Origin of the sequence: Streptomyces sp. MMG1533 (assembly GCF_001279775.1) — a bacterium.
In the GTDB taxonomy this organism is placed as follows: Bacteria; Actinomycetota; Actinomycetes; order Streptomycetales; family Streptomycetaceae; genus Streptomyces.
The window spans coordinates 57,672-114,616 of sequence record NZ_LGDG01000247.1 but is presented as its reverse complement, the minus strand read 5'-3'; the positions used below and the strand labels follow the sequence as shown (position 1 = coordinate 114,616).

Here is a 56,945-nt window from a genome sequence, read left to right as displayed (position 1 = left end):
ACCCACGGGAAGTCGGAGGCGGCGCAGGGTGAGGTGACCGTGCGCTGGGCCTACGAGATCGTGGGACCGGCGGTGGCCGGGGCGGTGCTGCTGGCCATTCTGATCGCGATGGGGTGAGGGAGCCTCAGGGCAGGCGTCGGCCGGGGGCCGGGACCGCCTCTCACGGCGCTCCGTGCCACACCAGAGCCATGTACGCCCCGACGTACGCCGAGCCCGCCACCGCCGTCGTCAGGGCCAGGGCGCGGTAACGGCGGGACGCGCGGGACAGGTGCAGGGCCGGCGGGAGGAGCAGGGGGAAGGCCGGCAGGAGGAATCGGGCCCGCGGGAAGTAGACGCCTTTGCTGCCCAGCACGATCACCAGCAGGACGCCCGTGAAGACCAGGAGCGGCAGCGGCTGGCGGTCCCAGAGGGACAGGCCGAACATCACGACCGAGGCCAGCAGGGTGAGCGTCACCGCCACCAGGAAGAGCTCCGGCCTCGTGTCCCGCCACAGCAGGTCCCGCATCAGCACCAGCGTCCGCAGGCCGCCGTCCAGCTCGTTGCTCCACAGCCGCTGTACGGCGAAGTAGCCGTCCCAGCGGCCCAGGTGCAGGCCCACCCAGCCGACGTACCCGCACCAGCCGAGCGGCGCGAGGAAGGCGGCCGCGAGAGCGCGGGTCTCCCGTGGGCGGCGGCACAGCGCGACCAGGGCCGAGACGGTCACCGCGGCCGCCACCGCGACGCCGGTCGGGCGGGTCAGGCCGGCCAGGGCCGCGCAGCTGCCCGCGGTCAGCCAGCGGCCGGTGAGCACCCCGTACAGCGACCACGCCACGAATGCCGTGAACAGGGACTCCGTGTAGCCCATCCACTGCACCAGGCCGACCGGGAACGCGGCCCACAGGACGGTGAGCAGGACGCCCACGCGGCGGCCGTACAGCCGGTCGCCGACGGCGAAGACACCCCAGGCCGCGACGAGCGAGGCGACCACGGCGACGGCCAGGCCGGTACTGGCGCGGCTGCCGGGGGTGAACGCCGCGACGGCCTTCACCAGCACCGGATACAGCGGGAAGAACGCCATGCTCTTCGCGCTGGGGACGGCTCCGACTTCGTGGGCGTAGCCGTGGTCGGCGATGCGCAGGTACCAGCCGGCGTCCCACTGCGTCGCCAGGATCGGCCAGACGCCCTCGTGCCGGCGGTGCGCCCAGAAGGCGAGGACCAGCAGGCCCGTGGAGCGTACGGCGACATAGGCGAGGAGCGCGGGGGCCGCGTGGCGGAGGGCGTGCAGGGCGCGCCGGGGGAGGGGGGTACGGGGGTGCGGGGAGTCGCCCGGCCGGTGGTCGCGGGGTGCGGGGGGCGCCGGGCGTGGGGTGGTCTCGGTGGTCGCTCGGGGTGTCGGCCGGAAGGCGGTCGAGGACACGGCGGCGGCTCCAGGCTGGCTCGGCGGGGCGCTTCCGGTCCACCGTTGCCCCAGGGGTGGGGCAACGCGTGGAGCCCGCGTCAACCTGTCTGGGGAAATCACCCGATGGGGTGCCCCCGGGTTTTCTCGGGGGCACCCCGTCGCGTCGTCCATGGGCGAGTCTCTCGCGCGCTGCTCGGATCCGTCGCGCTGTTCGGATTCGTCGCACCTGCTCGGATTCGTCGTACCGCGCACATCCGTCGTGTGCCTCGGGTCCGTCGTGTGGCCCGGATGCGTCGTACTGCCCGGATCGGTCGGGTACGGCTCAGATGCCGGCCGCCGTCGACAGGTCCCGCTTGATCGTCGCCAGCAGGTCCGTCGCCCTCGCGCGGGCCGCCGGGAGATCGGCGTGCGTGGCGACCGGGACGACGACCTCCAGGTAGCACTTCAGCTTCGGCTCCGTGCCGCTCGGGCGGACGATGACCCGGGCGCCGTCGAGGGTGTAGCGCAGGCCGTCGGTGGGCGGGAGCCTGTCCGTGCCCCGGGTGAGGTCCTCGGCCCTGGTGATCGCCAGGCCCGCGAGGTGGGTCGGGGGCTGCTCGCGCAGGCGCCGCATCGCGTCGGCGATGACCGACAGGTCCTCGACGCGGACCGCGAGCTGGTCGGTGGCGTGCAGGCCGTGCTCGACCGCGATGTCGTCGAGGAGGTCGAGGAGGGTGCGGCCCTCTTCCTTGAGCGTGGAGGCGAGTTCCGTGATCAGGAGGGCGGCGGTGATGCCGTCCTTGTCCCGTACGCCGTCCGGGTCCACGCAGTAGCCGAGGGCCTCCTCGTAGCCGTAGCGCAGGCCCTCCACACGGGCGATCCACTTGAAGCCGGTGAGGGTCTCCTCGTAGGGCAGGTTCGCCTTCTCGGCGATACGGCCCAGGAGGGACGAGGAGACGATCGACTCCGCGAAGGTGCCGCGGGCTCCGCGGGCGACCAGGTGGGTGGCGAGGAGCGCGCCGACCTCGTCACCGCGGAGCATCCGCCACCCGCCGTCGCCCTTGACCGCGACCGCGCAGCGGTCGGCGTCCGGGTCGTTGGCGACGATCAGGTCGGGGTGCGTCTCGTCGGCCTTGGCGAAGGCGAGGTCCATCGCGCCGGGCTCTTCCGGGTTGGGGAAGGCGACGGTCGGGAAGTCCGGGTCGGGGTCGGCCTGTTCGGCGACGAGGACGGGTTCCGGGAAGCCCGCGCGGGCGAAGGCGGCGAGGAGGGTTTCCTTGCCGACGCCGTGCATCGCCGTGTAGACCGTGCGGGCCGTGCGGGGGGAGTCGGCAGCGAGGACGGCGTCCGTGCGGGCGAGGTAGGCGTCGAGGACGGCGTCGTCGAGGGTCTGCCAGCCGGTGGTGGGCCGGGGGACGTCGTGGAGGGAGCGGACGGCGTCGATCTCGGCCGCGATCTCGGCGTCCGCCGGGGGCACGATCTGGGAGCCGTCGCCGAGGTACACCTTGTAGCCGTTGTCGCGGGGCGGGTTGTGGCTGGCGGTGACCTCCACGCCCGCAACCGCGCCGAGGTGCCTTATGGCGTACGCCAGGACGGGGGTGGGCAGGGGGCGGGGGAGGACGGCCGCGCGGAGTCCCGCTCCCGTCATCACGGCGGCCGTGTCCTGGGCGAAGTCGGCGGACTTGTGGCGGGCGTCGTAGCCGATGACCACGAGGCCGTTGTCCTGGCCCTTCGCCTTGAGGTACGCGGCGAGGCCGGCGGCGGCGCGGATGACCACGCTGCGGTTCATGCGCATCGGGCCCGCGCCGAGTTCGCCTCGCAGGCCCGCGGTGCCGAACTGGAGGGTGCCGCTGAAGCGTGCGGTGAGCTCGGTGACGTCCTCGGCGTCGATGAGCTTGGCGAGTTCGTCACGGGTTTCCGTGTCGGGGTCCTCGGTCAGCCATGCCTTGGCTCGCGCGATGAGATCGTCGTGCACGTTCGGTCAACCTCTCGTTTCGGTTCGTCGGTGGCTGCGGGACGGGATTCTCGCCCCCGCCGCCCCTACCCGTCCCATCCTCAGGGGCTCCGCCCCTTCGACCCCGCTGGGGGCTGCGCCCCCAGACCCCCGTTCGGCCCTGAACGGGCCTCGTCCTCAAACGCCGGACGGGCTGAAAACAGCGGGCCGGCGGTTGATCGTGCGGCCGGACTTGCTGAAAGCAGCGGCCGACGGTTGATTGTGCGGCCGGACGGGCTGAGGGGGTACCAGCGCCTCTCGAGTGACCGAGTCGGGTGGTGGGTGGGCACAGGCCGGGGTCCAGGGGGCGGAGCCCCCTGGTGATGGTGGGGGTGCCTACAGCCGGCCCAGTACCTGCGCCAGCAGGGAGCCCATCTGCGTCGCCGAGTCGCGGCCCGCCTGGAGGACCTCCTCGTGGTTCAGCGGCTCGCCCGTCATCCCGGCGGCGAGGTTCGTCACCAGGGAGATGCCCAGAATCTCCGCGCCCGCCTCACGCGCCGCGATGGCCTCCAGCACCGTCGACATACCCACCAGGTCCGCGCCGATGACCCGGGCCATGCGGATCTCCGCCGGGGTCTCGTAGTGCGGGCCGGGGAACTGGGCGTAGACGCCCTCCTCCAGCGTGGGGTCGATCTCCTTGCACAGGGCGCGCAGGCGCGGGGAGTAGAGGTCGGTGAGGTCGACGAAGTTCGCGCCGACGATGGGGGACGTCGCCGTCAGGTTGATGTGGTCGCTGATCAGGACCGGCTGGCCGGGGCGCATGCCCTCGCGCAGGCCGCCGCAGCCGTTGGTGAGGACGATCGTCTTGCAGCCGGCGGCGACGGCCGTACGGACGCCGTGCGCGACGGCGGCGACACCGCGGCCCTCGTAGTAGTGGGTGCGGCCCAGGAAGACCAGGGCCCGCTTCGCACCGATCCGGTACGAGCGGATCTTGCCGCCGTGGCCCTCGACCGCCGGCGGCGGGAAGCCGGGCAGCTCGGTGACCTGGAACTCGGCGTCGGGGGCGCCGAGGGCGTCCACGGCCGGCGCCCAGCCGGAGCCCATCACGAGGGCGACGTCGTGGGTCTCGGCGCCCGTCAGTTCGCGCAGGCGCGCGGCGGCGGCGTCGGCGGCGGCGTGGGGGTCGCCCTGGATGTCGTCCGGAAGAAGAGATGCGTTCACGCGACGAGGGTAGCCGCTCAGGGCCTACGCGCGTAGATGACAGAGCCAACGGGATGGGGATCGTTGTCTTGTCGTTTCCAACCAAGGAGAAGCCGAAAAGGCCCGTCCGGACAGCCTCAGCAGGGGTGCTTCCGCAGCTCCATCACATAGTCGTGCGGCGCGCCCGCCGACTCCGCCGCGTCGGCGATCTCGCCCAGGTAGCGGGCCGAGGGCAGGCCGCCCTCGTAGCCGTTGAGGACGTACACCCAGGCCGGCTCCTGGCCCTCCAGGGTGTGCACGCGGACGCGCATCCGGCGGTAGATGTCGAGGCCGACGCCCTCCCAGCGGTCCATCGAGTCCTCGTCCAGGGGTGCGAGGTCGTACAGCGCGACGAAGACCTGGGCACCGGGCGCCTCGACGATCGTCGCGAGTGCGCCCTCCCAGCCCATGTGCTCGCCGCCGAAGGTCAGCCGCCACCCGTTGAGCCAGCCCGTCGCGCGCAGCGGCGAGTGCGGGGCGCGGCGGGTCATCAGCCGCGCGTCGAGGTTGCCGGCGTACCCGGCGTAGAGCGACATGCGTCGAGGGTACGGCAGGCTTTTCGCGTGCCCCTCCCGTCACGGACGTAACGGATGGGCCTCCCTGTCGCCCCCGGGGCGGTGGCACGCCGGGGCGTGCGGGACAATGGAGTACGTGACTCGGATCGTGATCATCGGTGGCGGACCCGGCGGATACGAGGCGGCCCTGGTGGCCGCCCAGCTCGGCGCGGAGGTGACCGTCGTCGATTGCGACGGTCTGGGCGGGGCGTCGGTGCTCACCGACTGCGTCCCGTCGAAGACTCTTATCGCTACGGCCGAGGTGATGACCACCTTCGATTCGTCGTACCAAGAGCTGGGGATCATCGTCGCCGACGACACTCCGCCCATGGAGCAGGCCGCCCGGGTGGTGGGGGTCGACCTCGGCAAGGTCAACCGCCGTGTGAAGCGGCTCGCGCTGGCCCAGTCGCACGACATCACCGCCTCCGTGACGCGCGCCGGCGCCCGGGTGCTGCGCGGGCGCGGGCGTCTTGAGGGCATGCAGGCCCTCGACGGCTCGCGGAAGGTCGTCGTGCGGGCCGTCGACGGGACCGAGGAGACCCTCGTCGCGGACGCGGTGCTGATCGCCACCGGCGGTCACCCGCGCGAGCTGCCGGACGCGCAGCCGGACGGTGAGCGCATTCTCAACTGGACCCAGGTCTACGACCTCGACGAACTCCCCGAGGAGCTCATCGTGGTCGGTTCCGGTGTCACCGGTGCCGAGTTCGCCGGTGCCTACCAGGCGCTCGGATCCAAGGTCACCCTCGTCTCCTCCCGCGACCGGGTGCTGCCGGGCGAGGACCCGGACGCCGCCGCCGTACTGGAAGAGGTCTTCCGGCGCCGTGGCATGAACGTCATGGCCCGCTCCCGCGCCGAGTCCGCCAAGCGCGTCGGCGACCGCGTCGAGGTCACCCTCGCCGACGGGCGGGTCATCAGCGGCTCGCACTGCCTGATGGCCGTCGGCGCCATCCCGAACTCCGAGGGCATGGGCCTGGAGGAGGCCGGGGTCAGGCTCCGCGACTCCGGGCACATCTGGACCGACAAGGTCTCCCGGACCACCGCCCCCGGCGTGTACGCCGCCGGTGACGTGACGGGTGTCTTCGCCCTCGCCTCCGTCGCGGCGATGCAGGGACGTATCGCCATGTACCACTTCCTGGGCGACGCGGTGGCCCCGCTGAACCTGAAGACGGTCTCCTCGAACGTCTTCACCGACCCCGAGATCGCCACCGTCGGCTACAGCCAGTCCGACGTCGACTCCGGCAAGATCGACGCCCGCGCCGTGAAGCTCCCCCTCCTGCGCAACCCGCGCGCGAAGATGCAGGGCATCCGGGACGGCTTCGTCAAGATCTTCTGCCGGCCGGGCACGGGGATCGTCGTCGGCGGAGTCGTGGTCGCTCCCCGCGCCTCGGAACTGATCCACCCCATCTCGATCGCCGTCGACAACAATCTGACGGTCGAACAGATCGCGAACGCGTTCACCGTCTACCCCTCCCTGTCGGGGTCGATCGCCGAGGTCGCGCGGCAGCTGCACACCCGTAAGGCGGGCGACGAAGGCTGAGGCACGTCCCGGCGGCCGAAAGCGATTCCCCGCTGGTCACGGGGAGTTGTCGCGCATGCGTGCGGCATAGGCGCCGGGATTAGGCCCTATACCACTCCCCGCCCTTGTGTACGAACAACTTCTGTAATTCGGCGCAAACTGCTGAAACCAGACGGTCGTTGGGGTTACTGTCAGTTTCGTGTTCGCTGCAGAACGTCGCCAATTGATCCTCGAAATGGTGCGAGCGAACGGGGCCGTGTCGCTCCGTGAGCTCGCCCGCGTCGTCCAGACCTCCGAAGTGACCGTACGGCGGGACGTGCGCGCACTGGAGGCAGAAGGACTCCTCGACCGCAGACATGGCGGTGCGGTATTGCCGGGCGGGTTCACGCGAGAATCCGGCTTTCCGCAGAAATCCCATCTCGCGACCGCCGAGAAGACGGCCATCGCCGATCTCGCCGCGAGCTTCGTCGAAGAGGGCGAAGCCATCGTGGTCGGTGCGGGTACCACCACCCAGGAGCTGGCCCGCCGGCTCGCCCGGGTGCCCGGGCTGACCGTCGTCACCAACTCTCTGCTGGTGGCCCAGGCGTTGGCCCACGCCAACCGCGTGGAGGTCGTGATGACCGGCGGTACGCTCCGCGGTTCGAACTACGCCCTCGTCGGCAGCGGTGCCGAACAGTCCCTCCAGGGGCTCAGGGTGTCGCGGGCCTTCCTCTCCGGGAGCGGACTGACCGCCGAGCGCGGGCTCTCCACGTCCAACATGCTCTCCGCGTCCGTCGACCGGGCGCTGGTGCAGGCCGCCTCCGAGGTCGTGGTCCTCGCCGACCACACCAAGCTCGGCACCGACACCATGTTCCAGACCGTGCCGACGGACCTCATCACCCGCCTCGTGACGGACGAACCGCCCGCCCACGACGACCGCGCGGCCACCGAGCTCCAGGCCCTCGCCGACCAGGGGGTGCAGATCGCCGTGGCCGGGGCGTCGGAGAACCCGGGGGGTGATCAGGTCCCGGCGCGTCGGCAACAGCGTCGGGACGTGCCCCTCCCGGGCCCGCGCCGCGGCCAGGTCCCGGGCGGCGGTCCAGGACTGCGCTCCGCCACGGTCCTGGGCGAGCAGACGCCCGGCACGGAACGGGCCCGGGTCGCCGACCTGCGTCGCCGCTGACGGCACGCCCGTGAGCAGGGGCGTGCCGGTGTGGTCCGGGTGGACTCCGTTTGAGCGTCGCCCGGCTGCAACCCGCGGCCGTGGAACGCCAATCGGTCGAGCGCCGGCGCCTGCTCGCGCTCTCCGCCGCCGCCCTCGAACTCGCCGGCGGCCAGGGCTGTCGGAGTCGCCACCCTCGACGACGCCGGCCGCCCCCAGCCCCTGAACGCCGTCGCCGCCGCCCTGCGCGACGACCCACGGCTCACCGGGCCCACCGCCTCCTTCACCGCACGCCACGTCGAGGTGCGATACGTCCCCACGGCCGCCCCCGGCCTTCCCGCGCTGCTCCTGCTCCGCGACCTCTCCCGGGCCCGGGCCGTCGCCCGCCTGCTCGGCGTCACCGAGCAGGAACACCGCACGCTCCGCCACCTCCACAGCGGCCTGACGCGTCGCTCGACACCGTGCTGCTCGGCGGACTCGACGAGGGAGTCGGCCGGGACGTGCTGGTCGAGACGGCCGACGGCGTCGACGGGCTGGCCCTGGTCAAGCCCCGATCCTCTACTTCGTCGCCGCCCATGTCGTCGGCGCCATCCTGCTCGGCGTCGCCCTGCTGCGCGGCCGTGTGATCCCGCCCTGGGCCGCCTGGCTGCTGATCGTCTCCATGCCGCTCAACGTGGCCGGGTACACGAGTGGCCCGATGCCCCTCGTCGTCCTGCCCCTCGTCGTCCTGTCCTTCGTGTTCGCCGCCGTCGCCTTCGGCTGCGCAGCACTCGTCATCGCCCGCCACGGCACCGGCTGGGTGAGCGCGGCAGGGACCGACGGGGGAGACGGGGAAAACGAGGCGCCCGGCGGACTGATCGCTTCAGTCCGCCGGGCGCCTCGGGATGTCGTACGGAAAGGCCGTCAGTCCTTGATCTCGCAGATCGCCGCGCCGGACGTGACCGACGCGCCGACGTCGGCGGACAGGCCCTTGACCGTGCCGGCCTTGTGCGCGTTCAGCGGCTGTTCCATCTTCATCGCCTCGAGTACGACGATCAGGTCGCCCTCCTGGACCTCCTGGCCCTCCTCGACGGCGACCTTGACGATGGTGCCCTGCATCGGGGAGGCGAGGGTGTCGCCGGAGGCCGCGGGGCCGGACTTCTTCGCCGCGCGGCGCTTGGGCTTGGCGCCCGCCGCCAGACCGGTGCGGGCCAGGGACATGCCGAGCGAGGACGGGAGGGAGACCTCCAGGCGCTTGCCGCCGACCTCGACGACGATCGTCTCGCGGTCCGTGTCGTCCTCGGCCTCGGCGTCGGCCGGGGCGGCGAAGGCGGGGATCTCGTTGACGAACTCGGTCTCGATCCAGCGGGTGTGGACCGTGAACGGGTCGGTGGAGCCGGTCAGTTCGGGAGCGAACGCCGGGTCCTTGACGACCGCGCGGTGGAACGGGATGGCCGTGGCCATGCCCTCGACCTGGAACTCCTCCAGGGCGCGGGCGGCCCGCCTAAGGGCCTGCTCGCGGGTGGCGCCGGTGACGATCAGCTTGGCCAGCAGGGAGTCCCAGGCCGGGCCGATGACCGCGCCGGACTCGACGCCCGCGTCGAGGCGGACGCCCGGACCGGACGGCGGGGCGAACGAGGTGACGGTGCCGGGGGCCGGGAGGAAGTTGCGGCCCGGGTCCTCGCCGTTGATGCGGAACTCGATGGAGTGGCCGCGCAGCTCGGGATCGCCGTAGCCGAGTTCCTCGCCGTCGGCGATGCGGAACATCTCGCGTACGAGGTCGATGCCGGCGACCTCCTCGGTGACCGGGTGCTCCACCTGGAGCCGGGTGTTGACCTCCAGGAAGGAGATCGTGCCGTCGACGCCGACCAGGAACTCCACGGTGCCGGCGCCGACGTAGCCGGCCTCCTTGAGGATGGCCTTGGAGGAGGAGTACAGCTCGGCGATCTGCTCGTCGGAGAGGAAGGGCGCCGGGGCCTCCTCGACCAGCTTCTGGTGGCGGCGCTGGAGGGAGCAGTCACGCGTGGAGACGACGACCACGTTGCCGTGCTGGTCGGCCAGGCACTGGGTCTCGACGTGCCGCGGCTTGTCGAGGTAGCGCTCGACGAAGCACTCGCCGCGACCGAAGGCGGCGACCGCCTCGCGGACCGCCGATTCGTACAGCTCGGGCACCTCTTCGAGGGTGCGGGCGACCTTCAGACCACGACCGCCACCACCGAAGGCGGCCTTGATCGCGATGGGCAGGCCGTGCTCCTCGGCGAAGGCGACGACCTCCTCGGCACCGCTCACCGGGTCCGGCGTACCGGCGACCAGCGGGGCGCCGGCGCGCTGGGCGATGTGCCGGGCGGCCACCTTGTCGCCGAGGTCGCGGATGGCCTGCGGCGGCGGGCCGATCCAGATCAGCCCCGCGTCCAGGACCGCCTGGGCGAACTCGGCGTTCTCGGAGAGGAATCCGTAGCCGGGGTGGATGGCGTCGGCGCCGGACTCGCGCGCGGCGTTCAGCACCTTCTCGATGTCGAGGTAGCTGGTCGCGGGAGTGTCACCGCCCAGGGCGAACGCCTCATCCGCGGCGCGGACATGCAGAGCGTCCCGATCCGGGTCGGCGTAGACGGCCACGCTCGCGATACCGGCATCCCGGCAGGCCCGGGCCACGCGGACAGCGATTTCGCCACGGTTGGCGATGAGCACCTTGCGCACGATTGAGGCTCCCTCCTTGAAACAAGCCGAGTTTAGGGACTGCCGACACGGCACTACGACCCGTCCCCACTGGTGAGCTTGCCCACACGGAGCGTGATGCGAGGCCAGCCCGACCGTGAAATCCCTTGTCGCACCTAGGTACGCAGGACTCCTGCCGAAACCCTAGCCCCCCTTTGTGGCCAAGGTCTCTATGAGAGCGTGCCGCGGGCCACAGGGTTTCTTTGTGGAGTCCCTACGAATGGCCCAATGATTCTTTGCCCGGCGCCGGACTCTTGTCCGTGGGTTTACCGGTTAGTAGCGTTCAGGGTGTCCCGAACGTACTAGGGGTAACAGCAGCCTTGCTCGAGTGGCACTCGAAGAAGCTCGGAAGTGGGTGGGGACCGGTGGTGCGCAGACCGGTGGCGTGGATCGTGGCGGTCGTGCTCTTCGTCGAGGCGCTCGGGGTCGTCGCGCTCAACTGGATCCTCGGGACCGTCGTCGACAACCAGCAGATGTCCCTGGCCGGCCTCGACCCGGACGTGATGTCCACGTCGTCGAAGGGCGCCGGCGTCGTCTTCGGTCTGTACTTCGTCCTGTGCGGCGTGGTCGCGCTCCTGGTCGCCCTGCGCAATCGTCCGCCTGCCGGTCTCGGCCGCGTCCTGCTGATCAGCGCGGCCGTGGTGCACGGGCTGCTGGGCGCGTTCGCGTGGGGCCTGATGGGCTGGCCCGAGTTCCTCTTCATGATCCTGGTGCTGGCGCTCATCGTGCTGCTGCTGATGACGTACGACGGTCAGGGTGAGCCCGAGTCCGAGCCCGCCGGCACGACGCCGGACGGCACCAAGGGCGGCGACGGCTCGCCGCTCACACCGCCGCCGGCGCCCAGCACCCCCTGATCGCTTCTCCCGGTCACTTCTCCCCGGGCGTCCACAACTCCGTGATGCCGACGCCCAGTTCGGCCAGCAGCCGCCGCAGCAGGGGCAGGCTGATGCCGATCACGTTGCCGTGGTCGCCGTCGATGCCGTCGATGAAGGGGGCCGAGCGGCCGTCCAGGGTGAACGCGCCGGCGACGTAGAGGGGTTCGCCCGAGGCGACGTACGCGGCGATCTCCTCGTCGGTCGGATCGCCGAAGCGGACCACGGTGGACGCGGTGGCGGACGCGTACCTGCCGGTCGTCGTGTCGTAGATGCAGTGCCCGGTCTGGAGCGTGCCGGCCCGGCCGCGCATGGACTTCCACCTGGCCGTCGCCTCCTCGGCGTCCGCCGGCTTGCCCAGGGCCTCGCCGTCCAGGTCGAGCACCGAGTCGCAGCCGATCACCAGGGCGCCCTTGACCTCGGGCTTCGCCGCCACCACGGACGCCTTCGCCTCGGCCAGGGCGAGCGCCAGTTCGGCGGGGGTGGGCGCGCTCACGGCGTCCTCGTCGACGCCGCTCACGATCACCTCGGGGTCGAGTCCGGCCTGGCGCAGCAGACCGAGCCGGGCGGGGGACTGGGAGGCGAGGACGAGTCGGCGGCGCGGCTGATCAGTCATGCGGCCAGGGTATCGGCGCCCCGTCGCGGGGACCTCACCTCACCCCGAGCACGATCATCGCCAGCACCATGGCGAGCGCCATGAGAACGCCCAGCCGCCGAAGCATTCTCTGCATGTCGCGCAGTTCCTTCGGCGGCTCGTTCTCGGGGTCGGACCACAGCATGGTTTCCAGCGTGCGCGGCTTTCGCGGCGGGCGCCTGAGTACGCGTACTCAAGTTCACTCCGGCTCGACAAAGGGGTCTCCCGTTCCGTTAAGCTAAAGGAACTTCAGTCCCGTTTGGAGAGGGTGTGCCATGTTCACCGCCGCTTGGACCGCGTCACCCCAGCTGCCCGCCGAGGGCTTCACCCCCAACTGGTCCCGGGAGGGCTTCTGGCGCCAGTCCGTCCGGCAGGTCGTACGGCTGACCGCGGGCGGCGGCCGCGTCCGGATCCGGCTCTCCAACGCGTACGGCACGTCGGCGCTGCGGGTGGCCGGCGCCACGGTCGGCCGTACGGCCGCGGGGGCCGCCGTCGCCGCGGGCTCGGTCACCCGGCTCACGTTCGAGGGGGCGTACGACGTGACGCTTCCGGCGCGCGGGCAGGCCGTCAGTGACGCCGCGGAACTCGCCGTGGCGGCCGGGGAGTCGGTGACGGTCACCCTGTACTTCGACGCCACGACCGGGCCCGCGACCTTCCACGCCCAGGCCTTCACGACCAGCTACCGGGGCGAGGGGGACCTCCTGGCGGAGGCGGGCGGTGAGGGGTTCGACGCGAGCACCGAGTCCTGGTACTTCCTGTCCGGCGTCGAGGTCGACGCCGGCCGCACCGACGGCATCGCCCTCTTCGGCGACTCGATCGCCGACGGGTTCGGCTCGACGCCCGGCACCGATCGCCGCTGGTCCGATGCGCTGGCGGGGCGCACGGGACGACCGGTTCTGAATGCCGGGATCGGGGGGAACCTGCTGCTCAACGACTCCGCGTGGTACGGCGAGAAGGGGGTTCACCGGCTGGGTCGGGATGTGCTGGAGCAGGCCGGGGTGGACACGCTGGTCGTGTTGGCCGGGCTGAACGACATCGGGTTCAGCGAGACCGACGAGCAGCCCACGTACAAGCCCGCGCCGGTGGTGGACGCGGACGAAGTCGTCGCCGGACACCGGGAGTTGATACGGCAGGGGAAGGGGCGGGGGCTTCGGGTGGTCGGCTGCACCCTGCTGCCGTTCGGGGGCTCGGACCACTGGGGCGAGCGGGCGGCGAAGGTGAGCCACGAGGTCGACGAGTGGATCCGGTGCGCGGGGGAGTACGACGCGGTGGTCGACCTTCGTCGCGCGCTGGCCGATCCGGAGGATCCGGATCGGCTGCGGCCGGCTTACGACTTCGGCGATCACCTGCACCCGAACGACGTCGGATACGAGGTGATGGCCGAAGCGCTGTCAGCGGTTCTCTAACCGGGCCAGTAGGTGCGGCCCCACGCCGTCGGCCCCGGCTGGGGAAGCCGGTGTGCCGCGATGCGGGCGGGGTCCGACCACGAGTCCCGTGGGCTCGGCGCGCCGGGCGGCGCGGATGCCGCCGCCACGGCGCGGGCGCGGACCACCGCCAGGGCGGCGGCCAGCTCCTCCGGGGTCGGGTTGCCTCGTACGACCTTGATCGTCATGACGGCTCCTAGAGGGGGATGTTGCCGTGCTTCTTCGGAGGCAGGGATTCCCGCTTGGTACGCAGCTGACGCAGGCCGCGTACGACGTGCCGGCGGGTTTCGGACGGCATGATCACGGAATCGATGTAGCCGCGCTCGGCCGCGATGTAGGGGTTGAGGAGGGCGTCCTCGTACTCCTGGATGAGCCGCGCCCGGGTCGCCTCCAGGTTCCCGCCGGCCTCCGCCTCGGCGATGGTCCTGCGGTGCAGGATGTTGACCGCGCCCTGGGCGCCCATCACGGCGATCTGGGCGGTGGGCCAGGCGAGGTTGATGTCGGCGCCGAGGTGCTTGGAGCCCATGACGTCGTAGGCGCCGCCGAAGGCCTTGCGGGTGATGACCGTGATGAGCGGGACCGTCGCCTCCGCGTAGGCGTAGATCAGCTTGGCGCCGCGGCGGATGATGCCGTCGTGCTCCTGGTCGACGCCCGGCAGGAAGCCGGGGACGTCCACGAAGGTGATGACCGGGACGTTGAAGGCGTCGCAGGTGCGCACGAAGCGGGCCGCCTTCTCGCTGGCCTTGATGTCGAGGCAGCCGGCGTACTGCATCGGCTGGTTGGCGACGATGCCGACGGGGCGGCCCTCCACCCGCCCGAAGCCGGTGAGGATGTTCGGCGCGAACAGCGGCTGGGTCTCGAAGAACTCGGCGTCGTCCAGGACGTGCTCGATCACCGTGTGCATGTCGTACGGCTGGTTCGCGCTGTCCGGCACGATCGTGTCCAGCTCGCGGTCCTCGTCGGTGAGGACGAGGTCCGCCTCCTCCGGGAAGAGCGGGGGCTCGCTGAGGTTGTTGGACGGCAGGTACGACAGCAGCTGCTTGACGTACTCGATGGCGTCCTTCTCGTCCCCGGCCATGTGGTGCGCCACGCCCGAGGCGGAGTTGTGGGTGCGGGCGCCGCCCAGCTCCTCGAAGCCGACGTCCTCGCCGGTGACCGTCTTGATGACGTCCGGGCCGGTGATGAACATGTGCGAGGTCTGGTCGACCATGACGGTGAAGTCGGTGATCGCGGGCGAGTAGACCGCGCCGCCCGCGCACGGCCCGACGACCAGGCTGATCTGCGGGATCACGCCGGACGCGTGGGTGTTGCGGCGGAAGATCTCGCCGTACGCGCCGAGGGAGGCCACGCCTTCCTGGATGCGGGCGCCGCCGGAGTCGTTGATGCCGATGACCGGGCAGCCGGTCTTCAGCGCGAAGTCCATCACCTTGACGATCTTCTGGCCGTAGACCTCGCCCAGCGCGCCGCCGAAGACGGTGAAGTCCTGGGAGAACACGGCGACGGGGCGGCCGTCGACGGTTCCGTACCCGGTGACGACGCCGTCGCCGTACGGGCGGTTGCTTTCCAGGCCGAAGCTGGTGGAGCGATGCCGGGCGAACTCGTCGAGTTCGACGAAGGAGTCCTCGTCGAGCAGGAGCTCGATCCGTTCACGGGCCGTCAACTTGCCCTTGGCGTGCTGCTTTTCGACGGCGCGTGCGGAGCCGGCGTGCGTCGCTTCCTCGATGCGGCGCTGGAGATCCGCGAGTTTGCCCGCGGTGGTGTGGATGTCGATCCCTGGGATCTCGTGACGCTCTTCCGGCTCGGACATCGGGATGCGGCTCCCTGCCTGCTCAAAAGGGGGGACGGTTACTCATCCGTAGAGTAGTGGGGTGCCTGCTAATCAGCAGTGCGGCGTTTACCACACCTAGGGTGGCTTGCATGACGCCGCGAGATGCCTCAGACGACAGCCGTTGGTCCGACCTGGACCGTCCTCCGCTCAATGGTGCCTCGTTGCGCAGGGCGCTGGTGCGGGACGGTGCGCTGTGGTCCGGGGTCGAGGTGGTGCAGCACACCGGCTCCACCAATGCCGACCTGGTGGCCCTGGCGGCGCAGGGCAAGGCGGCCGAGGGCGCGGTCCTCGTCGCGGAGGAGCAGTCGGCCGGGCGCGGCCGCCTCGACCGCCGGTGGACGGCACCGGCCCGCTCCGGGCTGTTCTTCTCCGTCCTGCTGAAGCCGGGTGACATCCCGGTGGCCCGCTGGGGCTGGCTGCCGCTGCTCACCGGGGTGGCGGTGGCGACGGGGCTGTCGCGGGTGGCGGGCGTCGATACGGCACTCAAGTGGCCCAACGACCTGCTGGTGACCGTGGACGGGGAGGAACGCAAGGCCGGGGGCATCCTCGCCGAGCGGGCCGGTGACGACGGGGTGGTCGTCGGGATCGGCATCAACGTCACCCTGCGCGCGGACGAACTGCCGGTGCCGCAGGCCGGGTCGCTGGCGCTGGCGGGAGCCGTGAACACGGACCGGGATCCGCTGCTGCGCGGGGTGCTGCGGTCACTGGAGGACTGGTACGGGCGCTGGCGGGCAGCCGGGGGTGATCCGGCGGCGAGCGGGCTGCAGGAGACGTACGCGGCGGGGTGCGCGACGCTGGGGAGGATGGTGCGGGCGGAGTTGCCCGGGGGCCGGTCGGTGGTGGGAGAGGCGGTGGCGGTCGACGGGGACGGGCGGTTGGTGCTGGCGACCGCGGACGGGGTGCAGGAGCCCGTGGGGGCGGGGGACGTCGTGCATCTACGGCCGGCTTGAGCCGTGCGGCTGCCCGGCGTGGGTGCGGGCGTGGTGCCGGGGGCTCCGCCCCCGGACCCCCGGGCCTGTGCCCACCCATCACCCGTCTCGGTCGGACGAAAGGCCGGCCACACCCCCGCCAACTCACGCCAGTGAGCTGGCGCACACCTGCCGTAGAGTTGAGGCCGGTCGATACCTGACCGTGACAGATCGGAAGGGCAGCAGGCGTGACCGTCGACGACACGGGCTCCGGCGCGGACGCGGACGGCCGGGCAGACCCCGATGCCGCCGAGTCCGGCGAGGGCGAGGACCCACTCGCCCTGCGCATCGAACAGCTCATCCTGGGCGCCGAGCGGCGCTACACCCCCTTCCAGGCGGCCCGTAGCGCGGGCGTCTCCGTGGAGCTGGCCACCCGCTTCTGGCGGGCCATGGGCTTCGCCGACATCGGGCAGGCCAAGGCGCTCACGGAGGCCGACGTGCTCGCGCTGCGCCGGCTCTCCGGACTCGTGGAGGCGGGGCTGCTGAGCGAGGCGATGGCCGTGCAGGTGGCGCGGTCCACGGGGCAGACCACCGCCCGGTTGGCGGAGTGGCAGATCGACTCGTTCCTGGAGGGGCTGACCGAGCCGCCCGAGCCCGGCATGACCCGCACCGAGGTGACGTACCCGATCATCGAGCTGCTCCTGCCCGAGCTGGAGGAGTTCCTCGTCTACGTCTGGCGCCGCCAGCTCGCCGCCTCGGCCGGCCGGGTCGTGCAGACCGCCGACGACGAGGAGATGGTCGACCGCCGCCTGGCCGTCGGATTCGCCGACCTCGTCGGGTTCACGCGGCTGACCCGCCGTATGGAGGAGGAGGAACTCGGCGAGCTCGTCGAGGCCTTCGAGACCACCGCCGCGGACCTGGTCGCCGCGCGCGGCGGGCGGCTCGTCAAGACGCTCGGCGACGAGGTGCTGTACGCGGCGGACGACGCCGGTGTCGCCGCCGAGATCGCCCTCCGTCTCATAGAGACCATGGCCAACGACGAGACCATGCCCGAGCTGCGCGTCGGCATAGCCTTCGGCACGGTCGCCACCCGAATGGGCGATGTCTTCGGTACGACGGTGAACCTCGCCTCCCGGCTGACGTCGATAGCCCCGCGTGACGCCGTCCTCGTTGACAGCGCCTTCGCGGAGGAGCTGATCCGCACCGGCGAGGCCCCGGCCTCCGAGGCGGACGCGGCCGAGGCCGCGGCGACCGCCGAGAAGGAGGGCGAGGAGCCGCCGACGTACCGCTTCGCGCTGCAGCCGATGTGGCAGCGGCCGGTGCGCGGACTCGGCGTGGTCGAGCCGTGGCTGCTGACGCGGCGGGGCGGGCAGTCGTAGTCCCCCTCAGTCGTGCCGGGCGGAGAGCGGGTCGGAGAGCGGATCCACGCACACGCCGATGACCGGCACGCACAGGCCGGGCTGGTCCGGGGCCGGGGGAGTCGTGGTCCTGCTCGGCGGGGGTGTCGGGGCGGGATGCGGGGTCGTGCCGGTGGACGTCGAGGTCCGGGGTGCGCTGCCGGGAGTGGCCGTGCCGGTCGGGTTCGGCGCCTGCGGGACGGTCGTGGGCGTCGGCTGGGACGACCCCGCGGCCGGGATGGGGACGACGGACACCCCCGGCGTGGGCAGCGCGCTGGGACCGCCCATGGCGGTCGACGCCGACGGGCTCGCCGCGGGGACGACGGCCGCGACGGTGGCGGCGGCGTCGGTCGACAGGTCCGTGCCGGCCTCCGGGCCCGAGCGAGGCTCGGCCTCCGCGGTGCCGAGGCCGCCGACGCCCGTGTCGGGGGTCAGCCGTACGAGGCTCAGTGCGCCCGCCGCCAGGGCGAGGCTTCCCGCCGCCAGCAGCACCTTGCGGGGGCGGGGTCGGCGGTGCCGGCCGCGGGGACTCCGGAGCCGGGTTCCGATGCCGTACGACTCCGGCTGTACGGACGCCGCACCCTCCGTGCCGTCTCTCTCCGTCGCCGGCGGCGTGTGCGTCGTCGTCATCGCGATCCCTCCCCCTGCGCCCGCGCCCCCGGTGCGCTGTGGCGGACGCACGTTATGCGCTCCCATGGGCGGTGGGGCAGGAGTTGGGCGGGATGTCACTCGAACGGGGTGTCGGGCGCGACTGCGGGAACCGGCCTGCCCTTTCCTGTGCGGGGCGCGGCTGCGATGATCGGAGCGAAGGGTGTTAACCGTCGTTAACCGGGAGGCTGTCATGGGCGAGGAGCGGTTCGGGGAGTTCGTGCTGGTACGGCGGCATGCGGAGGGGCATGTCGCGGAGCTGGCCCTGGACCGGCCCAAGGCCATGAACGCCGTCTCGACGGAGATGGCCCGGTCGCTCGCCGGGGCGTGTGCGGCACTCGGTGCGGATCGTGAGGTGCGGGTGGTCGTGGTGACCTCCACCCATGAGCGGGCCTTCTGCGTCGGGGCGGACCTGAAGGAGCGGAACTCCTTCAGCGACGCGGACCTGGTGCGGCAGCGGCCGGTGGCGCGCGGGGCGTACACCGGGGTCCTTGAGCTGCCGGTGCCGACGATCGCGGCCGTGCACGGGTTCGCGCTCGGGGGCGGCTTCGAGCTGGCGCTCGCCTGCGATCTGATCGTGGCGGACCGTACGGCTGTGGTGGGGCTGCCGGAGGTGTCGGTCGGCGTGATTCCCGGAGGCGGCGGTACGCAACTGCTGCCGCGGCGGGTGGGGGCCGCCCGTGCGGCCGAGCTGATCTTCACGGCCCGGAGGGTGGAGGCCGGGGAGGCGGCCTCGCTGGGCCTTGTGGATGTGCTGGTGGAGGAGGGGCGGGACCGCGAGGAGGCGTTGACGCTGGCGTCTCGCATCGCGGGGAACTCGCCGGTGGGGCTGCGGGCGGCGAAGAAGGCACTGCGGCTCGGGCAGGGGCTGGATCTGCGGGCGGGGCTGGAGGTCGAGGACGCGGCTTGGCGGACGGTGGCGTTTTCGGGGGACCGTGCGGAGGGGGTGGCGGCGTTCAACGAGAAGCGGCGCCCTTCCTGGCCGGGGGAGTAGGCACCCGGGGTTGCAGCCGGGGGGCCGGGGGCGGGGTTCCTGACGGCGGCCCCCAGGGCGCGGGTCGCCTCTTTGGCCGACCGAGTCGGGTGGTGGGTGAGCGCAGGTCGGAGGTCTGGGGCGGATTGGGCGGAGCCCCCGGTGGCGGCCGCAGGCGGCGGCCGCACCGGTGCCGGGTGTGGCGCCACCGACGGTCACCGAATCCCCGGTCACCCCACCGCCGCATCAACCGCCCGATTCCTCCCAAACCTCCCTAGCCTGGAGTGATGGGTGAGGACAGTCGGCTCGCGGGTGTCGTCGCGTTGGCCCAGGGTATGGCCGTGGCGCACAGCTCGCGGGAGGTGTGGTGGGCTGCCGCGAACGGGGCGTACCGGGCCCTGGGCGGGAGCTTCGCCGCGCTGTCCGTGTGGGAGCGGGAGCTCGGGCGGCTCAGGGTCCTCGTGAACGTGGGTGAGCGGGCCGAGGACGAGGAGGAGTTCCCCGGCGACGAGGCCTACCCCGTGCACCAGTTCGCCGAGATCACCGAGTTCCTGCACGAGCGGTGGGCCGAGGGCGGCGAGCCCAACGCCTGGGTGGAGACCGCTCAGGGCCCGGCCGCCGGTCGTCGCCCCGGTTACGTCCATCAGCGCGTCGCCGCACTCCGCAGGCGGGGCCGCGGTTGCTGCGTCATCGCGCCGATCGTGCTGCACGGCCGGGCCTGGGGCGAGCTGTATGTCGCCCGGCCCGTCGGCGCCCCCGTCTTCGGTCGCGAGGACGCCGACTTCGCCACCGTCCTGGCCTCCGTCGTCGCCGCGGGCATCGCCCAGACCGAGCGGCTGGAGGAGGTGCGGCGGCTGGCCTTCACCGACGCGCTGACCGGTCTCGCCAACCGCCGGGCCGTCGACGCCTGCCTGGACGAGGCCGTCGAGCGGCACCGCAGGGACGGCGTGGTCGTCAGCCTCGTCGTCTGCGACCTCAACGGGCTCAAGCGCGTCAACGACACCCGCGGCCACGCCGTCGGCGACCGCCTCCTGGAACGCTTCGGGTCGATCCTCTCCCTCTGCGGCGCCATGCTTCCCGGCGCCCTCGCCGCCCGCCTCGGCGGTGACGAGTTCTGTCTGCTCGCGGTCGGACCGTCCGCCGACGAGGTCGTCAGGGCGGCCGGCGAACTCTGCCGGAGAGCGGCCGAGTTGGAGCTGGGGGAAGGGGTCGCCTGCGGGGTCGCGTCCACCGGGGACTCCATCGGGCCCGTGGGCTCGGCCCGCCGATTGTTCCGGCTCGCCGACGCGGCCCAGTACCGGGCCAAGGCCGAGCGGGCCGCCCGGCCGGTCGTCGCCGGGCGGCAGGGCCCCGACGACCCCGTCGTACGACTGGCCGACGAGCCCTCCGCCGAGCAGCCGGCCACCGAGCGCCGCCGCTTCCGTGGGCGTGGCTGAAGTGTGACCCATCGGTAAGGGGCAAACCCGGCCCCCACTGGTGACATCCTTGAATTCACTGCGTACGCTCCTGAATATGGATATGCACACTGTGGTGGTGGGGACGTCCGGGGTCACCGCGTCCGACGTCCTCGCCGTGGCGCGCGCCGGCGCCCGGGTCGAGCTCTCCGAGGAGGCGGTCACGGCCCTCGCCGCGGCCCGCGGCATCGTGGACGCGCTGGCGGCCAAGCCCGAACCCGTCTACGGCGTGAGCACCGGCTTCGGCGCCCTCGCGACCCGGCACATCAGCCAGGAACTGCGGGGCCGGCTGCAGCGCAACATCGTCCGCTCGCACGCCGCCGGCATGGGGCCGCGGGTCGAGCGGGAGGTCGTACGGGCCCTGATGTTCCTGCGGCTCAAGACCCTCTGTTCGGGACACACGGGCGTACGCCCCGAGGTCGCGCAGACCATGGCCGACGTCCTGAACGCGGGCATCACCCCGGTCGTCCACGAGTACGGCTCCCTCGGCTGCTCAGGCGACCTCGCCCCGCTGTCCCACTGCGCCCTCACGCTCATGGGGGAGGGCGACGCCGAGGGCCCGGACGGGGTCGTACGACCCGCCGGTGAGCTGCTGGCCGAGCACGGCATCGCGCCCGTCGAGCTGCGCGAGAAGGAGGGCCTCGCCCTTCTCAACGGCACCGACGGCATGCTCGGCATGCTGGTCATGGCCCTCGCCGACCTCGACACCCTCTACAAGTCCGCCGACATCACCGCGGCCCTGTCCCTGGAGGGCCTGCTCGGCACCGACAAGGTCCTCGCCCCCGAGCTGCACGCCATCCGCCCGCACCCGGGGCAGGGTGCCAGCGCCGCCAACATGCTGGCCGTACTGAAGGGTTCGGAGCTCACCGGGCACCACCAGGACGACGCGCCCCGCGTCCAGGACGCCTACTCCGTGCGCTGCGCCCCGCAGGTGGCGGGAGCGGGGCGCGACACCATGGCGCACGCCCGTCTCGTCGCCGAACGGGAGCTGGCCTCCGCCGTCGACAACCCGGTCGTGCTGCCCGACGGGCGCGTGGAGTCCAACGGCAACTTCCACGGCGCCCCGGTGGCCTACGTCCTCGACTTCCTGGCCATCGCCGCCGCCGACCTCGCCTCCATCGCCGAGCGCCGCACCGACCGGCTGCTCGACAAGAACCGCAGCCACGGGCTGCCGCCGTTCCTCGCCGACGACGCCGGTGTGGACTCCGGGCTGATGATCGCCCAGTACACGCAGGCCGCGCTGGTCAGCGAGATGAAGCGGCTCGCCGTACCGGCGTCGGCGGACTCGATCCCGTCCTCCGCCATGCAGGAGGACCACGTCTCCATGGGCTGGTCGGCCGCCCGCAAGCTGCGCACGGCCGTCGACAACCTCACCCGGGTCGTCGCCATCGAGCTGTACGCCGCCACGCGCGCCGTCGAACTGCGCGAGGGGCTGACCCCGGCGCCGGCCTCCCGGGCGGTCATCGACGCCGTACGGGCCGCAGGGGTCGAGGGCCCGGGTCCGGACCGGTTCCTCGCGCCCGACCTCGCCGCGGCGGACGCCTTCGTGCGGGCCGGGCACCTGGTCACGGCGGCGGAGACGGTCACCGGACCGCTGCAGTAAGCAGGCAGGCACAACGGGGCCCTGCCGGTCTTTTGACCGACGGGGCCCCGGGGGTGGGTCACTTGAGCTTGGCGCCCTGCGCGTCGATCACGGCGGCCGGGACGTCGTACGCCTTGCCGGTCGTGAGCGAGGAGAAGTTCACCGAGTAGTACGTGGCGATGGTGCTGCCGTGCCGCACCACCTCGGTGTGGAAGGTGCCCGACTCGCCGTCCGCACCGGAGTCCACGGCGAACGCCACCGACTCGTCACCGGCGCCGGAGGCCTTCTCGGAGGTGATCTTGGAGATCTTCGTGGCCGTGCCGTCGGCGGTGAAGCCGAATCCGCCGGAGCAGGCCGTGATCCCGTCGGAGACCGCCTTGAAGGCCTTCTCCGCGCCGTCGCCCTCGTACGAGGAGAGGCCCACATAGGTCCCGGTGAGGTTGAAGGCCTCGGCGAAGTCGCCCTCGGAGGCGGCGTCCGTCGGGGCGTCCTCGGTGACCGAGTTGCTCGCGCTCGCGTCCGTGTCGCCCGGCGGCAGTGCGGCCATGGCGTAGGCGACGGGCTCGCACTCGGCCTTGTCGATGTTCTTCAGCACGCTCTTGGAAGCCGGCAGGGTGTCGTCCCCGGAGGTGACCTTGTACCCCTTGATCTCGCCCTGCGCGAGCAGCAGCTTCTCCAGCTCCGCCGCGCTGTACGCCTTCGCGGCCGTGGTCGGCGACGAGGACGAGGCGGACCCGGAGCTCGCGGAGTCCTTGGAGTCGTCCGACCCGTCGTCGGAACAGCCCGTGACAAGGGCGAGCGACAGCACGCTCACGGCAACCGTGACGCTCATGCGCGCGCCCGATGATCTCTTCATGCGGGGACTATGAAGGTTTCTTGAAGAACGCGTCAAGCGAGTTCAAAAACCGAGGCGTTCGCGACGTACCGAATAGACGACAAACCCGGCACCCAGCGTCAGACAGATGGTCCCGCCGGCGATGTAGGGCGTGGTGTCGAAGCTGCCGGTGTCGGCGAGCCGGGTGACGTCACCGGTCGTGCTGCCGGTGTCCGTGGACGTGACCCGAGCCTGCGTTGTGACCTGCGACGTCGGGGTCGCGGACGGCTCCGTTCTCGCCGGCTGGTCCCCTGTCGCGTTGGCGGAGGGGACGAACCACAGGGCGCCCAGAAGGGTCCCCGCGGCGGTGGCGGTCAGCAACGAACGTCGAGCGGATGACACGGAATATCGATCCCCTTGTGGCGCTGGCGAATTGGCCGTGTGGGGCGATGTTAGTGAAAGGCGCGGGTCACGGGAAAGTCACGGGAGCCATGAGTCGTACGCTCCGGGCATGAGCACTCCAGAGACATCACGATTTGTACGGCTTCGCGTCGAGCTGGTCCTCGAAGTCGAGGATGCCGGGGCCGTCACCGAGGCCGCGCTGGGACGGATCGCGGTCGACACCGATATGCCGGCCGGTGAACGGGTACACGCCGAGAACGCTGTGACCGAGGACACCGCGGAGGGCCTCGCGTATCTCGTCGACCCGTTCGACCTGGTCAACGAGATCCCGGGGGTCGAACTCGCACAGGCCTCCTGGTCCAGCGAGCAGATCGACTACGACCCCGATTCACCCGACTGGGATCTAGACGAGGATGATGTCGACGAAGAAGACGAGGCAGCAGACGAAGACGAGTACGACGGCGACGGCGAAGCCGTGGACGACCACGAGGACGAGCGGGTCGGCTGACGTTCCTTGGGGAAATCGTGACCCCGGACGGCAACCGCTGTCCGGGGTTTCGTCGTCTCATGGGGCGCACGGACCGACACCCGCACCACCCGCCTCGGCGAACGTGGTGTGCCCCACACCTTCGAAGAATGTGGAACGGGACGAACCGGTCGTAGCGTTGAAGGTTCTTGACGGGGACTCTCGGGGTTTTGGGGATTCGGCAGCGATGGAGAAGCGTGTGATGACCAACAGTAGGCGGCGCAAGGGCCTGACGGTCGCGTCCGCACTGCTCGGCGGTGTGCTGGTGCTCTCGGCGTGTTCCGGAGGCGACGACGATGCCTCCGGGAGCGACGGGGGCAACGACAGCTCGCAGTCCAAGGTCGACGAGGCAGCCGCCAAGAAGACCTCCGAGGCGCAGATCAAGATCACGCCGAAGGACGGCTCGGACAACGCCTCCATCAACAACTCCGCAGCCGTCACCGTGAGCAAGGGCACGCTCACGGACGTGTCGATGACGACCGCCGACGGCACCGCGGTCAAGGGTGAGATATCCGCGGACAAGCTGAGCTGGAAGCCCAGCGGCCAGCTGGAGCGGTCCACCACCTACAAGCTGACCGCGGAGGCCAAGGACTCCGACGGCCGCGTCGCCCACGAGAACGCCTCGTTCACCACGGTCTCGCCGACCAACAGCTTCATCGGCACCTTCACGCCGGACGACGGCACCACCGTCGGCGTCGGCATGCCGGTGTCGATCAACTTCGACAAGGCGATCACCAACAAGGCGGCCGTCCAGAAGGGCATCACCGTCTCCTCCACCAGCGGCCAGGAAGTCGTCTGCCACTGGTTCAACGCCAACCGCATGGACTGCCGGCCCGATGACTACTGGCAGGAGAACTCCACCGTCACGCTGAAGCTCGCGCTCGACGGTGTCGAGGGTGCCTCCGGTGTCTACGGCGTCCAGCAGAAGACGGTCACCTTCAAGATCGGCCGCAACCAGGTCACGTACGTCGACGCCAAGACCAAGCAGATGAAGGTCACGCAGGACGGCAAGACCGTCAAGACCATCCCGATCTCCGCGGGTGCGCCCGACAACAAGACGTACGAGGGCCGGATGGTGATCTCCGAGAAGTTCAAGGAGACCCGGATGAACGGCGCGACGGTCGGCTTCACCGACGACGACGGCAAGGGCGAGTACGACATCAAGGACGTACCGCACGCCATGCGTCTGACCACCTCCGGCACCTTCGTGCACGGCAACTACTGGGGCGCCAAGTCCATCTTCGGCAGCGTGAACACCAGCCACGGCTGTGTGGGCCTGTCGGACACCAAGGGCGCCAACGACCCGAACACGCCGGGTGCCTGGTTCTACAACAGCTCGATCATCGGTGACGTGGTGGTCGTCCAGAACACCGGCGACAAGACGGTCTCGCCGGACAACGGTCTGAACGGCTGGAACATGAGCTGGGCCGACTGGAAGGCCGGTTCGGCGGTCTGACCGACCGGGTTCACAGCTTTCCGATGCCGCCCCCAGGGGCGGCATCGGTGTTTCCGGGGCCAATCACAGCCTTCTCATGCTTCTCTTATTTCAGCCTTATCCCTTCATCACACGCCGTACCTACCTTGCGGCCATGTTCTTCACCTACCTGAGGCGCGAGCTGCGCCGCCGCAGAAAAGCGGCCCTCGTCGTCGCCTCCGGGCTCGCGCTGGGCATCGCGCTGGTCATCGTGGTCAATTCCGTGTCCTCCGGCATGGGCAGGGCCCAGGACAAGGTCCTCCAGTCCCTCTACGGCCTCGGTACGGACATGACGGTCACCAAGGCGGCCCAGCCGCAGGCCAGTGCCTCCGACCGCCCGCGCTTCCAGTTCGACGCGCAGGACGACGACTCCGGCGCGGAGCAGAGCACCGACCGCGTCATGGTGCAGGGCTTCCAGACCCTCTCCACCGCGACCGTCACCAAGGTCGGCAAGCAGACCGGCGTCTCGGGCGCGGTGGGCGGCCTCAGCCTGCAAGTCATCAAGGTCAGCGGCGAGTTCACCCGCGGCCAGTTCCAGCAGAACGGCGAGGGCGGCAACCAGCAGGGCGGCGCCCCCGGCGGACAGGGCGGCGGCACCGGCCAGCCGCAGGGCGAAGTGCAGGGCGGCGGCGCCAACTTCGACGTCAACAACTACTCCGTCTACGGCACCGACGTCACCGAGCCGGCCCTCGGCCCGCTGACCTCCTCGAAGATCACCAGCGGTCGTACGTTCAAGTCGTCCGAGACCGATGCCAAGGTGGCCGTCGTCGACTCGGCGTACGCCAAGGAGAAGAAGCTCAAGGTCGGCAGCACGGTCACCATCAAGAGCGTCAAGTACAAGGTGATCGGCATCGCCACGGCCGACAGCGGTGACGCGGCGGCCAACGTCTACATCCCGCTGACGCAGGCGCAGACGCTCAGCGACTCGAAGAACAAGGTCACCACGATCTACGTCCAGGCGACCGACTCCCAGAAGATCGACAGCGTCAAGTCGGCCATCCAGAAGAACATCTCGGGTACGACGGTGACGACCTCCGCCGATCTCGCGGACACGGTGTCCGGCTCCCTCTCCACGGCCTCCTCCCTCGCCACCAGCGTCGGCAGGTGGCTGTCGATCGCGGTGCTCATCGCCGCGTTCCTGGTCGCCGGTCTGCTGACCTCCTCGGCGGTGTCCCGCCGGGTGCGCGAGTTCGGCACGCTGAAGGCGCTGGGCTGGAAGTCGGGGCGGGTGACCCGGCAGGTCGTCGGTGAGGCGATGGTCAACGGCCTGGTCGGCGGTGCGCTGGGGATCGCGCTGGGTCTGGCGGGTGCGTACGTCGTCACGGCCATCAGCCCGACGCTGCAGGCGCAGTTGGGCGGCGGCACGGGCGGTGGCGGCGGTTTCGGGGGCGGTCCGGGCGGGGGCGGCGGCTTCGGCGGTGGCCGGCAGGCCGCGGCCAAGACCCTCGACGTCGCGCTCACCGCGCCGGTCAGTCTGACGACCATCGGTGTCGCGGTGGGGCTTGCCGTGGCGGGTGGGCTGATTGCCGGTGCGTTCGGTGGCTGGCGGGCGTCTCGCCTGCGCCCGGCGGACGCGTTGAGGCGCGTCGAATAACCACGGTTCGGTTGCAACCGGCGGGACTTGCCCCACTCGGGGGCGCGGGGAACTGCGCGACCAGCCCCAGGCGCCGGCAGCCGAACATCGACCCACATCACCCCCGAACCCCCAGGAGTCACCCACCATGTACGAACTCAGAAGTGTCACCAAGCGCTATACACGCGGCAAGGAAACCGTCGATGCCCTCGACGGCGTGGACCTCACGATCGCCGACGGTGACCGCCTGGTCATCCAGGGCCCCACCGGCGGCGGCAAGTCCACGCTGCTCCAGATGCTCGGCGGCCTCGACCGGCCCACGTCCGGTGAAGTCGTCCTCGACGGCACGGACATGGCGAAGCTGTCCGAGGCCCGGCTCACCAAGGTGCGCAGCGAGAACATCGGCTTCGTCTTCCAGAGCTTCAACCTGATCCCGACGCTCACCGCCCAGGAGAACGTCGAGACCGCCCTCGTTCCGCTCGGCGTGAAGGGAAAGGAGCGGCGCGAACGGGCCGCCGAGGCGCTGAAGTCGGTCGGGCTCGGCGAACGGCTCGGGCATCTGCCGGGCGAGATGTCCGGCGGCCAGCAGCAGCGCGTCGCCATCGCCCGTGCGCTGGTCAAGCAGCCGAAGGTGCTGCTGGCCGACGAACCCACCGGAAACCTCGACGAGTCGATGCGCGACGAGATCATGGACGTACTCGAGACGATGTGGAAGGAGCTCGGGCTGACCTTCATCATGGTCACCCACGACTCCGCGATCGCGAAGAAGGCCCCGCGTCTGGCGACGATCCGCAAGGGGAAGATCACGGTGAAGGAGAACGCCGCGTCATAGCGGCGAACTCGCGACGACGGGATTCGGAAATGGCCGGGGATATTCGCTTACCCGGCGATCGTGTAACAGACCCTTCCTGTGCGGCGCCTGTCTATTGAGGTGTCTGATCACCCCCCGGCATACTGCGAGTTCCGGGGGGTGCACGGGTGTGCGTGCGAGACCGCCCCCGGCCGGGTGAACGGGGAATTCACCTGGTACTTCTGCAAGGGGGAAACTTGCGCAGACAAGTGAAAAGAGCATGCGCGGCCACGATAGCCACGGCAGCCGCCGTGGCCCTGGCGGCGGGCATGACCAGCCCGGCGTCGGCGAAGCCCGAGCAGCGTGCGACCGGCGCTGCCCAGCTCACGTCGAACCACCGCATCACCCTGATCACGGGTGACCGCGTCTCCGTCGACTCCAAGGGCCGCGTGGTCGGCCTGGAGCGGGCAAAGGGACGCGAGCGCATACCCGTCCAGATCCGCAAGGTCGACGGACACACGCTCGTGATCCCGGCCGACGCGGCCCGCCTGGTCGCCACCGGCAAGCTCGACCAGCGCCTCTTCGACATCACCGAGCTCAACAAGGCGGCGACCCGCACCTCCCAGAAGAACGGCCTGAAGGTCATCGTCGGCTACAAGGGAGCCGCCGCCGCCACCAAGGCCGACGTCCGTGACGCGGGCACCCTGCGCCGGACCCTGAACTCCCTGAACGCCGACGCGGTACAGACCCCGCACCAGGACGCGCCGGAGCTGTGGGACGCGGTCACCAACGGCGACAAGACGGCCTCCGGCATCGCGCACGTCTGGCTCGACGGCGTCCGCAAGGCCACCCTCGACAAGTCCGTGCCGCAGATCGGCGCCCCCAAGGCGTGGGCCGCCGGCTACAACGGCAAGGGCGTCAAGATCGCCGTCCTGGACACGGGTGTCGACGCGACCCACCCGGACCTGAAGAACCAGGTCATCGCGGCCAAGAACTTCTCGACGTCCACCGACGACAAGGACCACGTCGGCCACGGCACGCACGTCGCGTCCATCGCGGCGGGCACCGGCGCCAAGTCCGGCGGCAAGTACAAGGGTGTGGCGCCCGGCGCGTCGATCCTCGCCGGCAAGGTCCTCGACGACACCGGCTCCGGCGACGACTCCGGCATCCTGGCCGGCATGGAGTGGGCGGCCGCTCAGGGCGCCCAGGTCGTCAACCTCAGCCTCGGCGGCATGGACACGCCCGAGGTGGACCCGCTGGAGGCGGCGGTCGACAAACTCTCCGCCGAGAAGGGCATCCTCTTCGCGATCGCGGCGGGCAACTCCGGCCCGGAGTCGGTCGGTTCGCCGGGCAGCGCGGACTCCGCGCTCACCGTCGGCGCCGTCGACGACACGGACAAGCTCGCCGAGTTCTCCTCGACCGGCCCGCGGCTCGGCGACGGCGCGATCAAGCCGGACGTCACCGCGCCCGGCGTGGACATCACGGCCGCGTCCGCCAAGGGCAGCCTCATCGAGCAGGAGGTCGGCGAGAAGCCGGCCGGCTACCTGACCATCTCCGGTACGTCGATGGCGACCCCGCACGTGGCCGGTGCCGCCGCGATCCTCAAGCAGCAGCACCCGGACTGGACGTACGCCGAGCTGAAGGGTGCGCTGACCGCCTCTACCAAGGGCGGCAAGTACACCCCGTTCCAGCAGGGTTCGGGCCGGATCCAGGTCGACAAGGCCATCAAGCAGACGGTGATCGCCGACCCGGTGTCGGTGAGCTTCGGCACGCAGCAGTGGCCGCACACCGACGACAAGCCGGCCACCAAGCCGCTGACGTACCGCAACCTCGGCACCAAGGACGTCACGCTCACCCTGTCCGCGACCGCCACCGACCCCAAGGGCCAGGCGGCTCCCGCGGGCTTCTTCAAGCTCGGCGCGACCAAGGTGACCGTCCCCGCGGGCGGCAAGGCGTCCGTGGACGTCACCGTCAACACCAAGCTGGGCGGCACGCTCGACGGCGCGTACTCCGCGTACGTGACGGCGACCGGTGGCGGCCAGAGCGTCCGTACGGCCGCGGCGGTCAACCGTGAGGTGCAGTCGTACGACGTCACCGTCAAGCACATCGGCCGGGACGGTCAGCCGACGGACGGCTACAACACCGTGCTCCTCGGCTACGCGGGCCTGGGCAACGGCCGGGCCTACCAGGTCCCGACGGTCGCCTCCGGCTCCACGACCATGCGGCTGCCCAAGGGCACCTACCTGCTGGACGCCTGGGTCATGAAGGACTTCGTGAACCTGGAGGGCGGCCTCGACTGGCTGGTCCAGCCGAAGCTGAGCGTCACCAAGGACACCTCGGTGACGATCGACGCCCGCAAGACCAAGTCGGCCGACATCACGGTGCCGGACGCGCAGGCCAAGCAGACGGCCGCGATGAGCAACTACTTCTACGAGCCGGCGGGCATCGGCATCGGCTTCGGCCTCGAGAGCTTCGCCGACCTGCGGATGGCCCACCTGGGCCCGGAGGCCGCCACCGGTCTCACACAGACCTGGAACGGTCAGTGGACCAAGGGGGCGAACGCCGAGTACGACGTGGCCACCACCGCCAAGGTCAAGAAGATCCAGGGCGACAAGGTCCGCCACTTCAAGGCGAGCGAACTCGCCACGGTGAAGAACAACCTCGGTGCCGCCGCCGCAGGCAAGTCCGGCGGGCTGGTCACCTGGGGCTTCTTCCCGGAGGACACGGTCCTCGGCTTCCCGGTGGAGCAGAAGCTGCCGGGTACGCGCACGATGTACCTCTCGACGGCCGACAAGATCCAGTGGACCTTCGATCTCGAGCAGTACAGCGGCAAGGACGCGGACGGCTTCCCGGTCGTCGACGCGTACTACACGCTCGGCGCCCCGCAGACCTTCAAGGCGGGCCAGAAGTACACGAAGACCTTCAACACGGCGGTCTTCGGCCCGCATCTGAACGCGGACTACGGGCTCTTCCGCGAGGGCAACAACATCTACGGGCTGCTGCCGCTGTTCGCCGACGGGGCCGGACACGCCGGTTCCTCGGACTTCACCTCGGTCGCCACCTCGCTGTACCGCAACGGCACCAAGGTCGGCACCAACGCCGACCCGCTGTTCGGCGAGGGATCCTTCAAGGTCCCGGCCGGTGACGCCGAGTACAAGCTGACCACCTCGGTCAAGCGGAGCGTCAAGGTCGCGGCCGCCTCCACCCGGATCGACGCGAGCTGGACCTTCCGCTCGAAGAAGCCGGCCGGCGACAACACGGCCACGCTCCCGGCCTCCACGGTCCGCTTCAAGGCCCAGACCGGCCTGGACAGCAAGGTCGAGGCGGGCAAGACGGTGTCGGTTCCGGTCACCGTCGAGGGCGCGGCCAAGGGCTCCAACCTGAAGTCGCTGTCGGTGTACGTGTCGTACGACTACGGCCAGACCTGGAAGAAGGTCACCGTCAAGGACGGCAAGATCACCGTGAAGAACCCGGCGAAGGGGAAGGCCATCTCCTTCCACGCCAAGATCGCCGACAAGAAGGGCAACAAGTCGACGATCTCGATCTACAACGCGTACTACGGCAAGTGAGCCGTACGACGGGTGAGTAGGCCCTGAGCGAAAGGCCCGCCGGAGGCACAGCCTCCGGCGGGCCTCTCGTGCTTCTGTGGGCGCATGACGACTCAGACGGTCGAGTACATCCGGTACCACATCCCCGAAGAGCGGTCGGCGGAGTTCCTGTCCGCCTACACCAAGGCCGCCGCCCTGCTGGCCGCGGCACCGCAGTGCGTCGACTTCGAGCTGGCGCGCTGCGAGGAGGACTTCGAGCACTACATCCTGCGCATCACCTGGACCTCGACCGAGGACCACCTGGAAGGCTTCCGCAAGTCGGAGCTCTTCCCCGACTTCCTCGCCGAGATCCGGCCGTACATCCCCAGCATCCAGGAGATGCGCCACTACAAGCCGACCACGGTCCGCGGCACGGGTTCCGCCGTCCCGACGCTGTACGAGTGGGCGGGCGGCGTGGAGGCCTTCGAGCGGCTGACGACGGTGTTCTACGAGAAGGTCCTCGCGGACGAGTTGCTGGCCGAGGTGTTCGCGGGACTGGCTCCCGAGCACGCTTCCCATGTCGCGCTCTGGCTCGCCGAGGTGTTCGGCGGCCCGTCCGACTACTCCGAGACGCAGGGCGGGCACGGGCACATGGTCGCCAAGCACATGGGACGCGGGATCACCGAGCCGCAGCGCCGACGCTGGGTGAATCTGATCCAGGACGCGGCGGACGAGGCGGGCCTGCCGACGGACGCCGAGTTCCGCTCCGCGTTCCTCGCCTACGTGGAGTGGGGCACGCGACTGGCCGTGTACTTCTCCGGTCCGGACGCGAAGCCGCCGGCGGAGCAGCCGGTGCCGAAGTGGACGTGGGGGGCGGCACCGCCGTACCAGGGCTGACGCGGCCACCCTGACGCAGCACAGGACGTGCTCGTCCTCGTTCGCCGCCGAGGTCCCGGCCAGGGTCGGTGGCCGTAGCGGGGGCGGCCGCCACCCTGCGCGGTGTCGGCCGGTGCATAGGATCCGCTCCATGACCGACGCCCTCGCCACCACGATCACCGCTGTCGTCGGTGTCCTCGGAACCCTCTTCGCGCCCGTCCTCAGTCACCGGCTCACCAAACGGCAGCGCGCCGAGGAGATCGAACTCGAGGAGAAGAAGCGGGCGTTCGAGGAGCGGCGGGACGCATACACCGCGATGAACAGGGCCTCGCGGCAGTTCCACACCCTGCTGAAGGACGCCCTGCACCGGCTGCGCGACGACGTCTACGGCGACCAGGAGCGCGAGCAGCTGGAGGAGGCCCGCCGCGACTACCGCGACCGGTACGCCGAGGCGCAGATGGTGGTGCCGGAGCGGATCATGGAAGCCTCACGGTCCGTCAACGAGGTGCTCGCCGACATCGACGCCGTCGCCAAGCGCCTCGACCGGGGCCGGGCCCGGGAGGGTGAGAGCGCACAGCAGGCGCTGCTCGACCTGAAGGCGGCCGAGCCCCGGCTGAGCGCGATGCGGCGGGTGATGCGGGAGGATCTGGGTGTGCGGAACTGAACACGGTACGACGTCCATGGCCGCTGAACCGCCGTGTCAGGCCTGGGGCGTCGTCGACTGCGTGCCCGAGCGCGTCGCGTCCGTGCCCCAGCTCGCCAGCAGGCGCAGGGCTTCGGCCGACGGGGAGCCCGGTTCGGCGTGGTAGGTGATCAGGGTCTGCTCCTGGTCGTCGATCAGCCGGAACGTCTCGAAGGAGAGCTCGAGGTGGCCGACGAGCGGATGCTGCATCCGCTTGACGCCGTAGCTCTTCTCCTTGACGTCGTGGGTGGCCCACAGCCGCCTGAACTCCTCGCTCTTCACGGAGAGTTCGCCCACCAGCGCGGACAGCCGCGGGTCGTCCGGGTGACAGCCCGCGTCCAGGCGCAGATAGCTGACGATGTCGGTCGCCTTCTGCTCCCACTCGACGAACAGCTCGCGGTACTCCGGCTTCAGGAACGTCATCCGCGCCCAGTTCCGCTCCTGCGGCGGCAGCTGCGACCAGTCGCCGAAGACCGCCGCGGCCATCCGGTTCCAGACGAGGATGTCGGAGCGCCGGCCCACGACGTACGCGGGAATGCCGTCCATGGTGTCCAGCAGCTGCCGCAGCGCGCCCCGCACCTGCTGGGTGCGCACGCCCTGCTTCTTCTTGTGCTGCTTGGGCTTCGCCAGATGCGTGAGGTGGGCGTGCTCGGCGTCGGACAGCCTGAGCGCGCGGGCGATGGCGTCGAGGACCTCCGCCGACACGTTCCGCCCGTTGCCCTGCTCCAGGCGTGTGTAGTACGCCGCGGACACCCCGGCCAGCTGGGCCAGCTCCTCCCGGCGCAGCCCCGGCACCCGGCGGTGCCGCCCGAAGTCCGGCAGCCCCACGTCCTCCGGCTTCAGCCGGGCCCGCCGGGTGCGCAGGAACTCGCTGAGCTCGGCGCGCCGGTCCAGGGACCCGCCGGTCTCGGGGGAGGGGTCCTGTGCGGGTTCGGGCTGTTCGTCCATGCCTCCAGTATTCACGGTCGTACGCACACCAACCTGACCCCGCCAGTGGTAGGACCGGTGGACGTAGGCAGAGCCGTGGTCTGGGTGAACGCCGATCGGTCGGGCAGGCTGATCTCCGTGCCCAGCCGGAAGGCAGCCGGGCGCGACACCACTGCTAGGAGAACCCCGGCATGACCACTGTTGCTGCATACGCCGCACCCGCCGCCAAGGCTCCGCTGGAGCGCACCACCATCGAGCGCCGAGCGGTCCGCGAGTTCGATGTGCTGATCGACATCAAGTTCGCCGGCATCTGTCACTCCGACATCCACCAGGTCCGCGAGGGCTGGGGCGAAGCGATCTTCCCGATGGTCCCGGGCCACGAGATCGCGGGCGTCGTCTCCGAGGTCGGCCCCGGTGTCACCAAGTACAAGGTCGGCGACCGCGTGGGCGTGGGCTGCCTGGTCGACTCCTGCCGTGAGTGCGACAACTGCAAGGCCGGGCTGGAGCAGTACTGCACCGGCGGCAGCGTCGGCACGTACAACGCGCTCGGCAAGGACGGCGAGCCCACCTACGGCGGCTACTCGGAGAAGATCGTCGTCGACGAGAACTTCGTCGTCCGCATCCCCGACGGCCTGTCCCTGGACGTGGCGGCGCCGCTGCTGTGCGCCGGCATCACCACGTATTCGCCTCTGCAGCACTGGAACGCGGGCCCGGGCAAGAAGGTCGCCGTCGTCGGCATGGGCGGCCTCGGTCACATGGGCGTCAAGATCGCGCACGCGCTCGGCGCCGAGGTCACGGTCCTCTCGCAGTCCCTGCGCAAGAAGGACGACGGCCTGAAGCTGGGCGCCGACCACTACTACGCCACCAGCGACCCGAAGACCTTCGAGGAGCTGGCCGGCACCTTCGACCTGATCATCTCGACGGTCTCCGCCCCGCTCGACTTCGGCGCGTTCCTCTCGCTGCTGAAGACGGACGGCGCGCTGGTGAACGTCGGCGCCCCCGAGGAGCCCATCTCCCTCAACCTCTTCTCGGTGATCGCCGGCCGCAAGACCCTCGCCGGATCCGGCATCGGCGGCATCCAGGAGACCCAGGAGATGCTGGACTTCTGCGCGGAGCACGGCATCGGCGCGGAGATAGAGCTGATCGGCGCCTCCGAGATCAACGAGGCGTACGAGCGGGTGCTGAGCAGCGATGTCCGGTACCGGTTCGTGATCGACACGGCGACGATCTGAGTCTCGCCGTACGAGCGAGGGCCCCGGGTGTTCCGGGGCCCTTCATCGTGCCGCCGTACGACGGCCCAGCAGCCACAGCAGATACGGCCCGCCGACCAGGGACGTGAGCGCGCCGACCGGGATCTCCAGCGGGGGCAGCAGGGTGCGGGCCGCGAGGTCGGCGACGACCAGCACGAACGCGCCGGTCAACGCCGAGCACACCAGAGGCAGTTGGGGCGTCCGGGTGATCCGGCGGGCCAGCTGGGGTGCGGTCAGGGCGACGAAGCCGATCGGTCCCGCGGCGCCGGTCGCCGTGGCGGCGAGCACGACCCCCAGCACGGTGAGGCCGAGGCGGGCCCGGTCCACCCGTACACCGAGTGCGGCCGCCGTGTCCGGGTCGAGCCCGAGCGGCCGTACTGCCCGGCTCGCCCACACCAGCGCGGGCAGACACAGCAGCAGTACGACGGCCAGGGGCCCCGCCTGCTCCCAGCCGCGCCCGTTGAGGCTGCCGGTCAGCCACAGTTTGATCTGCTCGGCGGCCTCCAGCTCGCTGTCGGTGAGATACAGCTGGACGATCGCGGACAGCGCGACCCCGATGCCGACACCGGTGAGCACGAACCGGCTCGGCTGCATGCCGCGCCGCCACGCCAGTACGTAGACGAGGGCGGCGGCGCCGAGCCCGCCGGCGACGGAGACGGCGGGCATCGCGCCGGGTGAGCTGACGGTCCCGGTCGCCAGGGCGAGCACGGTCGCGGCCGCGGCGCCGTGCCCGACGCCGATCACGTCCGGGCTGGCGAGGGGGTTGCGGGTCACGCTCTGCACGAGCGCCCCGGAGACCCCGAGCGCCGCCCCCACGAGCGCCCCCAGCACGATCCGCGGCACCCGCAACTCCCCGACGACCAGGTCGTACGGCCCGGATCCGGTGCGCAGGGTGCGCCAGACCTCGGCAGGGGAGACGTACGTCTGCCCGAGACAGGCCGAGGCGAGCATGACGCCGACGAGGAGCACGAGGAGGATCACGGCGGCTGCTGCGGAGCGGCGGTGGAGGAGGAGGGAGACGCGGGGGCGGGGGCGGAGGATCGTCATTCCGGGGGTGGTCGTGGGCGTTGTCCTGTGAGTGGTCGTGTTCGCCGTCCCGCGGGTGGCGGACCCCGCCGTCCCGTGGGTGGCGGACCCCGCCGTCCCGTGGGTGGCGGACCCGGCCGTCCCGTGGGTGGTTGTCCCCGCCATCCCATGGGTGGTTGTGCCCGCCGTCCCGCGCGTGGCCGACCCCGCCATCCCGCGGGCATGCGTGCCGCCTGGGGCGGCACGGGTGGGCGCGGGCGGCACCCCGTGGCGCCGGGCTGCGCCACCCACCCGCCGGCACCAGCGCCGGGCGCCCTTCACGCGACGGCTCCCTTACGCCGTACCAGCACCACCAGCACCGGCACCCCCACCAACGCGGTCATCACCCCGGCCGGCACCTCCGCAGGAGCCCGTACCACCCGCCCCGCCACATCCGCGCCCAGCAGCAACACCGCCCCGAGCAGCGCGGACAGCGGCAGCACCGCACGATGCCCCCCGGACACCAGCCGTCGGGCCAGGTGAGGCACGGCGAGGCCGACGAAGGCGATCGGACCGGCGGCGGCGACCGCGGCAGCGGTCAGCAGGGTCGCCCCCAGCGCCGCCGCCCCCCGCACCAGCTGAACCCGGTGCCCCAGCGCCCGCGCCGTCTCGTCCCCCAGCGCCAGCGCGTCCAGCCCGCGCGCACAGGCCAGCACGAGCAGCGCCCCGGCCGCCAGGAACGGCAGCATGCGTACGACGGTGTCCGCGTCCCGCCCGCTCAGCGCGCCCACCTGCCAGAACCGGAACTGGTCGAGCGTGGCGGAGCTGGAGGTCAGGACGACGGTCGTGGCCCCGGCGGTCATCGCGGACAACGCCGTACCCGCCAGCGCCAGCTTCACCGGCGACGCCCCGTCCCGCCCCCGCGCGGCGATCGCGTACACCAGACACGCGGCGACGACGGCACCGGCGAAGGCGTACCAGACGTACCCCCCGAAGCCGTTCGCCAGCCCGAACCCGATGGCGAGGACGACCCCGGCCGCGGCGCCCTGGCTCAGCCCGAGGATGCCGGGATCGGCGAGCGGATTGCGGGTGACGGCCTGGAGCGCGGCGCCCGCGACGCCGAGCGCGGCACCCGCAGTCAGTCCGACCTCGGTCCGCGGCACCCGAAGCGACCGTACGACCAGGGCGTCCGGCGAGCCCCCGCCGTGCAGCAGGGCGTCGAACACGGCCGGCAGCGGTACCGCACGGGTGCCGACGGCGAGGCTGAGCATGCCGACGGCGGCCACCGCGAGGACGGCCGCCGGCCAGGCCAGGCGTTTCGGGCTCACTTGCCGATGTGCTCGGCGAGCTGTCGTATCACCAGACGCGCGGCGGTCGGACCGGCGTTGAGGTACCAGGGGTCGTCGTCGACCTTCACGGCCTGCCCCGCCTCGACCGCCTTCATCGACTTCCACAGCGGCCCGGCCAGCACTCCCCCAGAGGGGGTACCCCCAGCGGCGTCGGTCTCGGACGCGTCGCCCTGGACGGAGTAGAAGATCCAGTCACCGTCGGCGGTGTCGATGCTCTCCGGGCCGATGTCCTCGGAAATCGCCTTGAACTGCTGCGACTTGGGCCGCGACAGCCCCATGTCGACGGCGATGGACCCGGTGAAGGAGGAGACGCCGAACATACGGGTGCGGTCCGGGGTGAACCGCACCATGGAGACGGTGGGACCGCCGAGGTCCGCACCCTTGTCGGCGGCGTCGGACGTGATGTCGTCCAGCATGTCCCGGGCCGCCTCGCCCTTGCCGACGGCCTCGCCGACGAGGAGCAGGTCGCGCTTCCAGTTGATGCCGTTGCCGGCGGTGATCACGGTGGGCGCGATCTTCGACAGCTTGGGGTAGAGGTCGCCGAGCGAGTCGTTGGCGAGGATCAGGTCCGGCTTGGCCGCCGCGAGGGACTCCAGGTTGGGCGCCTGCCGGGTGCCCGCGTCGGTCATGCCGGCGAGCTGCGACTTGTCCTTCGGGAAGGCGTCGGCGAGGTAGTCGGGTACGAGCCCGGCGTTGTCGGCGCGGGTGGTGGCCGTCGGCACGATCCCGAGGGACAGCAGGTCGTCGAGCTGACCCGTGCTCAGCACGGCGATCTTCTTCGGCTCGGCCTTCAGGGTCGTCTTCCCCTGGAAGTGGGTCACGGTCCGCGGGAACGTCCCGTCGGTGTCCGTGTCGGCACCCATGCCGTCGGCGAGCGCGCTCGGCGCGGCGGACGGCCCCTCCGTGGCCCCCTCGGAGGCGCCCATGACGGGGTTGCGCGCGGCTGCCTTCTCCGCGCTCCCGTCACCGCCGTCCGAGGACGAGCAGCCGGCGAGCAGCCCTCCGACAACGGCCGTGGCCAGGACGGCCTTCACTGCTACTGCACGCACGACGACTCCGACGATGTGGTGGTCCACCGATGGTTCCGGCACCGTTGCACTCGTTTACCAATGAACCGGTTTGCTAAGGCAAGGCTTACCTTAACCGGTCGCGGAGTATGGTCGGTACGGAGGAGGCCCGCACTCGGCGCGAGGAGGTCCGCACGATGACCGTCCACCTGAACCACACCATCGTCGCCGCACACGACAAACACGCCTCGGCCCGATTCCTCGCCGACATCCTGGGCCTGGAGGTGCTGCCCCAGTACGGCCCCTTCATCCCGGTCGAGATCCCGAACGGCGTGACCCTCGACTACCTGGACACCACCGACTCCATCACCCCGCAGCACTACGCCTTCCTCGTCTCCGAGGAGGACTTCGACACGATCTTCGCCCGCGTCCGCGAGGCCGGCCTGACGTACTGGGCGGATCCGTACCATCGCCGTGCCGGGGAGATCAACCACAACGACGGCGGCCGGGGCACGTACTTCGACGACCCGAACGGGCACAACCTGGAGATTCTTACGCGGCCCTATGGCAGCGGGGATTGATGTTCGGCCGGTCCCTGCCGGTGCGTTTCTCAAGGTGCGGTTCGGCCGGAAGAAACCGAACTGCCGTCGCTTCCGCCCCTTCTTCCTCCCTGAGTGACAAAGGGAAGATCCGCGACCGGATATAGGCCGGGAGTGGGTCCCGTTTTCCATCGGAGTGCTAGCCATCCTGGTCATCGCTCCGGGATAGTGAATACGGCTGTCGGCAGGGAGGCCGTGATCGTCGTGATCGGCCGCCGGCCAGGGCGCAGGCGGGGGTGTGCAGCGTGATCACCTATCAAGATTTCGAAATTTCTATCGAGCCCACGAGACCCGATAGGTATCGAGCTTCGGTGCGTTCCCCGGTCGGCGAGTACAAGACCGAGAAGGACTTCAAGCTGCCGTCCGTCCTGGAGTTGGAGAATTTCCGGCTCAAGGTGAGTCGATCGAGGGGTGAGGGCACGCGCGGCCCGGGAAATCCCGAGCTGGCGCCGCTGAAGGACTTCGGCGGGCGGCTCTACAAGTCGTTGTTCCAGGGGCCGTTGAAAGTCGCACTGGAGAGCAGCCTCAGGGAGGTCGACCGGGCCGGTTGCGGTCTGCGCATCCTGCTGCGGCTCGGCGCTTCGGGAAGAATCTCGGAACTTCCATGGGAATTCTTGTACGACTCGGACCGCAGACGCTTCTTCGTCCACTCCCGGTGGACCCCGCTGGTGCGCTACCTGGAGATGCCCGACCGTCCGAATCCGCTCACGGTGCAGGCACCGCTTCGGGTGCTCGTCATGATTTCCAGCCCCAACGGCCTGGCACCCCTGGATGTGGAGCAGGAATGGAATCAGGTCAACCAGGCTCTCGCCGAGCTGAAGGCCGCCGGCCAGGTCTACGTCGAACGACTTGAGGGCGCGACGCTGACCCACCTGCATCGACGCCTGCGGCATGGGAAATTCCACGTCTTCCATTTCATCGGGCATGGCGTTTACCTGCCGGACTGGCAGGACGGCGTGCTCATGGTGGAGGACCCGAACGGGAACGGACGTAAAGTAACCGGTGAGGAAATCGGTGGGATGCTCCACGATCGCGGCATACGGCTGGCGGTGCTGAACGCCTGCGAGGGCGGCAGGGGGAGCGGCAGCGATCCGTTCGCAGGTCCGGCGCAGAGCCTCATCCAGCAAGGCCTGCCGGCCGTTGTGGCGATGCAGTTCGAAATCACTGATGTCGCCGCCATCGCGTTCGCCCGCGAGTTCTATCAGACCATCGCCGACGGCTATCCATTGGATGCGGCAGTCTATGACGGGCGCCGCGCGATTCTCAGCGAAGTGAACAACTTCGAGTGGGGCACTCCGGTGCTCTATTCGCGAACCCATGACGGCCGGATCTTCGACGAGGTCGCGCAATCCGGTCCTTCCGAGGCGGCGACCGTCCCATCGGGACAGCAGCGGCCGCCGCGCCCGGAAACGGCAACGGAGCCGGGCGGTCGCCACCCTCGCTCACCGCGTTCCGAGACCGTGCGGGAGCCGGAGGGGAAATCGGAGTCGGCCGAACAGGACGGTCCGGCGGCCTTGATCAGGCGGGCCGTCGGCCATCGTGAACTCGGCCGGCACGATGAGGCGTTACTCGATCTGGACCGGGCGCTGACACTGGAACCGGACGGTACGGCGGCGCTCGTCGAGCGCGGTGCCCTCCTCGCGGCCCTCGGGCGCAACGACGAGGCACTCCGGGACCTTGACCGGGCCCTGGTACTCGAACCGGACAACACGGTGGCGATCCTTGAACGAGGCGCCGCCTACTGGGGGCTCGCCCAGTATCGCGCCGCGCTGCGCGACCTCGACCGGCTGCTGCGGCTGGAACCGGACAACGCCTCCGCGCTGCACGGCAGGGGAGCCACGTACCAGGAGCTGGGGCGTCACGAGGAGGCGTTGCGGGACCTCGACCGAGCAGTGCAACTGAAACCGGAAGATCCGTACGTACTCACCGCCCGAGGCACGGTCCACCTGGCCACCGGGGACCAGGACGCCGCGTTGCGCGACCTCGATCGCGCGCTGCGGCTGGAACCGGACAACGTGATGGCCCTCGTCCTTCGGGGAACGGCCTACCGAAATCTCCAGCGCTATGACGATGCGTTGCGCGACCTCGACCGGTTGCTGAGGCTGGAACCAGACAACGCCTTCGCGCTGCACGGCAGGGGAGACACGTATCGCGAGCTGGGACTTTACGGGGAAGCGCTCCGTGACCTGGACCGAGCCCTGGAGTTGGAACCCGACAACGCGCAGGCACTGATCACTCGGGGAACCGTCTACCAGACTCTCGGACAGGACGCCGCGGCGGTAAGGGACTTCAACCGGGCGCTCGCGCTGGATCCCGACCTCACTCCCACGCTGCCCGGAGAGAGCGCACCCCACTCGGTGCCGGCCTCCGACTCCGATGGCCGACAGGCCTGGGTCCAGGCGTACGAGGTGGACTATGACGACATCTCCGCGCGCCCGGTCGACGGAGGGCAGTACTGGGAACTGGCCCGTTATGGCGAGGCGCTCAGGGATTTGAACCAGGCCGCCGAGCAGGACGCGAACGAGGCATTCCTGCTTCGCGACCGTGCCATGTCCTACTTGGAACTCGGGCGCTACGAAGAAGCCCTGAACGACCTCGACCGCTCATTGGAGCTGGACCCCGACAGCGCGGTCGCCGTGGGATATCGCGGGCTGGCGTACAAGGCACTTGGAGATTACTCGAGAGCCCTGTTGGACTTCGATCGCTCGATGGGGCTCGACCCAACCATCGACTGGGTGCAGGAACAGCGGGCAATCCTGCTGGGAATGCTCAGCTCCTAATCGCGTCAAGGGGGAATCGCGATGGCACTTGTGGGCACCGGGAGGGTCTGGCCGGGACGGTCCGACTACTACGACGTGGTGCTGCGCGCCTACGTCACGTACAGCATCTACGTCCTGCCCGAGCGGTCAAGCGTGGATTTCGACGTCCGCGTCTACGACGAGAACGACAACCTTGTGGCGTGGGACCTGGCACCCGACAGTGATGCCGCATGCACGGTGACGCCGCGGTGGACGGGTAATTTCCGGATCTTCGTCGATTCGGCGCGAGGCGTCGGCAACTACACGATCTCGATCCAACCTTGAAGCGGTCTGGTGGGCTCACGGGCGTAGGTGGGTGAGCAGTTCGTCAGCCACTGATTCCCGATTGCCCACCGCCCACCGGCCCACCGCCCTGCCATGTGACCCGTTGGAATCAGGCCCGCAGACCGTTGAGCCCGTCGTAGGCGGACATGACGATCTCCAGTCCCCGATTGTCGTCCGCGGGTTCGCGCATCTGGTTCGTCACGTACGCCACCGCCATCCGGGCCTCGGGTTCGATCATGACCAACGAGCCGCCCCAGCCGCCCCACCCGTAGGTGCTGCCGAACAGCCCGTACCCCAGGCCATAGCGCACCGGCATGCCCAGGATCCGGTCCTCGCCGTGGAACTGCTCCTCCCAGGCCCGGTCACAGCCGGCCTGCGACAGCAGCCGCTCCCCACGCACCGCTCCTCCGCACGCCATCACCGACTGCACGAGGGCGACCGAGCGGGCATTGCCGAATCCGCTCCCCGCGGGGATCTGCGCGCGGCGCCAGGCGACGCTGTTTCCGTCGCGGACCCGTATCCCGGTCGCGGCGGACGGCTTCGCGTTGCCGCCGGGCGCACTCGCGGTGTAGTCCTCGTCCCGGGACGGCGGCGGGACCGTGAGCGCCACGCGGTGGTCGTGCTCGGCGGACAGCCCGATGTGGAAGTCGGCGCCCAGCGGTCCGGCCACCTCGTCGGCGAAGTACTCGCCCACGCTACGGCCGGTGATCCGGCGTACGACCTCGCCCACGAGGAATCCCTGCGTGACCGAGTGGTACCCGGCCGCGCTGCCCGGCTCCCACTGAGGCGCCTGCCCGGCCAGCCGTGCCGTGGCGGACGGCCAGTCGTAGAGCTCGTCGACCGGCCCCTCCCAGTCGGGCAGGCCCGCGGTGTGCGCGAGCAGGTGCCGCACCAGCACCTTCTCCTTGCCCGCCGCGGCGAACTCCGGCCAGTACCGGGCGACCGGCGAGGCGAGGTCGAGCTCGCCACGGTCGGCCAGGACCAGCGCGCACAGCGCCGTCATCGTCTTGGTGACGGACCAGACGTTGACGATCGTGTCCCGCTCCCACGGGACCGTACGGCCCGCATCGGCGAACCCACCCCACACGTCCACCACCGGCTCGCCGTCCACGAAGACCGCCACCGAGCCGCCCGCGTCCCCGGCGTCCAGCAACGCGGCCAGCGCACCGGGCACGGCCGTGAACAGATCGTCGTACGAGCCCTGAATGTCAGCCATGGGCGGTATCTAGCCCCATCGGGCCATCAGAGGCAACCGAGTTTCCCATCCGGGCCCACCCGTTGAGCGCTCCAGTCGCCACCGCATGCAAGTGAGGAAATGGACACTGGAGTGCGTCGGGAAGCTGAGGCGCACGGAGCATGCCGACCCGAACCATACCGGCGTCTCCGACCCGCGTGACCGCACGCACGACCTTGGCCGGCAGTCGCGCCCCTCGCCGCTGATGATCGGCATTGACAATTCGAAGGTCGACGCCCGTGCAGTGGGGCATGCCGGTTGAGGGAGTCACGGGAGCAACATCCTATGCCAACGCTGATCACAAGATCTTTTGAGAATGTATCCCCGAGAGCGCTTAAGAACATGATTGACTGGAAAGCGTATCTGGGTAAGAGTCGGGCTTCCGTATGCGCACATTGCCGTTCCGATTCCATTGATTGGCCGGGGGAACGAAATGGAATTAATCATCGGTGTAGCGTCGAGCGTATTGGCGAGTGCGTTAATAGCCCTGGCTGTCTACCTGTATCCAACCGCCCTTAGAGTCACCGGTCGCGGAGTCCGCAATATATCCGGTTCATGGACCTACTATCAATTCTCGTCCAATGGAAGGAACCGACCCAGTGGCGAAGTAGTGATCAGGCAATGGGGTACACGCGTCTGGATGAGTTTCTCCGTGGCGCGGAGACTCAACGGCACCCAGTATACGGATTCTGCAGTTCACCACTTCAAAGTGCGAGCACGTTGGCGAAGTGACGAACTCATAGGCACCTTCACAGAACCGCATGCCCGACACCGCAGGGGGGTGTTGGTTCTTCACTGGCGCAGCCCCATGTTGGTAGGGAAGAGTATGTACGTCGAGAATAATCCCACTCAGGCATCTGTTCAAGCAGTCGATTCCAACTGGGTTACTGTGCACGACGTCAGACTCTCACGGTCGGGAACTGGGCGCGGAAGATGACATTGCGAGATTCTCAGGAAATGCCAAGGATTCTATACCTGCACGGCTTTGCGACAGGTCCGAAAAGCCGTAAGGCGCGCATTTTCGAAGCCGCCTGCGAGGCGAATGGCATCGATTTTTTATGCCCAGACCTAAACCTTCCGGATTTTGCACGCCTATCTTTCCCTGCCATGATCGAGGTGGTGGTCAACCTGCTGAACGAACACGACAACACCTATGCTGTCGCAAGCAGCATGGGGGCTTCGGTCCTCGTCGGCTCGATGATTGAGTTGCGAAAACGAAGCCCGGACGGAGATCTGCCGTTAAAGGCGATGGCTCTACTGGCCCCGACCGCCGACTTTCGTTCATCGCTCCTTAGAATGATAGGATCCAAGCAAGCGGATGAATGGCTAGAAAGAGGATGGAAAAGCTTTCCTCATCACGCCGTGAATAGAAGCATCGCTGTATCTCATGAGCTTCTTGACGCGTACTCGGCGCCCACCTCCGACGAACTTGACGCCATAAACATACCGGCGATCATCATTCACGGCGCCAAGGATGATGTGATATCCCGAGATGATGCCGAGCTCTTGCATGAAATGTTGCCCGATTCCACTCTAATTGAGGAATCGGAAGCGGATCATAGACTCTCACAAATGGGGGCAAAATCCTGGGATCGAGTCGCTTCTTTCTTCTCTGAGAAGTCGGATTCCGGTTTCATGCAGTCCTCGGAATCCGGTTTCAGGTTCGGTCTCTACACCTCTCGAGATCTGAGTAAGATGCCTGATTTCGTGGCAGAGGCTACGGAAATTATAGTTTCTTCTTACGGCCCCCTCAGTCATCCTAGGGATGTTCTTGTCCGTAGAATGACAGAGGATCCGGGGATCTTGGTCTGGGCTCGAGATGGATCGAGAATTGTCGGATGTTCACAGGTAAGAGCTGATGGAAAGTGGGGGGCATGTGGAGTACTTCCGAGATATCAAGGAAGGGGATTAGGTCGCCGACTTGCCCGACTGGGGCAACGCCAGATAACAGAGCAATTAGTGGAAGTCGGAAAGGCGAGCCACTCCGCACTCCGCCTTGTGCTGGGTTCCGGTTTTCGCCCCGTCTATGATAAAACTACCGCAGTTTCAGTACTGCGGTCTTCGGTGAGACAGGAGATCGAGATAATCGAGGTTGACAAGCTAGGTGTTGTATATCGCAGGCAGAGGGAGCGGGGGGATGACACAGGGCCGCTACGGCTTTGTACTTTTGGATATCGCGACGGTTTGGTCTGACGAAAAAATAGGCACGTCTCAAGCGCGTTGATGTGCGATGCATTTCACCAGGTTGCCCCGACTTGGGTTTAAGTCGTCCGTAAGCTCTTCTTGCTCTCCATCATTGTGCCGCTGCAGAACAAGCCCTCCACGGCACTAGGGCAATAACTTGCGTAAAGCATTGGAGTGCTGACTGACCATGCGTGTGACTGGGCTCGGACATGCAGGGCTGTTCATCGAGACAGTCGCCGGATCAGTGCTGTGTGACCCCTGGGTAAACCCCGCATTCTTCGGCTCATGGTTCCCGTTTCCCGACAACAGCGATCTTGATTGGGCCTACTACGGACGGGCCGCCGACTACCTTTACATCTCGCACCTGCATAGGGACCACTTTGACGCAGAAAATTTGAACAAGCATGTGCGGAAGGACGCTACAGTGCTCCTACCCGCGTTCGCGACCGCGGAGTTGGAGCGTGAACTGCGTGAACTGGGGTTCACGGAATTCCTGCGCACACGGAGCGGCTCGCCCGTGGACCGAGACGGGCTGCGGATCATGATCACTGCTTTGGCGGGACCCGGCGATGGTCCCATCGGCGACTCCATGCTGGCGCTGGACGATGGCGAGACGGTACTGCTGAACCAGAACGACGCACACCCGCGAGATGTTCAGGCAATTCATGCGTTCGGGGAGGTTGATGCGCACTTCCTGCAGTTCTCCGGAGCAATCTGGTTCCCCATGGTGTATCAGATGCCGCAGCGTGCGAAGCGGGAGTTCGCTGCTCGCAAACGACAGTGGCAGTTCGATCGCGCGCTGCGCTACATCGACGCATTACAGGCAAAGCATGTGTTTCCCAACTCGGGGCCACCGTGCTTTCTCGACCACGACCTATTCGACCTCAACGGCACAGGGCTCGACGGAGAGAGTATCTTCATCGACCAGCAGCAGTTCCGTGAGCAGCTCGCCAAGAAGCTACCGAAGACGTCTACGCACCTACTCCTCCCGGGAACCGTCACCGAAGTGCGCAAGAATCACTTCAATCTCACGCACCGTCACACTCCGGAGCGGATTGAGCTGTTTTTCAGTAACAAACGAGAATACCTACAGGATTATGCTCGCAGGCAACAGTCCCGTCTCTCAGCCGAACGTGCATCTCGCTCTCCAGCGCTGCCACGGGAACAACTCATTGCGGCGCTGAAACAGTGGTGGGAACCGCTACTGGCCCGCGCAGACCACATCTGTGCCGGCGTCGGCGGCCCGGTGCGGCTGGACATCGGTGACGTCCCGATCGTGATCGATTTCCCCACGCGACAGGTTCGCCAATGGGACGGAGAAAAATGCCGCTACACATTGTCTACCACCGGAGATCTGGTAGCCACCAACATCGCGCGGCGTGAGCCCGACTGGTCCAATAGCCTTCTGCTCTCGCTGCGATTCCGCGCGAATCGGATCGGCCCCTACAACGAATTCGTTTACATGTTCCTCACTTGTCTTTCCGTCGAGCGCATCGACTACGTCGAGAGCTACTACCGTGCCAGGCAGGAAAACGACGAGGACATCGTGCTCGACAACTGGCGCGTACAGCGCCGCTGCCCGCATCTCCAGGCCGACCTTAGCCAGTTCGGGCGGATTGAAGACGATGTGCTCACGTGCACCATGCACGGTTGGGACTACCACCTTCCCACCGGCCGCTGCCTGGTCGCGGATGGCCGCGATATTCGCGCCGCACCCATTGGGCGGCAGGACCGGGGTGGCGCCGCGCCTGGCCCAGGTGCATGAGGTCATCGTCGCCGTGCGTACCGATGCCAGTGCCGGAGCATCGAGCACGTTGTCCGGGAAGGTGGTCGCATATCCGGACGCCGCCGCCAGCTCATCGCGCTCACGCAACACCTTTTCCGGCGAATCGGGCAGGCTGTGACCGTGTTCCGGTTTGGGGACTGACCAGGGCGCCGATCGCATTCCAGAGCTCAGCCATGGCAGCCCACCCCCTACAGCCCTGCCGAGAGGATTGATCGAGGCGGTGGCCTCACTCTTCGACAGGAGTAATGCCCGTCGGGCAAGACGCCCCCAGTTCGTCTCGAACGGGTCACTCAGCCTGACCCCCGTCCCGGCAGGCTCTGCTGTCATGTGACCCGTTGTCTCAGACGGCGACGCCAGGTATGAGCGCCACCAGTCCTGAGAGGAAGCTGCCTGCTGCCGCGAGCGTGACGAGGGTGGCCTTGCCGTCTGAGAACAGCCCGGAGCAGAACTCACGCACACGCCGCCGGAAGATCAGCATCTTGAGTTTCTGCCAGCGGTGCTGATGGATGTGGCAGCCCATGAGAATGCCGGTCGCGTTGTTGCGACAGCCATCCGCTCGTCCTCTGACCGGAGCCCCGCAGGTCACCGGGGCTTGGAAGAAGGACCAGAGTAGGACCACCGCGGACAGGGTGATGATCACCGCTGGGCCCGCTGCTTCATTGATCCATGCCGCGATGAGGAGGGCGCCGGCCAAGACGCCCCACCACTGTCCTAAGCCGCCGAGCCGACTGCTCTTTGCCCCCGAAGTCGTCATGTCTGTAATCGTCGGGCGGGACGAATCATGCCGGGCGCGGGCGGTATGACCGAAAGCAATTCCAGGACGGCTGATGCCGCACAGCTGGATCAGCCTGACGACGCGCTGACCGGCTGTGCCGTCGTACTGTCCGGCGGTCGGCAGCGCATCCGGTCCAGGGGCGCGAGGTTGCAGACCTACCATTCTGTGGTCTCCGGCGCGGGCGCGACCCCGGTGGGACAGGACGCGAGAGATTGAGCGTTCGGCGGCCTCGCCGGCGTGGGGGTGGACAACAGGTCGGTGCGCTTCTCGCCGTGGCCGGTGGTCCGTGACCGCAGGGCCGGTCGGACCGGCACGGAATCGCCTGGAACCCTCGCGCGTTGAGGAGGGTGGGCGTGGGATGCCGTTGGTGTGCCGGCCGAACAGCCCGAGTGACCGAGCTGACAGATATGGGAGGGCCGCAATGGCTGGGCAGACGCAGAGGGCCGTGCTGGCGGGCGGATGCTTCTGGGGGATGGAGGAGCTGATCCGCCGACTTCCGGGCGTGACGGCGACCCGGGTGGGATACACCGGGGGCGACGTGCCGAACGCGACGTACCGCAACCACGGCACGCACGCGGAGGCCATTGAGATCCTTTTCGACCCTGCGAAGACCGACTTCCGCGCGATCCTGGAGTTCTTCTTCCAGATCCACGACCCGAGCACGAAGAACCGCCAGGGCAACGACATCGGCCTCAGTTACCGCTCGGCGATCTACTACGTGGACGACGAGCAGAAGCGGATCGCCGAGGACACGATCGCGGATGTGGACGCCTCCGGCCTGTGGCCGGGCAAGGTCGTCACCGAGGTGGAGCCGGTGGGCCCCTTCTGGGAGGCCGAGCCCGAGCATCAGGATTACCTGCAGCATTACCCGGACGGCTACACCTGCCACTTCCCGCGCCCGGGATGGCGGCTGCCCGCCCGCGCCGACGGTTGACCGCGAGGCGGCCCGGCGGACGGCGGAGGCTGACCGGCGGAGGCTCCGCAGCCCGCCGGGCCGCGCTTGCCCTACACAAGCGGTACACAGTCGGGGCAGGCCGCCCAGCTCGTCACCGTGCCGCCCAGCTCGTCACCGTGCCGCCCAGCTCGTCACCGTGCGTCGCGTAGCTGAAGAAGGTATGCCGCAGTCAGCGCAACGGCACGGTTCCCGTCGTGCGACAGCTCCACGAGGGCGTCTGCGGCCGTGCTCCCCGGGATGTCCGCCAGCGCCTGGGTCAGCCGTACGCGTGCAGGCGCGTCAGTGGTGTCGTGGGCGAGGCGGTCGACGAGCCTGGTGGCGATCTGATCCGCCGTCGCGGTGTCGCTCGACAGCATGCTCAGTGCATCGGCTGCATCGGTGTCGTTCCTTCCCTCCACGATCAGGTCGATGAGTGCCGGGACCGCGTCGGCGACTCCACGCGTCCCGAGCGCCAGAGCCGCATGGCCGCGGACCACGGCATCGGGGTTCGCGAGGACGTCCCGCAGCCGGGCGGTGGCCTCGTCACCGGGCATCTCGGCGAGGGACCGAACGGCACGTTCCCGCACCGCGGCCACCGGTGAACCGAGGCCCTCCGCCAGCAGTGCCGTGCCGCCGTCGCCCGATCGCGCCAGCGCCCATCGAAGGGCTCCGGCGACGTTCGGCTCCGTCTCCCGAAGTACCGCCTCGACCAGGGCCTCCACCGGCACCGGAACCTCGTCGACCGAGGAAAGGGCCGCGCGCTGGCGCGCGGCAGCGCTCTTCGACCCCAGCGCCTGGAGGAACGCGACGGCCTGGAGGACGTCCTCCCAGCCGGCGGGTTCCGCGGCATCGATCCGGCGGAGCCGCGCGAGCAACTCGGTCTCGGCGGCGATGCGTTCGCGCGTCTGACGGATGAGGTCGTCGACGAGCGCCGAGGGCGTGAAGCCGGGATCGTCGAGCGCGCGTCCGATCTCACGCAGCGACAGTCCCAGTGACCTCAGGCTCTCGATGTGGAAGATCCGCCGGATGTCCTCGCCGGAGTACTCCCGATAGCCGGAGCCCGTACGACCCGAAGGCCGCAAGAGGCCGAGCGACTCGTAATGCCTGAGCATGCGGGCACTGACCCCGGACCGTCGCGCCACCTCACCGATCAACACTGCCTATCGTCCTTCCTGGCCGGACCCACCGAGGGCCACGACGCGCTTCGCCTCCTCGACGGCGAACTCGAATCCGGCATCCGGGTCGCGCAGCAGCAGTTCCGTGGCGAGCGCGTGCGTGCGCACCCGCCGGTCAGGGGCCGTCGTCGCAGCACTCAGGGCCGGCTGAACGACCTCACCCAGCGCGACCAGCGCCCGGCTGAGACTCAGCTGCGTCTCCCGCTCCCCGCGCCCGAGCTGCGTCGCCAGCACCGCGGCCAACCCGGACTCCTCGCCTTCCGGCACGAGCACGACCGCGGTCCGCCAGGCGCTCCGCGCCACCTCGTCGTCGGCGTCGGACAGGAGCCCCCGTGTGATCGCCGGCCACCCATGCGGGTCCCCGATCTTGGACAGCGTGTGCAGGGCCTGGCTCCGTGCCTGCGCACGCTCCGAGCGGACTTCGCGGAGCAGCTCGGGGAGCGTGACGGACACCGGGTGGCGGGTGAGCGCCCAGGTCAGCATGTCGCGGACGAAGAACTCGGGCTCGATCGCGCATCGCTCGATGAGCTTGTCGACGTAGCGCGCGTCCGGCGTCGTGCCGACCGCCAGTGCCGCCCGCAGTCGCACGGACGAACGGCCGTCCTCCAGGCCCTGGAGCGCTCGTATCGCATCCGTGTCCTGTCTCGCGGTCATCGGGACCACCTCCTTGGCAAGCAGTGAAGGCCTTGTCACCGTGTCAAGGTCAAAGGCTCACCGGGCGACTTCGCACCTTCGCCGGTCTTGAGGGCCCACCCGGGGGACGACGTGAATGGCACCTTGACCATGGAATCGGTGGTCTGCCCGGCAACCATTGCAGGACTGATCTCCCTGGACGAGGTCATGACGAAGCTGTGACTGGTTCGGCGGTCGAGTTCAACAAGGGCGTGGATCTCGTGGGCGAGCGGGGTCACGTCGCGGACGGCGACCGTCCACTCGTCCGCGTACCGTCGTGCGGCCTCACCGGAGAGACCGAGTTGCAAGGACCGGTACGGCAGGGGCTGTAGGCGCAGGTCCCGCTCGGGGTCCCACCGCACGCGAGCGGGCGCACGCTTCAACTGACGCCGGCAGGTGGCTCGGTCGGGGTACACCCCGCGGACGTAGCCCGACAGACACGCGTGACGCAGCCCCCACTCGAAGCCGTCACGGCTGATCCCGACAGCCAGGACGGTCTCCTGCCCCGCTTTCGCGCCCCAGCCGCAGCGGTACATCATCCACAGGAACGACGGCTTGATCCATGTCAAGCCTCCTCGTAGCCCCCAGCGGGACGAGATGGGAAGGACTGTGCTGCCGGTCAGACGGCCCGGCTGAACCGTATGCCGCAAGGCTGTCCCATCGGGCTGCGGCAGGCCTCTCCACCTGGCGCGGCGCCCTGGGCGGAGTAAGCAGTGGCTCCGAGGCACTCTGGAGGACGCGGACTCGTTCCCGGAGAATGGCAGGCGTCGGACAGCAATTCAGGGGGACTGGCATGACCAGCTCGCAGCGGTCGGAGGGGGTCAGCGCGGCACTCGCCGCCTTTGTCTCAGCCGTTCTCTCAGTAGCGCTCACCATCACGGGCACCCTGGTCGGCCTCAGATCCCAAGCCTCGCAGGGGGAACTCTTCCTCGTCCTGACCTGGATATTGATCACGACCTCCGTAGTCTCCGGTGCGGTCGCAATGTGGATACTCGCCGACTCTATCCGGAAGAACGTGCGAGAGCTGGAACATCTGCGGAACCTCGAGGATTACATGCCTCAGCTTGTTCGGTTTCGTCGACGGCACGACACCTTTGTTATTCGTTCCGACGGTGACGCCCTGTTGTCCATCACGTGTGATGTCGAATCACCCACTGCGGCATTCGTGCCATGGATATCTTTCGCCACGACTGCAGAGGTGGCCCGCGGAGGTCCGGAGTGGGAAAGCATCCAAGTGAGGCGCGTATGCGTGGACGGAGTAGACGCTGACCCGGCCGTCTCCTTCGTGAAGCTCTACCGGAAGATACCGGTCGACGAGTCCAGCGTGAACGGTCGCTTGGTCGAAGTAGGGGCCGTACGAATACCTGTTTCACTCGACTCCGGTCGGACGCGATGTTCGTTCGACGTGGAACTCGAACTGCGTGGGGCCTTCACCTACATCGACCAAGAGGAGAAATGCTACGCGGAAGTGCCACATGTGACGGACGAACTGAGGGTGATAATCAAGGGGGAGGACGGGCTGAGGATCTCATGTTCTCCATTTGCTGAGCACCGTGTTAAAGCAACTCTCCTCAGTACAGAGATGCCTGACCTTGTCGAATCACAGGTGCAGTCCGCTTACTGCCAGATGTCCGACGAAGTTCGTTGGGTAACCAAGAATGCCAAAGTCGGTTACTCCTATGCTATCGCCGTGCGCGGTCAGCCATGACCGGAGGCGGCAAGCGGCCATCGGGCAGCGATCCAGGCCGCCAACTCGTCCGGCTCCAGTCGGACGTCCAGAGAACGCAATCGACAGTAGACGTCTCGTACAAGGGCCGGACGCCGGAGCAACAGCTCCGCTCCGGGATGTGGGTCGAGGGACGCCCAGGCAAGCGCGAAGCCGACCCAGGAAGCTGAGGAATCGCGAGACGCGGTGATCTCGGACCGGTAGGCCATCCAGGCTTCGGCGTAATCGCCAGCGGCAAAGGCCCTGTCCGCAGCGCTTGCTTCGGACTCCAACTCTGGGCAGCAAGCACCGGCTTCGGGCGGGATGACCTGACAGCGGATCAGGTCTGAGCGAGTGGGCAGCCATGAGGCAATAGCGTCAGGGACGAGTGCATCTGGCGAGAGGTCGTTGTGACCGCGCGCGGGTCCCGCTCCAGTGCGAGTGGTGATCAGCCAGGCATGAGACACCTGCGCCACTGTCCGCACATCTGGCTGCAGATGATGCAGTCGCCAGGCGACTTGGTGGTCCCTTCCCACGGTTTCGACGGCCGCCGCGATGTCCTCAGGAACCGGTTCCTTCAGCCAGGGCCTGATTTCACCCTCGATCTGCTGCAGGACTCGTCTTCCGGCCACTGTGAGGGAATGGTTGTCCTTCAGCGTATCGAGTGCCTGGCAGGTCGCGGCACGCCATCGCGCAAATTCGAATGCGGCGGTACGGCGTGACCCCTCTTCCTGGGCGCGATACAGAGCACGCCAAAACCGGGTCACTCCAAAGAATGCGTAAATACCCTGGAGTAGCCCGCCGACCGGACGCGGATCGTCACGCCAGGGTGCGTAGAAGCGCGCCTCCGGGGCGTTGTCGTGTAGTGCGACGAGATGAAGCAGGCCACCCAGCATGATGTGCTGGTATTCGTGGACCAGCGTTGCAGCAAGTATTGCCGGACTCTCAGGCCTCGACATGACCACACCGCCGAAGGCCTCGCCGCTGGAGGCACTGGAAACCTGAAATCGGCCGGGGGCGGGCACCGGCACGAGAACGTTGAGTACCGAGCGCATAGCCCCGGCCTGTTGGGGGAGATGGCGGCAGATGAGCCTCCAAGCGTCCTCCAGCGCACGCTGCCAAGCGCGTACCTCAGCGATCTCTACGCGGTCAGGTTGTCTGGGGCCGTACAAGCCCCGGTAGGGATCCAGGTCTTCGAACAGCAGTGAGAGCGTGTGCTGGCCGGAGGCCACGGCAAGTCGACGAAGCCCTGACCATCCTGGCGCGTCGTCAGCGAGATTGTCGGGAAGTCTGATGGTCGTTTCACCCCAGCGGATCTCTGTGTGTCCCGATGTTGAGCACACCTCCGCCACCGACGCCTCTGTCCCCTCGGCCACCGAAGTCCCAGCCATGCTGGTCAGGTGGGCGGTACCGAGGGTTGGCAGGGCCACCATGCCATTACGCACCGGAACTTGGACTTGTACATCGAGTCCAGCACGGATCGACGCAGCGGCAGCAACGCTGTGTAGATGCCCGACATGCACCCACAGTGGACTGGATTCGCTGCCACGGCCTCGTAGTCGGCGCAGGGTGTGCCCGGCCCAATTGCCGACGTAGGGGTACGTCAGTACCGCATCCAGGTCGGCGGGTGACTTCTGTTGGACGCGATCGAGGAGGTCCCAAGCGCGGTTCAAAGGCGGCAGGGGGCCGGAAACAGCCCTGTGCCCCCTCGCCTCGTCCAGCATCGCTCGCAGCATGAGCAGTGTGCGACTGCGCTCGGCTCGCCTCAGAAGCCAGACGACGTCTAACCCCGCACAGCCACGCGCGAGGAGGTCGATGTCCGCCCGGGAGATCTTGTGCTGCGCCCATTGCCGTGCCCCGCTCATACGGCTGACTGCAAGGCCAGAGTGCCTGTGGGCACCACGTCGACCACCAGTTCCCCCTTCAGTCGCATCGAGCCCCGGTGCCGCCTCCTTCGCCGCCTCCAAGGCTGATTGCCGGTGTGCGGTCAGCCTGCGCAACGACGTGCGCGAGCGCACAATCCATCTCGGCGCCAGCCAAGTCGCGTAGCTCCGACATACGGCACGCCCCCAGATCGGGAACATCCGACAGCACAATGTCGAGGTCTGAAACGAGCGGTGAACGGAGCTGTGCGCTCATGAAGATCCCACTCTCTTCCGCGTCCGCCGAACAAGGTTGTGTGCGCTGTGTGGTCTTCGCAGTATGACTGTTGCCTCGATCTCTCAAAACCCTGCCGTTTCAGGTCGTCGCCAACAGTCCGAGCGGTGACCGAGGTACTGGCGAGGGCGAAGGAAGCGTTCGAGGATAGGGACAGCGCTGATGAAGGGTCTCCCGGACACATGTGGCGTCACGGCGCGTAGCAGGTGCGTACAGAGCGGAGTGGCCCTCGGCGGAGATGTCCTCGAAGCCGCCAGCCTCTTCGCAGCGATCAGCTGTTGCAGCGCCGCTTCGGCTTGGGCAGCCGCCGGCTCGACAGGAACCCCTTGGTCCTGGCCAGTCGGCTTCCGCACAGCAACTGGGTGTCGATCGAGCAATCCGCGTACATGCTGGCGGACTTGGCCTGCCAGATGAGCGGTAAATCGTCGAGGGAGCCGACGTTGAAGAGTTGCACGCAACGCAGCTTCATAAGCTCGGTGTCGCCGCCACCCTGGGCACAAGCCGCGTGGGGACCAGCCGGACCAGCCATGCAGTCTGGTCCGTTCAGTGCTGGGCGCTGCTGGAGTGACCTTGGCCCGTCCTGCGTATCCACAGTGACATGTCGCTGCTCGTCGCGACGGCGATGGTCTGCCGGGAGGGTGAGAAGCCGGCTGCCCGGAATTCGGAGTAGTTCGAGTGGAAGATTGCCACCGCCGCTCGCCATGAAGGCCGGAGTGAGGCAACCTGCCGTCGTGGGCGAGCAGGACCCGATCATTCGGCCACGCCGGGTGGCAACCTCCAGAAGCGAACCGTCTGCGGTGGTGGTGTGGAGTCCTCCGCCGAAGAGCCCCGCTGTGTACCCGGCTTCCGGTGATCGGCCCGAAGCCGGGGCAGGACAAGTCCGGTGTGCGGTCGGGTGTTTCGTCCTCAGGGTCGGGTCCGCGGTGCCTGGCGATCTTCTTCCCGGTGACGGCGTGGAAGAGGCCGTGACCGTCGTGCGAGACGACCATCACCAAATCGCGGCGATCCTCGGGACGCGACAACAAGCCGATTCCGAGGAGCCCTCCGACGGGGACAAAGACAACGTGTTGCCAGGGTTTGGGTGCGTTCAGCAGGCTTCCTTGCAGACGGTGAACGCGGCTTGCTGACCCATGTCAAACCGCGTTCACAGACCTTTTGGGTCCTGCGGTTGTGAGGGAGGCCGAAGGCTCGAACCGGGAGTCCTGCAATCGATGCCGATGTCGGAGCCGGACTCACGGCGTCCGGAGGGTGCGATCGCGGGGCGGAGGAGGCACCGGACGTGCAACCGTTCGGGACCGACAGGAGTCTAGCGGTCGAAGGGATGTTCCCCCGGGGGACACCGTCCGTTTGCCCACATTCCAACAGAGGTTCCCTCCATGCCGATGCCCCCTCGCAACCGTCGCGCCTCCCGTGCCGCTGTTGCCTCCCTCGGCGCTGCCGGCCTGATCGCGCTGGCCGCGGCTCCCGCCGCCTTCGCCGATGAAACCGCACCCGAATTGGTCATTGGAGGCATCGAGCCGCTCGACGGGCTGAAACCGGGGAGCACCTTCGATGTGCCGGTCACCGTGGCGAACAAGGGCACCGGAGCCGCCGAGAAGGTATGGGTCTACTACGCCGTCACCCGGGGACTCGACTTCGCGGAGGTTCCCTCCAACTGTCGAACACAGTACGTCCGCCCCTACGACGAGATGCCCGAGAGGTGGACCGCGGTGTGCGCGTTCGACCAGGCGGTGGAGCCAGGCGTCGTCTACATGCCCGAGAGGCCTCTCGTGTCGGGGAAGACGATCCGGGGGTGGACGACAACGGCACTCCGCCGGTGATGGGAACCGCACCGGCGGTGAAACTGGTCGAAAGCCAGGCCGGGGGCCAGGGGTCCGCGCGAGTCGTCGATGTGCCCGTCACCTCCGTCAACTCGGCCGACTTCCTGGTGACGGGTGCCGCGTTGAAGGGGAGCGTCGGTGAAACGGTGCCGATGAAGGTGGAGTTCACCAACGCCGGGCCCGCCTGGGTCATGACCAAGGTGGGGGAGCCCTCCGTCAGGGTCATGGTCACGCCGCCCGCCGGAACGTCGGTCGTCAAGACCCCCGGCTTCTGCAAGGCCAGGGGCGAGGCGTACGACTGCGGCACGAGTGAGCGGGCTCTCTACGAGGACGGCCGCGAGGCCTACACCTTCAAGCTGAAGATCGACAAGCGGGTGGCGCACGCCAAGGGCTCGGTGGCGCTGAGCACCGAGGCGCGGCCGTCCGACCCCGACAAGACCAACGACCAGGCCGACATCACGCTGG

49 protein-coding genes and 2 pseudogenes (2 of these 51 cut by a window edge) are annotated in these 56,945 nt (G+C 69.0%); 27 read left to right on the top strand and 24 right to left on the bottom strand.

The window, feature by feature from the left end; translation table 11 throughout:
- Positions 1-117, top strand: partial view of a PH domain-containing protein gene (locus ADK57_RS34725; RefSeq protein ID WP_053753642.1) — the 3' end only. The gene continues 594 nt to the left of window position 1, outside the view; 117 of the gene's 711 nt are visible here — the last part of the coding sequence; the start codon falls outside the window, past its left edge; the stop codon is at positions 115-117.
- Positions 118-160: 43 nt separating this feature from the next.
- On the opposite strand, the gene ADK57_RS34720 is transcribed toward ADK57_RS34725, so the two are convergent.
- The 4 genes from ADK57_RS34720 to ADK57_RS34705 all read right to left on the bottom strand — a co-directional run bounded on the left by ADK57_RS34720 (position 161) and on the right by ADK57_RS34705 (position 5,065).
- Complete coding sequence (locus ADK57_RS34720) at positions 161-1,396, bottom strand: glycosyltransferase family 39 protein (protein ID WP_078973512.1); 1,236 nt, start codon at positions 1,394-1,396, stop codon at positions 161-163.
- A gap of 304 nt (positions 1,397-1,700) precedes the next feature.
- Positions 1,701-3,332 (bottom strand): phospho-sugar mutase, encoded by a 1,632-nt coding sequence (locus ADK57_RS34715; protein ID WP_053753641.1) that lies wholly within the window; start codon positions 3,330-3,332, stop codon positions 1,701-1,703.
- 354 nt (positions 3,333-3,686) lie between these two features.
- Positions 3,687-4,511 carry a purine-nucleoside phosphorylase gene (locus tag ADK57_RS34710; RefSeq protein ID WP_053753640.1) on the bottom strand — a complete coding sequence of 275 codons (825 nt, stop codon included), beginning with the start codon at positions 4,509-4,511 and terminating at the stop codon, positions 3,687-3,689.
- Positions 4,512-4,627: 116 nt separating this feature from the next.
- The gene (locus tag ADK57_RS34705; RefSeq protein ID WP_053753639.1) at positions 4,628-5,065 is read right to left on the bottom strand and encodes a gamma-glutamylcyclotransferase; all 438 of its coding nucleotides are present in this window, start codon (positions 5,063-5,065) and stop codon (positions 4,628-4,630) included.
- A 106-nt stretch (positions 5,066-5,171) separates the two neighbouring features.
- Between ADK57_RS34705 and ADK57_RS34700 the strand changes: the two genes are divergently transcribed.
- Together ADK57_RS34700 and ADK57_RS34695 are read left to right on the top strand one after the other, a co-directional pair.
- Entirely contained in the window at positions 5,172-6,620 is a 1,449-nt protein-coding gene (locus ADK57_RS34700; protein ID WP_053753638.1) for an NAD(P)H-quinone dehydrogenase, read from the top strand.
- A 178-nt stretch (positions 6,621-6,798) separates the two neighbouring features.
- Positions 6,799-7,761 carry a DeoR/GlpR family DNA-binding transcription regulator gene (locus ADK57_RS34695; protein ID WP_078973510.1) on the top strand — a complete coding sequence of 321 codons (963 nt, stop codon included), beginning with the start codon at positions 6,799-6,801 and terminating at the stop codon, positions 7,759-7,761.
- An 882-nt stretch (positions 7,762-8,643) separates the two neighbouring features.
- Here ADK57_RS34695 and ADK57_RS34685 read toward each other — a convergent pair.
- Positions 8,644-10,416: an acetyl/propionyl/methylcrotonyl-CoA carboxylase subunit alpha gene (locus ADK57_RS34685; protein ID WP_053753635.1), complete on the bottom strand. Its 1,773-nt coding sequence runs from the start codon at positions 10,414-10,416 to the stop codon at positions 8,644-8,646.
- 383 nt (positions 10,417-10,799) lie between these two features.
- On the opposite strand from ADK57_RS34685, the gene ADK57_RS34680 reads away from it, so the two are divergent.
- The gene (locus tag ADK57_RS34680; RefSeq protein WP_053753634.1) at positions 10,800-11,288 is read left to right on the top strand and encodes a hypothetical protein; all 489 of its coding nucleotides are present in this window, start codon (positions 10,800-10,802) and stop codon (positions 11,286-11,288) included.
- Positions 11,289-11,301: 13 nt separating this feature from the next.
- Here ADK57_RS34680 and ADK57_RS34675 read toward each other — a convergent pair whose 3' ends face one another.
- Together ADK57_RS34675 and mmpB are read right to left on the bottom strand one after the other, a co-directional pair.
- Positions 11,302-11,922: a Maf family protein gene (locus tag ADK57_RS34675; RefSeq protein WP_053753633.1), complete on the bottom strand. Its 621-nt coding sequence runs from the start codon at positions 11,920-11,922 to the stop codon at positions 11,302-11,304.
- 34 nt (positions 11,923-11,956) lie between these two features.
- A complete protein-coding gene (mmpB, locus tag ADK57_RS52095) occupies positions 11,957-12,085 on the bottom strand; it encodes a morphogenic membrane protein MmpB (protein ID WP_267890795.1) in 129 nt (42 codons plus the stop codon).
- A gap of 130 nt (positions 12,086-12,215) precedes the next feature.
- On the opposite strand from mmpB, the gene ADK57_RS34670 reads away from it, so the two are divergent.
- On the top strand, positions 12,216-13,346 hold the full coding sequence (locus ADK57_RS34670) for an SGNH/GDSL hydrolase family protein (RefSeq protein WP_053753632.1): 1,131 nt from the start codon (positions 12,216-12,218) through the stop codon (positions 13,344-13,346).
- Here ADK57_RS34670 and ADK57_RS34665 read toward each other — a convergent pair.
- The gene (locus tag ADK57_RS34665) at positions 13,343-13,552 is read right to left on the bottom strand and encodes an acyl-CoA carboxylase epsilon subunit (RefSeq protein ID WP_053753631.1); all 210 of its coding nucleotides are present in this window, start codon (positions 13,550-13,552) and stop codon (positions 13,343-13,345) included. The genes ADK57_RS34670 and ADK57_RS34665 overlap by 4 nt on opposite strands.
- A gap of 8 nt (positions 13,553-13,560) precedes the next feature.
- Positions 13,561-15,171: an acyl-CoA carboxylase subunit beta gene (locus ADK57_RS34660; protein WP_053753630.1), complete on the bottom strand. Its 1,611-nt coding sequence runs from the start codon at positions 15,169-15,171 to the stop codon at positions 13,561-13,563.
- Positions 15,172-15,281: 110 nt separating this feature from the next.
- Here ADK57_RS34660 and ADK57_RS34655 point away from each other — a divergent pair, with 110 nt between their 5' ends.
- Positions 15,282-16,142 carry a biotin--[acetyl-CoA-carboxylase] ligase gene (locus tag ADK57_RS34655; RefSeq protein WP_053753629.1) on the top strand — a complete coding sequence of 287 codons (861 nt, stop codon included), beginning with the start codon at positions 15,282-15,284 and terminating at the stop codon, positions 16,140-16,142.
- 206 nt (positions 16,143-16,348) lie between these two features.
- Positions 16,349-17,479, top strand: coding sequence for an adenylate/guanylate cyclase domain-containing protein (locus ADK57_RS34650; protein ID WP_053753628.1), 1,131 nt, complete (start codon positions 16,349-16,351; stop codon positions 17,477-17,479).
- Between the two features lie 6 nt (positions 17,480-17,485).
- Here ADK57_RS34650 and ADK57_RS34645 read toward each other — a convergent pair whose 3' ends face one another.
- Entirely contained in the window at positions 17,486-18,127 is a 642-nt protein-coding gene (locus tag ADK57_RS34645; protein WP_234390498.1) for a hypothetical protein, read from the bottom strand.
- Between the two features lie 211 nt (positions 18,128-18,338).
- Between ADK57_RS34645 and ADK57_RS34640 the strand changes: the two genes are divergently transcribed.
- The 3 genes from ADK57_RS34640 (at position 18,339) to hutH (ending at position 22,175) form a co-directional block, all read left to right on the top strand.
- Complete coding sequence (locus ADK57_RS34640) at positions 18,339-19,139, top strand: enoyl-CoA hydratase/isomerase family protein (protein ID WP_053753627.1); 801 nt, start codon at positions 18,339-18,341, stop codon at positions 19,137-19,139.
- A 266-nt stretch (positions 19,140-19,405) separates the two neighbouring features.
- The gene (locus ADK57_RS34635; RefSeq protein WP_053753626.1) at positions 19,406-20,554 is read left to right on the top strand and encodes a diguanylate cyclase domain-containing protein; all 1,149 of its coding nucleotides are present in this window, start codon (positions 19,406-19,408) and stop codon (positions 20,552-20,554) included.
- 82 nt (positions 20,555-20,636) lie between these two features.
- Positions 20,637-22,175 (top strand): histidine ammonia-lyase, encoded by a 1,539-nt coding sequence (hutH, locus tag ADK57_RS34630; protein ID WP_053753625.1) that lies wholly within the window; start codon positions 20,637-20,639, stop codon positions 22,173-22,175.
- Positions 22,176-22,233: 58 nt separating this feature from the next.
- Here hutH and ADK57_RS34625 read toward each other — a convergent pair whose 3' ends face one another.
- Together ADK57_RS34625 and ADK57_RS34620 are read right to left on the bottom strand one after the other, a co-directional pair.
- Positions 22,234-23,010: a hypothetical protein gene (locus ADK57_RS34625; protein ID WP_053753624.1), complete on the bottom strand. Its 777-nt coding sequence runs from the start codon at positions 23,008-23,010 to the stop codon at positions 22,234-22,236.
- A 42-nt stretch (positions 23,011-23,052) separates the two neighbouring features.
- On the bottom strand, positions 23,053-23,349 hold the full coding sequence (locus tag ADK57_RS34620) for an LAETG motif-containing sortase-dependent surface protein (RefSeq protein WP_053753623.1): 297 nt from the start codon (positions 23,347-23,349) through the stop codon (positions 23,053-23,055).
- A 130-nt stretch (positions 23,350-23,479) separates the two neighbouring features.
- Between ADK57_RS34620 and ADK57_RS34615 the strand changes: the two genes are divergently transcribed.
- From ADK57_RS34615 to ADK57_RS34585, 7 genes are all read left to right on the top strand, one after another.
- Positions 23,480-23,878, top strand: coding sequence for a hypothetical protein (locus ADK57_RS34615; RefSeq protein WP_053753622.1), 399 nt, complete (start codon positions 23,480-23,482; stop codon positions 23,876-23,878).
- Positions 23,879-24,098: 220 nt separating this feature from the next.
- Entirely contained in the window at positions 24,099-25,352 is a 1,254-nt protein-coding gene (locus ADK57_RS34610; RefSeq protein WP_053753651.1) for a L,D-transpeptidase, read from the top strand.
- A 133-nt stretch (positions 25,353-25,485) separates the two neighbouring features.
- Positions 25,486-26,964 carry an ABC transporter permease gene (locus tag ADK57_RS34605; RefSeq protein ID WP_053753621.1) on the top strand — a complete coding sequence of 493 codons (1,479 nt, stop codon included), beginning with the start codon at positions 25,486-25,488 and terminating at the stop codon, positions 26,962-26,964.
- A 127-nt stretch (positions 26,965-27,091) separates the two neighbouring features.
- Complete coding sequence (locus ADK57_RS34600) at positions 27,092-27,775, top strand: ABC transporter ATP-binding protein (RefSeq protein ID WP_053753620.1); 684 nt, start codon at positions 27,092-27,094, stop codon at positions 27,773-27,775.
- Between the two features lie 287 nt (positions 27,776-28,062).
- Positions 28,063-31,302, top strand: a complete 3,240-nt coding sequence (locus ADK57_RS34595; protein WP_234390497.1) for a S8 family peptidase — start codon at positions 28,063-28,065, stop codon at positions 31,300-31,302.
- A gap of 84 nt (positions 31,303-31,386) precedes the next feature.
- Positions 31,387-32,157 (top strand): group II truncated hemoglobin, encoded by a 771-nt coding sequence (locus tag ADK57_RS34590; RefSeq protein ID WP_053753618.1) that lies wholly within the window; start codon positions 31,387-31,389, stop codon positions 32,155-32,157.
- Between the two features lie 130 nt (positions 32,158-32,287).
- Positions 32,288-32,800, top strand: coding sequence for a hypothetical protein (locus ADK57_RS34585; RefSeq protein ID WP_053753617.1), 513 nt, complete (start codon positions 32,288-32,290; stop codon positions 32,798-32,800).
- Between the two features lie 36 nt (positions 32,801-32,836).
- Here the strand turns inward: ADK57_RS34585 and ADK57_RS34580 are convergent, their stop codons facing one another.
- Positions 32,837-33,766: a helix-turn-helix transcriptional regulator gene (locus ADK57_RS34580; RefSeq protein WP_053753616.1), complete on the bottom strand. Its 930-nt coding sequence runs from the start codon at positions 33,764-33,766 to the stop codon at positions 32,837-32,839.
- 170 nt (positions 33,767-33,936) lie between these two features.
- On the opposite strand from ADK57_RS34580, the gene ADK57_RS34575 reads away from it, so the two are divergent.
- Positions 33,937-34,977, top strand: a complete 1,041-nt coding sequence (locus ADK57_RS34575; RefSeq protein WP_053753615.1) for an NAD(P)-dependent alcohol dehydrogenase — start codon at positions 33,937-33,939, stop codon at positions 34,975-34,977.
- 42 nt (positions 34,978-35,019) lie between these two features.
- Here ADK57_RS34575 and ADK57_RS34570 read toward each other — a convergent pair whose 3' ends face one another.
- The 3 genes from ADK57_RS34570 to ADK57_RS34560 all read right to left on the bottom strand — a co-directional run bounded on the left by ADK57_RS34570 (position 35,020) and on the right by ADK57_RS34560 (position 38,398).
- A complete protein-coding gene (locus ADK57_RS34570) occupies positions 35,020-36,042 on the bottom strand; it encodes a FecCD family ABC transporter permease (protein ID WP_053753614.1) in 1,023 nt (340 codons plus the stop codon).
- 296 nt (positions 36,043-36,338) lie between these two features.
- On the bottom strand, positions 36,339-37,328 hold the full coding sequence (locus ADK57_RS34565) for a FecCD family ABC transporter permease (RefSeq protein WP_053753613.1): 990 nt from the start codon (positions 37,326-37,328) through the stop codon (positions 36,339-36,341).
- A complete protein-coding gene (locus ADK57_RS34560; RefSeq protein WP_053753650.1) occupies positions 37,325-38,398 on the bottom strand; it encodes an iron-siderophore ABC transporter substrate-binding protein in 1,074 nt (357 codons plus the stop codon). Before ADK57_RS34560 ends, ADK57_RS34565 begins: the two co-directional genes overlap by 4 nt.
- Positions 38,399-38,553: 155 nt before the next feature.
- Between ADK57_RS34560 and ADK57_RS34555 the strand changes: the two genes are divergently transcribed.
- The 3 genes from ADK57_RS34555 to ADK57_RS34545 all read left to right on the top strand — a co-directional run bounded on the left by ADK57_RS34555 (position 38,554) and on the right by ADK57_RS34545 (position 42,038).
- A complete protein-coding gene (locus ADK57_RS34555) occupies positions 38,554-38,937 on the top strand; it encodes a VOC family protein (protein ID WP_053753649.1) in 384 nt (127 codons plus the stop codon).
- Positions 38,938-39,200: 263 nt separating this feature from the next.
- Positions 39,201-41,735: a tetratricopeptide repeat protein gene (locus ADK57_RS34550; protein ID WP_159050203.1), complete on the top strand. Its 2,535-nt coding sequence runs from the start codon at positions 39,201-39,203 to the stop codon at positions 41,733-41,735.
- 21 nt (positions 41,736-41,756) lie between these two features.
- Positions 41,757-42,038: a hypothetical protein gene (locus ADK57_RS34545; RefSeq protein ID WP_053753611.1), complete on the top strand. Its 282-nt coding sequence runs from the start codon at positions 41,757-41,759 to the stop codon at positions 42,036-42,038.
- A gap of 109 nt (positions 42,039-42,147) precedes the next feature.
- Here the strand turns inward: ADK57_RS34545 and ADK57_RS34540 are convergent, their stop codons facing one another.
- The gene (locus ADK57_RS34540; protein ID WP_053753610.1) at positions 42,148-43,254 is read right to left on the bottom strand and encodes a serine hydrolase domain-containing protein; all 1,107 of its coding nucleotides are present in this window, start codon (positions 43,252-43,254) and stop codon (positions 42,148-42,150) included.
- Between the two features lie 951 nt (positions 43,255-44,205).
- Here ADK57_RS34540 and ADK57_RS48190 point away from each other — a divergent pair.
- Complete coding sequence (locus tag ADK57_RS48190) at positions 44,206-45,465, top strand: YqiA/YcfP family alpha/beta fold hydrolase (RefSeq protein WP_078973508.1); 1,260 nt, start codon at positions 44,206-44,208, stop codon at positions 45,463-45,465.
- A gap of 178 nt (positions 45,466-45,643) precedes the next feature.
- A complete protein-coding gene (locus ADK57_RS34535; protein WP_053753609.1) occupies positions 45,644-47,221 on the top strand; it encodes a Rieske 2Fe-2S domain-containing protein in 1,578 nt (525 codons plus the stop codon).
- Positions 47,222-47,582: 361 nt separating this feature from the next.
- On the opposite strand, the gene ADK57_RS51635 is transcribed toward ADK57_RS34535, so the two are convergent.
- On the bottom strand, positions 47,583-47,996 hold the full coding sequence (locus ADK57_RS51635; protein ID WP_063786057.1) for a hypothetical protein: 414 nt from the start codon (positions 47,994-47,996) through the stop codon (positions 47,583-47,585).
- Positions 47,997-48,438: 442 nt separating this feature from the next.
- On the opposite strand from ADK57_RS51635, the gene msrA reads away from it, so the two are divergent.
- Positions 48,439-48,951, top strand: a complete 513-nt coding sequence (gene msrA / locus ADK57_RS34525) for a peptide-methionine (S)-S-oxide reductase MsrA (protein ID WP_053753608.1) — start codon at positions 48,439-48,441, stop codon at positions 48,949-48,951.
- A 152-nt stretch (positions 48,952-49,103) separates the two neighbouring features.
- Here the strand turns inward: msrA and ADK57_RS34520 are convergent, their stop codons facing one another.
- The 3 genes and pseudogenes from ADK57_RS34520 to ADK57_RS52630 form a co-directional block, all read right to left on the bottom strand.
- Positions 49,104-50,108: a MerR family transcriptional regulator gene (locus ADK57_RS34520; RefSeq protein WP_053753607.1), complete on the bottom strand. Its 1,005-nt coding sequence runs from the start codon at positions 50,106-50,108 to the stop codon at positions 49,104-49,106.
- Between the two features lie 3 nt (positions 50,109-50,111).
- Complete coding sequence (locus tag ADK57_RS34515; protein WP_053753606.1) at positions 50,112-50,780, bottom strand: HEAT repeat domain-containing protein; 669 nt, start codon at positions 50,778-50,780, stop codon at positions 50,112-50,114.
- A 221-nt stretch (positions 50,781-51,001) separates the two neighbouring features.
- Positions 51,002-51,421 (bottom strand): annotated as a pseudogene (locus ADK57_RS52630) (DUF4291 family protein); the annotation flags it as partial.
- Positions 51,422-51,591: 170 nt separating this feature from the next.
- Between ADK57_RS52630 and ADK57_RS34505 the strand changes: the two are divergent.
- Complete coding sequence (locus ADK57_RS34505) at positions 51,592-52,506, top strand: hypothetical protein (protein WP_159050201.1); 915 nt, start codon at positions 51,592-51,594, stop codon at positions 52,504-52,506.
- On the opposite strand, the gene ADK57_RS48180 is transcribed toward ADK57_RS34505, so the two are convergent.
- The 3 genes and pseudogenes from ADK57_RS48180 to ADK57_RS51630 all read right to left on the bottom strand — a co-directional run bounded on the left by ADK57_RS48180 (position 52,497) and on the right by ADK57_RS51630 (position 55,766).
- A complete protein-coding gene (locus tag ADK57_RS48180) occupies positions 52,497-54,227 on the bottom strand; it encodes an HEXXH motif domain-containing protein (RefSeq protein WP_234390496.1) in 1,731 nt (576 codons plus the stop codon). The genes ADK57_RS34505 and ADK57_RS48180 overlap by 10 nt on opposite strands.
- A 704-nt stretch (positions 54,228-54,931) precedes the next feature.
- A complete protein-coding gene (locus tag ADK57_RS34495; protein WP_159050199.1) occupies positions 54,932-55,114 on the bottom strand; it encodes a hypothetical protein in 183 nt (60 codons plus the stop codon).
- Between the two features lie 89 nt (positions 55,115-55,203).
- A pseudogene (locus ADK57_RS51630) lies at positions 55,204-55,766 on the bottom strand (hypothetical protein).
- A 270-nt stretch (positions 55,767-56,036) separates the two neighbouring features.
- On the opposite strand from ADK57_RS51630, the gene ADK57_RS51625 reads away from it, so the two are divergent.
- Complete coding sequence (locus ADK57_RS51625; protein WP_053753602.1) at positions 56,037-56,480, top strand: hypothetical protein; 444 nt, start codon at positions 56,037-56,039, stop codon at positions 56,478-56,480.
- On the top strand, positions 56,453-56,945 hold the 5' portion of the coding sequence (locus ADK57_RS51620) for a hypothetical protein (protein WP_053753601.1). 257 nt of this gene lie beyond the right edge of the window; 493 of the gene's 750 nt are visible here — the first part of the coding sequence; the start codon lies at positions 56,453-56,455; its stop codon lies off the right edge, out of view. The genes ADK57_RS51625 and ADK57_RS51620 overlap by 28 nt, the downstream gene beginning before the upstream one ends.

Coding starts and splice junctions, on each gene's coding strand:
- ADK57_RS34705 (WP_053753639.1), bottom strand. CDS start 5,065: ATGTCGCTCTACGCCGGGTACGCCGGCAACCTCGACGCGCGGCTGATG.
- ADK57_RS34700 (WP_053753638.1), top strand. CDS start 5,172: ATGGAGTACGTGACTCGGATCGTGATCATCGGTGGCGGACCCGGCGGA.
- ADK57_RS34675 (WP_053753633.1), bottom strand. CDS start 11,922: ATGACTGATCAGCCGCGCCGCCGACTCGTCCTCGCCTCCCAGTCCCCC.
- mmpB (WP_267890795.1), bottom strand. CDS start 12,085: ATGCTGTGGTCCGACCCCGAGAACGAGCCGCCGAAGGAACTGCGCGAC.
- ADK57_RS34670 (WP_053753632.1), top strand. CDS start 12,216: ATGTTCACCGCCGCTTGGACCGCGTCACCCCAGCTGCCCGCCGAGGGC.
- ADK57_RS34665 (WP_053753631.1), bottom strand. CDS start 13,552: ATGACGATCAAGGTCGTACGAGGCAACCCGACCCCGGAGGAGCTGGCC.
- ADK57_RS34660 (WP_053753630.1), bottom strand. CDS start 15,171: ATGTCCGAGCCGGAAGAGCGTCACGAGATCCCAGGGATCGACATCCAC.
- ADK57_RS34655 (WP_053753629.1), top strand. CDS start 15,282: ATGACGCCGCGAGATGCCTCAGACGACAGCCGTTGGTCCGACCTGGAC.
- ADK57_RS34645 (WP_234390498.1), bottom strand. CDS start 18,127: ATGACGACGACGCACACGCCGCCGGCGACGGAGAGAGACGGCACGGAG.
- ADK57_RS34640 (WP_053753627.1), top strand. CDS start 18,339: ATGGGCGAGGAGCGGTTCGGGGAGTTCGTGCTGGTACGGCGGCATGCG.
- ADK57_RS34635 (WP_053753626.1), top strand. CDS start 19,406: ATGGGTGAGGACAGTCGGCTCGCGGGTGTCGTCGCGTTGGCCCAGGGT.
- hutH (WP_053753625.1), top strand. CDS start 20,637: ATGCACACTGTGGTGGTGGGGACGTCCGGGGTCACCGCGTCCGACGTC.
- ADK57_RS34625 (WP_053753624.1), bottom strand. CDS start 23,010: ATGAAGAGATCATCGGGCGCGCGCATGAGCGTCACGGTTGCCGTGAGC.
- ADK57_RS34615 (WP_053753622.1), top strand. CDS start 23,480: ATGAGCACTCCAGAGACATCACGATTTGTACGGCTTCGCGTCGAGCTG.
- ADK57_RS34610 (WP_053753651.1), top strand. CDS start 24,099: ATGACCAACAGTAGGCGGCGCAAGGGCCTGACGGTCGCGTCCGCACTG.
- ADK57_RS34605 (WP_053753621.1), top strand. CDS start 25,486: ATGTTCTTCACCTACCTGAGGCGCGAGCTGCGCCGCCGCAGAAAAGCG.
- ADK57_RS34600 (WP_053753620.1), top strand. CDS start 27,092: ATGTACGAACTCAGAAGTGTCACCAAGCGCTATACACGCGGCAAGGAA.
- ADK57_RS34595 (WP_234390497.1), top strand. CDS start 28,063: ATGACCAGCCCGGCGTCGGCGAAGCCCGAGCAGCGTGCGACCGGCGCT.
- ADK57_RS34590 (WP_053753618.1), top strand. CDS start 31,387: ATGACGACTCAGACGGTCGAGTACATCCGGTACCACATCCCCGAAGAG.
- ADK57_RS34585 (WP_053753617.1), top strand. CDS start 32,288: ATGACCGACGCCCTCGCCACCACGATCACCGCTGTCGTCGGTGTCCTC.
- ADK57_RS34580 (WP_053753616.1), bottom strand. CDS start 33,766: ATGGACGAACAGCCCGAACCCGCACAGGACCCCTCCCCCGAGACCGGC.
- ADK57_RS34575 (WP_053753615.1), top strand. CDS start 33,937: ATGACCACTGTTGCTGCATACGCCGCACCCGCCGCCAAGGCTCCGCTG.
- ADK57_RS34570 (WP_053753614.1), bottom strand. CDS start 36,042: ATGACGATCCTCCGCCCCCGCCCCCGCGTCTCCCTCCTCCTCCACCGC.
- ADK57_RS34555 (WP_053753649.1), top strand. CDS start 38,554: ATGACCGTCCACCTGAACCACACCATCGTCGCCGCACACGACAAACAC.
- ADK57_RS34545 (WP_053753611.1), top strand. CDS start 41,757: ATGGCACTTGTGGGCACCGGGAGGGTCTGGCCGGGACGGTCCGACTAC.
- ADK57_RS34540 (WP_053753610.1), bottom strand. CDS start 43,254: ATGGCTGACATTCAGGGCTCGTACGACGATCTGTTCACGGCCGTGCCC.
- ADK57_RS48190 (WP_078973508.1), top strand. CDS start 44,206: ATGACATTGCGAGATTCTCAGGAAATGCCAAGGATTCTATACCTGCAC.
- ADK57_RS34535 (WP_053753609.1), top strand. CDS start 45,644: ATGCGTGTGACTGGGCTCGGACATGCAGGGCTGTTCATCGAGACAGTC.
- ADK57_RS51635 (WP_063786057.1), bottom strand. CDS start 47,996: ATGACGACTTCGGGGGCAAAGAGCAGTCGGCTCGGCGGCTTAGGACAG.
- msrA (WP_053753608.1), top strand. CDS start 48,439: ATGGCTGGGCAGACGCAGAGGGCCGTGCTGGCGGGCGGATGCTTCTGG.
- ADK57_RS34515 (WP_053753606.1), bottom strand. CDS start 50,780: ATGACCGCGAGACAGGACACGGATGCGATACGAGCGCTCCAGGGCCTG.
- ADK57_RS34505 (WP_159050201.1), top strand. CDS start 51,592: ATGACCAGCTCGCAGCGGTCGGAGGGGGTCAGCGCGGCACTCGCCGCC.
- ADK57_RS48180 (WP_234390496.1), bottom strand. CDS start 54,227: ATGCTGGACGAGGCGAGGGGGCACAGGGCTGTTTCCGGCCCCCTGCCG.
- ADK57_RS51625 (WP_053753602.1), top strand. CDS start 56,037: ATGCCGATGCCCCCTCGCAACCGTCGCGCCTCCCGTGCCGCTGTTGCC.